A 56,511-nucleotide genomic window follows, 5' to 3' on the forward strand; every position below is an offset into this window, starting at 1 on the left:
TCGGTCTTGGCGGCGATGTACGACAGCCACTGCAGATTGTCGGGCATGAACGAATAGTCGGTGAAGTGGTGCTCGACCGCCCACACACTGTCGTAGCCGAGGGGTTCGGACAGCACCGCCAGGTCGGTTTCACGGCGAACCAGATCGTGCTCGCTGACAGAGGTATCGAATCGTCCGAATCCGAAGTTCACTCCGATGTGCATCGTGATTGCTCCTTTGCAGGGTTTCCGGTGGCGCGTGGGCAGAACCGGCGCGAGAGGGGATGCCGGTCAGCGCGCCGCGGTCAGCTGTGACGCGTAGTGCTGGCGGGCCTTGGGCATGACCTCGGTGGCGAACAGCTCGACGCTGCGCCGGGCGGTGTCGTGGTCCATGCCGCCGAACGACGGCTGCAGCACCAGCTCGAACTGGCCCATCTGCTCCTGGATCCAGACGAGCTTGTCGAGGATCATCTGCGGGGTGCCGTACAGCGCGGCATCCGCATAGTCCTTGCCGGCCTGGCTGACGCCTTTGTCGCGGATGAGGGCGGCGTTGTCGGCGTAGCGCTCGTACCCCTTGGTGTTGGCGAAGTGGACGCCGTCCATCTCGTAGTGGGCCACGTTGGCTTCGAAGAAGTTGCCGACGTACTCGTACATGCCGTCGACGGCGACCTTCTCGTCTTCGTGGCAGTACATCGCGACGTTGAGCGAGACCGGCGGCGCCTGCTCGTCCCACACCTCGAGGTAGTAGTCCTGGTACGCCTGGAACACCGGCATCATCTTGTCGACCGGGCGCAGGATGAACGACATCAGGCGGCACTTGTTGTTGACGCCCGCCATCATCGAGTCGTGCGACCCGGCGACGGTGAAGATGCGGTCGGCCCACGGGGCGTAGGGGCCGGGCTTGAGCTGCGTGCGCGGCATCGCGAAGTACGGTCCGTCGCCGGCGATATAGCCGGTCTCGATGGCCTCGATGATCATCTTCGACGACTCGTCGAACCGGTCGCGGGTCTCTTCCAGCGGCACGCCGAACGGGACGAACTCCTTGCGGGAGAGCCCGCGGCCCATGCCGAACAGCACGCGGCCCTCGGAGAGATGATCCACCATGAGCAGCTTCTCGGCCACGCGCAGCGGCTGGGTGTTCCACGGCAGGATCACCGCGCCGGTGCCGAGCTTGATCGTCGTGGTGCGGGCGGCGACGTGCGAGAGCCAGACGAGGTTGTCGGGGCAGAAGGCGTAGTCGCTGAAGTGGTGCTCGACGGCCCAGACGCTGTCGTAGCCCAACTGCTCACCGAGGACGGCGAGTTCGGTCTCGCTGCGGTACACCTCGTGGTCGGACACCTCGGGGTCGAGCTTGCCGAAGCCGAAGTTCAAACCGATGTGCATCATGCTCTGCTCCTCTGCAGTCTTGCCCTTGCGGTCCGTGTCCACACGGAGCCGAACGCTGGGCAAAACAGTAGGAGGCCAGCTGTGGCGCCCTCGTCTCACTTTGAGACAGCGGCGCGAGACGGGTCAGGAACGGCTGGAGGGCACCGAGATGCCGAACTGCTTGAGCTTGCGGTACATCGTCGCCCGCGAGATGCCGAGCGCCTTCGCCGCGGCCTCGCGGTTCCAGGAGGCGTCACGAAGACTCGAGAGCACCAGTTCCCGCTCGGCGCGTTCCAGCTTGGTGAGGTCGCGGGCGCGTTCGTCGACGAGTGCGTCGGCGGGAAGATCGTCGAGGGTGACTTCCCCGCCCGTGGCGGTCACGGCGGCGGTGACCAGCACCCGGCGCAATTGCGTGACGTTGCCGGGCCAACGCTGGCGGGACAGCACCGCCAGGGCGGGCGGGCTGCATCGCACCGGGTGGCCGCCCGTACGCACGTCGGCGAGGATCGTGTCGACGATCCGGGTGAACTCGTCGCCGCGTTCGCGCAGCGCTGTGCGCGTCACGACGATCGGGAACAGCTCGTCCTGTCCGCCCAGGAGGTCGGGAACAGCGGTGCCGGTGGCGACGACCCAGGCATCCCCCGTCGACACGATCCGCGCGACATCGGTGCGGATCCGGTCCGGGGCGGCATCGAGGCGGCGGATCACGACCGTCGGCGCCGCGTGACAGGCCTGTTCCACGTGCGCCAGGAACGACGCTGGATCGTCGCCGATCGTGCGGGCGTCGACGATGACGGCATCCGCTTCGCCGAGCGCATCCCGCACCAGCCGCATCTTGCCGCTGCCGGGTTCGCCGATCACCGCGGCGAGGATGCCGGCCGCGCGGGCGCGACGCAGGACGTGGACGACCGGATCGGGCTGGACACGGCGCGGGGCCGCGGCGTCTCGAGGCGTCGCCGACGGGCGCGCGAGGGTGGCGACGGCGGCGACATCGCCCGAGCGCAGCGTCACCGGTGTCACCCTCACGTGCAGCAGCTCACCCTGTTCGGCGATCTCGAACTCGGCGCGCTCGCCGGCGTGGGCGGCGTCGAGGGCCCGCTCGGCGACCCGCTCGACCTTGATGCCGTGGCGTGTCAGCTGGCGTGCCGCGGCGTTGACGATCAAGACGTCGTCGGCGACGGCGAGGGCGGCTTGGGAAGGCCGGCGGGCGAGCGCGGAGTAGCGATCCAGGAGCTCCTGCTGGACCCCCTTGGCGTCCTGCGCGAGCTCATGTCCGATCGCCCAGGCCACGTCGCGTGCGAACGGAACCAGGATGCTGTTGGCCTGCGCCAGACGGCAGTTCAACGCCACGAACCCGGCGATCCGGTTCTGGGCGTCGCGCACCGGCGCGCCGACCGAGACGATAGACCGCTCGGAGTCCCGAAAGTGCTCCGGTCCGACGACGACGAACGACTCCAGCCGTTCTGCGGCGGTGCCGGCGCCGTTGGTCCCGACACTCGACTCGCCGAACAGGGCACCGGGCTGCGAGCCGCGATCCACCGTGACCGACCGCACGCGGGCGTCGCCGACGGCCGGTCCCAGTTGCGCGCAGTCGCGGTCGAGCAGCATCGCCCACGCCGTCGCTCCTTCGAGCTGGCTGCCGAGCCGTTGCATGATGGGGGCGCCGACCCGCTGCAACCGTTCCGAGCGGCCGTCCATGTCGGTGTGGGGCAACGCGTCGCCGAGCCGGTCGACCCCGTGCGCGAGGGAGCGTCGCCACGAGTGGATGATCTCCGGCCGCAGGGAGATGTCCGGTGGAGCGGACGGGTCGGCGAGAAACGCGTCGCGCGCTCGTTGCATCGCGTCGAGCCGGGCGCGACTGGGCGTCAGGTCGATGGGGGCAGCAGGTGCAGCTGAAAGCGTCATCGCGTTCACCTCAGAGTTGTGGGACGGCCCCCTTGCACCCACCGCGCCGGACCGCCGGTGCCGAATGCCGTCAAGTATAGGCACGCGGGCCACCGGCGGGCCTGGTGTCTCAGGTTGAGACCTTTTCGGGCCGCCGGTCGTCGGCCCGCCCGTCGTGGATTCTCTCAATCCGCGGACGGATCAGTAGTGCGCGTGAGAGAGCAGGAGTGCGCCGCCGTCGACGGGGAGGGTGACGCCGGTGACGAACGACGAGGCTTCGGAGGCGAGGAAGAGCACGGGGCCCTGGAGTTGCTCCGGCAGGCCCATCGCGCCGAGCGGGATGGTCTCCACCCACGCGCGCTCGCGTTCGTCGGTGAGCACGTTGTCGCCGCCGATGCGGGTGTTCTTGAACGGCCCCGGGGCCAGTGCGTTGACGCGGATGCGTCGCGGTGCCAGCTCCAGCGCCGCCTGACGCACGAGGTTCACGACCGCCGCCTTTGTCGCGACATAGCTGTAGCCGACGAACGGATCGGTCCGCAGGCCCGCCGTCGAGGAGGTCACGATGATCCGGCCGCCCTCGCTCATCACGCGGGAGGCTTCGCGTAGCGTGGCCAGCACGCTCGTGAGGTTGCCTCGCACGACCCGGTCCCAGTCCTCGTCGGCGAGGTCGGCGATCGCGCCACCGGGAAGCCGGTAGTTCGGGCCGCCGGCCACCCCGGCGTTGGCCATGACCACGTCGAGTCGCCCGTGTCGCTCGATGATCTCGTCGAAGGCGCGGCGCACCCAGGCGGTGTCGGTGACGTCGCCCACGACAGTGTCGGCGTCACCGCCGGCGTCACCGATGCGCGCGGCGGCCTCTCGCGCGCGTTCCGGGTCGCGTCCGTGCACGACGACGCGGGCGCCGGCCGCGGCGAGGGCAGCGGCTGCGGCTGCCCCCAGGCCGGACGACGACCCGGTGACCAGGGCCACCTGCCCGGTGAGGTCGAACTGGTCGAGCAGTGCAGAGTTCATCGGTGATCCTCCCGGACGGGTTCGCGGCTGCCGTCAGCGTAGTGATCGGCATCCGCGATCTGAAGGTCGCGCCTTATGCCATAGCTGCAGCACATGGTGGTGATAGTCAGGAGCGCGTAGCCGGCGGCCGCGTCTTCGGCGAGGGTGGGACAGCAGGCGCGTGTCGACGGGCGACCACGCGCGAACACGATGAGGAGTTCGACATGACGGCAGCGGGGGCAGTTCGGGCAGCAGGGGTCGTCGCGGGGGTCGCCGCGCTCGCCGTCACTCTGGGGGCGTGCACGTCCGACGGCGGCGGGACCGGCGGCGGTGCCGCGACGGGGGGAAGCACGCCGGTCACGATCGGCGCGGTGTTCACCACCGCGACCGTGCCGATCTGGCTCGCCGAGGAAGAGGGCATCTTCGACAAGTACGGGCTCGACGTCACGATTCAGCAGTCTCCGAACTTCGCGGCATCCGTCCCCTCGGTCCTCAACGGCCAGATGGAGTTCGCCAACGCGGCGACGACGCCGTTCATCACCGCGATCAACGAGGGTGTCCCGGTGCAGATCGTGGCGGGGGTGTCGGTGCTCGCGCCCGTGGAGCGCGACGGCAACCTCGTGATCGTCCAACCCGACAGCGGCATCGAGCGGCCCAAGGACCTGGAGGGCAAAACGGTCGCAACCCTCGCCGTGGGCGCCGGGCCGACCGTCGGGGTGATCGCCAACTACCTCGCCGACGGGGGCGCACCCGACGGCATCGACTGGGTCGTGATGGGTCTGACCGAGCAGCTTCCCGCCCTGGAGGACGGCTCGATCGACGCGGCGGTCATGGCGCCGCCGTTCTCCGGCCAGGCCGAGGCCGCCGGATACCCTGCCGGTTTCAACGCGTACCTCGTCGACGGGCTCGACGTCATCCCCACCGGTTTCACCGATGCGGTGCTGCTCGCGTCCGATCAGTACCTCGCCGACAATCCCGACGTGGGTGAGCGGATGCGCGACGCGATGATCGAGGCGAACGACTACGCGCAGCAGAACCCCGATCGGGTGCGCGAGACGCTCGTCGAGTACATCGATCTCGACCCGACGACGGCCGAAACCGTCGCGATCCCCGACTACAACGGGGTCGTCGACCCCGCCGACATCCAGCGGGTCATCGACGCGATGTCCGGAGCCGGGCTGATCGCCGACGGCATGAACGCCGACGAGATCGTCTGGATGCCCTGACCCGGGGCCCGCGGGGCCCGCGCCTGTTGCGCGCGGTCGGGCGAGGTCGCGGCGGCGCGGGGGCAGCGGGGCGAATCTGCGGCGCCGCAGTGACCTCACAGCGTCGTGGCGAAAGGCCAGCCGGTGTAGGCCTCGGCGAGGTAGCGGCGGCCGGCCTCGGACTCCACGACGCTGCGCAGTTCGCCGACCTGGCGGCGGCGGTCGAAGTCGCTGGCATCCGGCGCGACGTGCAGCATGCTCGTCATCCACCACGAGAAGTGCTGGGCCTTCCAGATGCGGTCCGAGGCCACGTCGGCGAAGCGGTCCAGGGGTCGCGAGTCGTTCTCGAGCAGGAGGGCGCGCAGCGCGACATCCAGCAGGATGACGTCGGCGACGGCGAGGTTCATGCCCTTCGCGCCGGTCGGCGGTACGGTGTGCGCGGCATCCCCGATCAGGGCGACGCGCCCGCGGCGCAGTTCGTGCGCGACGAAGCTGCGGAAGCGCAGCACGTCGCGTTGGAAGATGTGCCCCTGTTTGAGGGTGGTGCCGGGCACCCGCACCTGGAGTTCATGCCAGAGCTGCTCCTCGGTGAACGACGCGGGGTCGACCTCGGGGTCGCACTGGAAGTACATCCGCTGCACCGTGTCGCTGCGCTGGCTGATCAGGGCGAAGCCGTTCGGCGAGTTGGAGTAGATCAGCTCCTCGGAGCTGGGCGGGGCCTCGCAGAGGATGCCGAACCACGCGAACGGGTACTCGCGGAAGTAGCCGCCGGTCTGCGACCCGGTCACCGCTTCGCGCGCGACCGAGCGGGAACCGTCCGCCCCGACGACGAACTCGGCGTCGATCTCGAGCGCACCGTTCTCGTCTTCGGCGAACACCCGCGGGCGGTCGCTGTCGGCGCCCTCGACGCGCAGTGCGGTGACGCCGAAGCGGAGGTCCTGGCCTTCTTCAAGGCGCACGGCGATGAGGTCTTTGAGCGCCTCGTGCTGCGGGTACAGCCACACGCTGCGCCCGGTCAGGCCGGGAAAGTCGATGCGGTGGCCCTCGCCCTCGAAGCGCAGTTCGATGCCGTCGTGGCGGTGCCCGCCGGTGAGCACGCGGCGGGAGGCGCCGGTCTCGTCGAGCAGCTGCACGGTGCCGTGCTCGAGGATGCCGGCGCGAATCGTGGACTCGATCTCCTCGCGGGAGCGCTGGTCGATCACGACGCTGTCGATGCCCGACTTGGCGAGCAGGTGCGACAGCAGCAGGCCGGCGGGGCCGGCGCCGATGATGGCGACGCGGGTGCGGACGGTCTGGGACATGGGTCGTCTCCTTCGACGGGGAGTAGGTACGCCCCCAGTGTGGATGCCCCGCCGCCACCGCGCCGCAATCTCCCGTTCATCGGGACACGACCCCTCCCGCCCCGCCCGGCCGCCCCGGTCCCGTCCGGCCGCCGGCCCGCCCGGCCCGCGAGACTACAGGCTCGCTGTCGAGACCGTGCGTAAAGCGCGTGCTTTCGATAGTGCCGGTGTAGTCTCGCGGTTCCGCGCTGAGCACGGCGGGGCTCGGGGCTCGGGCTAGGGGCGGGAGGCGATCAGGTCGCTTTCGATGGCGGATGCGGCGGTGTGCAGCGCCTCGATCGCGGGGGCGGTGTCGGCGGCGCGCGGCAGCACGACCGACAGCGCCGCGGCGACCTGGCCGCGGTCGCGGATCGGCACGGCGACCCCGGTCGAGACCGCCTCGACACTGCCGGGCGCGACCGTGTACCCGCGGCGCCGGATGCCGGCCAGCTCCCGGCGCAGCGCCGCGGCATCGGTCACCGTCTCGGCGGACACCGCCGGGAGCGCCCCGGCGAGCACCCGCTCGCGCACCGCGGGATCGGCGAAAGCGAGCAGCACGAGACCCGACGATGAGGCGTGCAACGGCAGCCGCCCGGCGATCCGGGTGATGTTGGCCCCGGCATCCGGGTGCGACAGACGCTCCAGGAACAGCGCCTCGTCCTGTTCGAGCACTGCCAGCTGGGTGTGCTCGCGGAGGCGGGTCTGCACCCGCTCCATGTGCGGGAGCGACGCCTGCCGCAATCGCAGCGCCGTCGAGCCCCGCAGTGCCAGTTCCCACAGGTGCAACCCGAGCCGCACCCGATGTTCGTCGTCGCGCTCGAGCAGGCCCGCCGCGACCAGGTCGTCGACGATCCGGTGCGCCGTGGACCGCGGCAGTTCCGCCCGGCGCGCGATCTGCGCCGCGGTCTGCAGCGTCCGGTCGGGCCCGAACGTCTCCAGCACCCGCACGACGCGCTGGAGCATCGAGTCCCCGCTGGGAGAGTTGGCCATGCGCCTACACTGCCACCACGGGCCGCGCCGGCGCCTCACCCCCGCCGTGTCACATTGCTGCGCGGGGAACGGGACACGCCCGGCCAGGCGCTACGCTCGGAGGGATGCCGTCACGCAGGAGGGGTTTTGGCCGACGATGGTGCTGCCGGGGTGGGGCTTCTCACCCGTGCGCTGAGCGTTCTTGGGTGCTTCAACGACGATGAACCCGACCTGTCGGCCGCGGAGCTGGCCGAGCGCACCGGACTGCCGATCTCGTCCCTGCACCGGCTGCTGGCGCGGCTGACGGACGAAGGGCTGCTGGCCCGTGTGCCTGGACACCGCTACGCGATCGGGTCGCGCCTGTTCGAGCTCGGCGAACTGTCCCCGCTGTCATTGCGACTGCGGGAGACCGCCCTGCCGCACATGCTGCGCCTGTACGAGGCCACCGGCGAGAACGTGCACCTCGCCATCCTCGGTCACGAGCTCCCCGAGTGCGCGACCGCCCTGTTCGTCGGCCGGGTCACCGGGCGGGGGTCCATCCCGACGGTCAGCCGCATGGGCGGCCGGCATCCGCTGCACACGACCGGCGTGGGCAAGGCACTGTTGGCGACGCAGGATGACGAGTGGTTGGAGCGGTTCTTCGCGGGCCCGCTGGAACGCGAGACCCAGTACTCCCACGTGCATGAGGCGGAACTGCGCGTCGACATCGCGCAGGCACGGCGCCGCGGGTTTGCGACCACTCGCGAGGAGATGACGCTCGGCAATGTGTCGGTGGCGACCTCGCTGGCCCCCGTCGAGGGGCTGCCGCGGGTGGCGCTGGGAGTCGTGGTGCACCTGGCGCGCGCCGACGAACGGCGGCTGGCGCCCCTCGTGGTGCAGACCGCGCGTGAACTGCACCACGATCTGATTCGCTCCTGAACTCGCCCTGAATACGCCAGGGGTGCTCGTGCGGCGGCATGCCCGAGCGTAGGATTCGACGCAGAACGGTGATACCCCGATGGGTATTCCGATCGGTCTCGGACCCCCGGCCGAAGCCGAGGGAGCAGACGATGGCCGACGAGACACCCCGGAGCGGCTGGATCAGCAGACGCCAGCTCGTGATCTTCGGCGCGGCGGCGGCCGGCGTGGTCGCGGTGGGCGCGACCGGATCACTCATCGCGGGGCAGGGGCAACCGCCCGCACCGCAGGGCACGGCACCGGCATCCCCCGGTACGGCGCCAGCATCCCCGGCCTCCGCACCCCCCGGCGCCGCCGACGGGTGGACCCAGCCGGAGGTGCTGACCGCCACCTCCGGCATCCTCGACCTCGACCTGCGCGTCGCCGAGCGCGACGTGCCGCTCGGCGGTCAGACGGTGCGGATGCTGACCTACAACGGCACGACTCCCGGCCCCACGCTTCGGCTGCGGCCCGGAGGTCGCCTCCGCGTGCACCTGCACAACGACCTCGCCGAGGCGACCAACTTGCACACGCACGGACTCCGCGTGTCCGGGACCGGAAACGGCGACAACCCGTTCGTGCGGGTGGGGCCCGGCGAGAGTTTCGACTACGAGATCGAGCTGCCCGCCGACCATCCGCCGGGGGTCTGCTGGTACCACCCGCACCATCACGGCATGGTGGCCGCCCAGATCTTCGGCGGGCTGTACGGCGCGATCCTCATCGAGACCGACGGCGCGGGCGAGGCCGAGGGCGCCGCCAGCAGAGCGGTATCACCGCGGCTCGCGGTGATCTCCGACGTGACGGTCGCCGCGGGGGCGGTCGCGACGGTCTCGCAGATGGACCGCATGCGTGGCCGCACCGGTGAGACACTGCTGGTCAACGGGCAGCCGACGCCGCCGCTTCGAGCGCCGGCCGGATCGGCCCAGCGGATCGCCTTGGTCAACGCGTGTGCGAGCCGGTATCTCGACCTGCGGTGGGCGGGGCTCGACGCACGGCTTCGCGGCATCGACACCGGCGCGCGCGACGAGCCGATCGACCGGCTGCTGCTGCCGCCCGGGAGCCGTGCCGACGTCGTGTTCACGATGCCCGCGGCGGAAACCGACCTCGTCACGGCCGCGTACGACCGCGGCGGGATGGGAAACGGGATGATGGGCGACGCGGCGGTGGTCTCGCCCGAGGCGGTTGTGCTCACCCTGGTTCCGGATGCCGCCATGGCCGCTCCCGTCGTGTCACCGGCGGCGTCGTCGGCCGACCCCGACCTGCGTTCCCGTACCGTCGACGCTACGCGCACGCTGACCATGACGATGGTCGGCGGGGGTGGCGGCGGCGGGATGATGGGCGGGGGCGGCATGCAGTTCCTCATCGACGGCGCCGCATTCGACCCGGCCCGGGTCGATCAGGAGGTGACGATCGGCACGGTCGAGGAGTGGACGCTGCGCAACACGTCGCCGATGGACCACCCGTTCCACCTGCACAGCTGGCCGATGCAGGTGGTGCGCGCCGCCGAAGGCGAGACGGCGGGGGTCGACGTGCGCGACGTCGTCAACGTGCCCGCCGGTGGCGCGGTCGTGGTGCGTATCCGGTTCGACCGGTTCCCCGGACGCACCGTCTACCACTGCCACATCCTCGACCACGAGGACCTCGGCATGATGGGTGTCATCGCGGCGAGCTGAACCGGAGCGCGCCGGCTCAGTTCGACGGCAGCCCCTGCGCCGCGAGCGAGTCGCGCATCGTGTCGCGCCCGCGCAGGCCCGCGGCATCGCGTACCTTCGCGATCACGTCGCGGCGCCACGAGGCCTCGGGCCGCCCGATCGAGGCGTAGTACTCGTCCAGGCGGTCGGCGTACGCCTCCACCTCGTCGGGGCGCTCGCGGTACACCTCCTGGTGCATGACGACCTCGCGCGGAAGCCGCGGCTTGAGCGGCCGCTCGTGGCCGGATGCCGGGTAGCCCAGTGCGAGGCCGAAGGCGACGGTGCAGCGCTCGGGCAGGTGCAGGTCGGCCGCGATCTGCACCGGGGCGTTGCGCAGCGACCCCAGATAGCAGGCGCCCAGGCCCATCGCCTCGGCCGCGACCGTCGCGTTCTGGGCGGCAAGCGCCGCGTCGACGAAGCCGACGAGGGTCATCTCCAGGTAGTCCAGGCCGCTCGCGGTGGCACCGGAGCGTTCGGCGATGCCCGCCGCGCGGGACCAGTCCGCGACGAATACGAGCACGACGGGAACCTCGCCCACGAACGCGCTCGCACCCGCCTCGACGAGCGATTCGATGCGGTCCCGGTCGCGCACGACGATCACGCTCCAGCACTGCAGGTTCGACGAGGTCGACGCCGACTGCGCCGCCGCGACGAGCGTGTGCAGGACGCTGTCGTCGACGTGACGGTCGGTGAACCGGCGCACCGAGCGGTGCCGGAGCAGGCCCGCGACGACGGTGGCGGCATCCCCCTCAGGCTGGGTGAACACGGGGGAGTCGGCGCCGTACCGCTGCGCCAGCGAGTCCTGCATGGGGTCCTTCGGGTCAGCGGACGAAACGAACCTCGGTGAGGGTTTCGCCCAGGAACGGTTCGGTCTGCTGGGCGCCGTCGAGGGCGAATCCGTTGCGCTGATAGAAGCGGTGGGCGCGGGGGTTGTCGTCGGCCACCCACAGGTAGGCGCCTTCGTCCGTGCCGACCACCGCGTCGAACAGCTGTTGCCCGATCCCGGTTCCGTGGAAGTCGTGCAGCAGGTAGATGAAGTACAGCTCTCGGTGCCGAGGGGCGTCATCGTCGCGCGCGGGGCCGGAGCCGGCGAACCCGACGATCGCACCGTCGACCATGGCCGCGAACATTTCGTGGTCGTCGCCCTGCGACGCCCAGTGGGTCCACAACTCGGCCAGCCGGCGCGCGGAGATGTTCTCCAGCGCGGCTCGGCTGATGAGGTGGTCGTAGGTCTCGTGCCAGCATGCGGCGTGCACGCGCCCCAGCGCCTCTGCGTCCGCGTCCCGAACGGGGCGGACGACGACGTCGGTCTGCAGTTCTGCGGCCATACTGGTGACTTTACGCTCGCCATTGCGTCGTGCGAAATCGAGCACGAGAGTTTCGCAGTTGCGGGTGGGGCCCCGGTAGCATCGGCGGTTGTGAACGTATGGTGGCGGACTCTGCTGACGATCCTGCGCGCTCGGGTGATGCTGCGCCGCCGTGGGCCGGTGCCGACGCGCTCGGTGGGCCGTATCCGGCTGCGGACGCTCCCCACCGACATCGACCTGCTGCGGCACATGAACAACGGACGATACGCATCGCTGTTCGACCTCGGCCGGTTCGACCTGCTCATCCGCACCGGACTGTGGGACGCGATGGCCGCGCGGGGCTGGTACGCGGTGGTCGCCACCGAGACGATCACCTTCCGCAAGTCGCTGGACCTGTGGCAGCGTTTCACGGTCGAGTCGCGGCTGCTCGGGCACGATGACAAAGCGGTCTATCAGATCCACCGCGCCGTGGTCGGCGGCGAGGTGTACGCGGAGATGATCGTGCGGGCCCGGTTCCTGCGCCGCAGCGGGGGAGTGCTGCCGATGGACGAGTTGTTCGCCGCGCTGGGCGGTCGCGACGACCTGCCGCCGTTGCCGGAGTGGGTCCCCGCCTGGGTGGACGGCGCGAGCCTGCCGTCGACGAAAGAGCCCGCGCCCAGCGTGTGGGAATGACCGGGGAGACGCCCCCGACTCCGCGGTCATCGAACCGCCGACCGCAACCGCGGACGCGGCGGTGCCCGCACGTAGTCTGAAGCCATGTCAGACTCCGCCGCCGCGGCTCTTCATGCACCGACGGACGACCTCGCCATGCGCGCCGTCGCACTCACGCGTCGCTGGGTCGACATCGCCGCCGCCGACCAGCCCGACCCCGCTGCGCGCCGCCTCGCCGACGTGTTGCACGATCCGCACGGACTGGAGTTCGCCGTCGGTGTCGTCGACGGCGTGATGCGCCCGGAGTCGAGCATGGCCGCCGCCGCCCGATTGCAGCGTGTCGCTCCGCTCGTGCCCGAGTTCTTGCCGTGGTATCTGCGCGGCGCTGTCCGGGTCGGCGGCGCGATCGCACCCGTGCTGCCGGTGCCGACGGTGCCGATTGCGCGACGCCTGCTGCGCGACGTGGTCAGCCCCCTCGTCATCGATGCGCGGTCGGACAAACTTGGCGCGGCACTTGCCGGCATCCGGCACTCCGGCGTGGACATCGACGTCGCCCTGCTCGGCGAAGCGGTGCTCGGCGACGCCGAAGCGCGCCGTCGGCTCGAGGGCATCCACGACCTCGTCCGCCGCGACGACGTCGATCGGGTTTCGATCACGGTCTCGGCGGTCGCGGGTCGAACCATTCCCTGGGCCTTCGACGACACCGTCGCCGAGGTCGTCGAGCGGCTGCGTCCACTCGCCCTCACCGCGGCCGACAACGGCACCGCCGCCACCCTCGACGCGGCGCAGTACCGCGACCTCGACGTGACTGTCGCGGTGTTCACCCGGCTACTGGAGGAGCCCGCCCTGGGCGGCCTGCGCGCCGGCATCACGCTGCCGACAGCCTTTCCCGACACCCTCCCGATCCTGCAAGACCTCACCGCTCGGGCGCAGCGCCGCGTGGATGACGGGGGCGCACCGATCACGATTCGGCTCGTGACGGGCGCGAACCTGCGGATGGAGTGGGTGGATGCCGTCCTGCACGGCTGGCCGCTCGCGCCCTACGATACGAGGGCCGACATCGACGCGAACTATGTGCGCTGCGTGCGCGAACTGGCTCAGCCCGGCCACGCCGGCGCGGTGCAGGTGGTGATCGCTAGCCACAACCTGTTCGACGTCGCGTACGCGTGGGTGCTGGCGAGCGAGCGCGGCCTCGCGGACCGCGTCGAGATCGAGATGCCGCTCGGCGTCGCGCAAGGTCAGCTGCGGGCGGTCGCCGGCGACGTGGGCACCGTGTGTCTCGCCGTCCCCGCGGCGCACCCCGAGGAGTTCGACGCGGCGGCCGTGTCTCTGGTGCGGCGGCTGGAGGAGGGTGCATCGAGCGAGAACGTGCTGGCCTCGGCGTTCGGGCTCGCCGCCGATCCCGCGCTGTTCGCGCGCGAGAGCGACCGTTTCGCCGCCGCGCTCGCCCGAGCCGACGACCCCGCGCTGCCTGTCGGCTCCCGCCGCACGCAGGATCGCACCGTGACAGCGCCCCTCGTCGCCCCGCCGCGGCCGACGCCGCATCCACCGGCGGACGCGACGGAAGAGCCTGCGGAGACCCAGCCCATGGAACCGGACACCCCGCCGGAGCTGTTCGGCGGAGTGCCGTTCGTGGAGACGGCGGTCTTCGCGCGCCAGGAACGAGGAACGCACGCCGGCGGTGCCCCCGGGTTCCGCAACGCCGCCGACTCCGACCCGGCGCTGCCCGCCGGCCGACAGTGGGCAGGGGAGGTGTTCACCGCCGCGGGGGAGTCGACCGCGGGCGAGGTGGCGATCGCCGCGGCGCGCATCCACAACCCCGCCGCCCTGGACGAACGCATCCGGCGGGTGCGCGCCGCCGCCGAGTCGTGGGGTGCGACTCCCGCCGCCGATCGCGCCGCCGTCCTGCGGGCGACCGCGCGGGCGCTGGAGACACGACGTGGCCTGCTGATCGAGGTGGCGATGTCGGAGACCGGCAAGGTCTTCGGGGAGGCCGACACCGAGGCGAGCGAGGCTGTCGACCTCGCCGCCTACTACGGCGCCACGGCTCGCGAGCTCGACCGTGTCAGCGGTGCGGTGTTCGTGCCCGCGCGGCTGACCGTGGTCGCGCCGCCGTGGAACTTTCCGCTCGCCGGTGCGGCGGGGGGTGCCTTGGCGGCACTGGCCGCCGGCTCCGGGGTGGTACTCACGCCCGCGCGGCAGGCGCGCCGCAGCGCCGCCGTCATCGCCGAGACGATGTGGTCGGTGCTGCACGCGGAGGGCCTGCCGCGGGACCTCGTCGCGCTCGTCGACCTCGACGAGGACACGCTCGCACAGCACCTCATCGCGCATCCCGACGTGGATCGCGTGCTCCTGACCGGCTCGAGGCGCACCGCCGAACGGTTCCGTTCCTGGCGCCCCGACCTTCCCCTCGTGGCCGAGACCGGCGGCAAGAACGCGATGGTCATCACGCCGTCCGCCGATCTCGATCTCGCCGTCGCCGATCTGGTGCGCAGTGCCTTCGGGTACGCGGGTCAGAAACGGTCGGCCACGTCGCTGGCGATCCTCGTCGGTCCGGTGGCGCGCTCGGCGCGGTTCCGGCGGCAGCTCATCGACGCCGTCACGTCGTTGCGTGTGGGCGCGGCGACCGATCCGCGCACCGAGGTCGGCCCGCTCATCGCGGCGCCGGACGGCGATCTCGAGTGGGCGTTGACGACCCTTGAGGCGGGGGAGCGCTGGCTCGTCGAGCCGCAACGGGTCGACGGCGACCGGCTGTGGCGTCCCGGGGTGCGTGCCGGTGTGCAGGCCGGGTCGCGCACACACCTCGAGGAGTTCTTCGGGCCGATGCTCGGCGTCATGAACGCCACCACCCTGGGGCACGCGATCGAGCTGCAGAACGCCGCCCCGCACGGCATGACCGCGGGCCTGCACACGCAGAACCCGGATGACCTGGCCCGGTGGCTCGACGAGGTCGAGGCGGGAAATCTCTACGTCAACCGTGCGACGACGGGCGCCATCGTGCAGCGTCAGCCGTTCGGCGGGTGGAAGCGTTCCTCGATCGGGACCGGCACGAAACCGGGCGGTCCGCACTATCTCGTCGGGCTCGGATCCTGGCGCCCCACCGTGGGGGGCGCGCCGTCATCGGCGCTGCACCTGCGCGGCCTCGACACCCGTATCGCAACGGTCATCGAGGCGGCCCAGCCCACGCTGGACTACCCGTCGTTCGACCTGCTGCGTCGCGGCGCGATGTCGGATGCCCAGGTGTGGGAGCGCGAGTTCGGCCAGGTGCGCGACGTCTCCCGTCTCGGTGTGGTACGCAATCTGCTGCGCTACCGGCCGGTGCCGGTCGGCATCCGCGCCACGGCGGACGCCGCCTGGCGCGACCTGCTGCGGGTCGTGGTCGCCGGTGTCCGCGCGGGCGCGCGATTCACGCTGAGCTCGCCGGTAGGCCTTCCCGCGGAGGTGCGGCACGCGCTCGCCGACCTCGATGTGCCGGTGTGGGTGGAGAGCGACGCGGAGTGGCTGCACCGGCTCACCGGCGAGCCCGGCGATTCCGCAGGCCCGGGCGATTCCGGGGACCCGGGTGATTCCGCAGGTCCGGTCGCCGCCACCGGAGCGGACGACGGCGTCCCGGAGGAGCGCGCTGAGGCGGACCCTCCCGCGGAGCGGGGCCCGCACCCGGCCCGAGTGCGGCTGGTCGGCTCCGCCCAGGCGGTCGCCGACCTCAGGGCGCGTGTGGCCGAGGCGACGATGGGCGATCCCGACGTCGCCGTGTACGACACCCCCGTCACGACGGCGGGCCGCATCGAGCTGCTGCCGTTCCTGCACGAGCAGTCCGTCACGATCACGGCGCACCGTCTCGGAGCCCCCGACGACTGGAGCACCGACGTCATCTGACCATAGTGTAAAAGATTCTTGACATCTGCCGCGATCACGGCGTAATCTCCATGTCAAGAATATTTTACATGGAGGTCGATGTGGGCTACGTCGAGAGGACCACCTGGTCGCAGGTGGTCGTGGGCGCAATCGTCACCGTCTGGTACCTGTTCGCGGTGTTGTCCCAGGGGGTTTCGCTCGCCGAGGCGGACTGGGTGACACCGATGCTGTGGGCGATCGGTGTCGGCATCGTCGGGTCGATCGTCGTCAGCATCCTGTGGGGGATCGTCGCGGTTCGCCGACACCCCCGCGACAGGCCGGTCGCCGACCAGCGCGACCGTGACATCGAACGGTTCGGCGACCGGATCGGCCAGGCGTTCCTCGTCATCGGTGGCGTGGGCGCCCTGATCCTGGCGATGCTCGATGCATCGTCGTTCTGGATCGGAAACACGATCTATCTGGGCTTTTTCGTCTCCTCCTTCGTCGGCGGCGTCGCCCGCTTGATCGCCTATCGCAGCGGGATGCCGTGATGGTGCGACCGACCCGGGTCACCAACAGCATCCGCCCGTTCCGTGACGCGGTCGGGCTGACACAGGCGGCCCTGGCCGACCGGATCGGGGTGCCCCGGCAGACGGTCATCGCGATCGAACAAGGCAAGTACTCGCCCACCCTCGAACTCGCCTTTCAGATCGCGCGCGCTCTGCAGTGCCCGCTCGACGAGGTCTTTCACTACCCGGAGGAATCATGAGTGAGACGATGAACGCTTGGACCCAGCACGCCTACGGCGGGCCCGAGACGGTGATGCGGGAGCGGGTGCCGGTTCCGGTCGCCGGCCCCGGTCAGGTGCTGGTGGCACCGACCGTCGTGGGACTCAACTCGGCCGACGTGCGGCTCATGCGCGGTGAACCCCTGCTGGTGCGGGTCGCGTTCGGCCTCCGACGCCCGCGCCAGCCGGTCCCGGGGCGTGACGTGGCCGGCCGCATCCTCGCCCGCGGCGCCGGCGTGACCGCAGTCGCGGTGGGCGACCGGGTCGTGGGTGAGCTGGACGGCGGCGGACTGGCCGACCGGGTGGTCGCACCGGCCGACCGGGTCGGACCGAGCCCGGATGGCGTCACCGACACGACCGCGGCGGTACTGCCCCTGGCAGGCGGCACCGCGTGGCAAGCGCTCGATCTCGCCGACATCGCCGCGGGCAACCGCGTCCTCGTGCTCGGTGCGGGTGGCGGGGTCGGCACCCTGGTCGTGCGCCTCGCGGTGCTGCGCGGCGCCGAGGCGGGGGTGTGGGGGCCGCTCGGTCGCATGGCGCGCGGTGCGCTCCTCTCGCTCGGTGGGCGTCGCCGCATCCGGCCGCTTGCCGCCCGCACCCGGCCCGAGCTGACGGCGAAGCTCCTCGAACTGACCGCATCCGGCCAGCTGCACCCGCCCCTCTCGCAGACCTGGCCGGTGACCGCCGCGCCCGCTGCGCTGGCCGCGATCGACGCTGGCGGCGTCGTCGGCAAGGTCGCCGTCGTCGCCGAGCCCGCGTGAGTCTTCCCCGCGCTGCTCGTCGGCTACGCGAGCCGCACCGATAGCGCGGGCGGATCGACGAGCGTACGGGCGACCACGCAGTAGCGCTCGGTCAGCTGCAACAGTTTGGCGGTGGTGGCCTCGTCGGCATCCGTGTCGAGGTCGAAGACCAGCTCGATGTCGGTCAGACCCACCGGAGCCTCACGGTCGACCCCCAGCGTGCCGCGGGCATCCCACGTGCCGCGGGCCGTCACGGTGCCACCGTGCAGCGTGACACCCAGCGCGGTCGCCACCGACCGCAGCGTCACTCCGGCACAGCCGACGAGCGCCTGCAGCAGGATGTCGGCCGAGCACGCGAGCGTCCCGTCGCCGCCGGCGGCGGGGTGCAGGCCCGCCTGGACCGGGCCCGCCCACGACGTGACCTCGGCGACGATGCCCTCGCCGCCCAGGCTCGCCGTGGCGGTCGCGGGGATCTGCGCGGATGCCGCATCCTGCCGGTACTGCTCTTTGAGCGGACGCTGCAGCTCACGCAGCGCAGACGCGTCGAGGACGGGTGCGCTCATCGGGCCACCCCCGCCAGCTCGCGTGCGGGCGCAGCGGCGAGGCCTTCCCGCTCCTCCAGCTCCCGCACCAGCGGGATCACGTCGCGGCCGAACCGCTCGATGTCCTCCCGCACGTGCAAGAAGCCGAGCAGCAGCAGATCGACGCCGGCCTTCTTGTACGCCACGATGCGGTGCGCCACCTGCTCGGGGGTGCCGATCAGGCCGGTGCGGAAACCGTCGTTGTACTGCACCAGGTCGCGGAACTCGCTGTCGGCCCACATCCCCTTCCGGTCGACGGTGGCTTGACCTGCCTGCTTCACAGCGTTCCCGAAGTCGTTCACCTTGTCGTGGTCGGCTTGTGCGATGATCTCCTCGACCAGGTCGCGGGCCTCGGCCTCGGTGTCGCGGACGACGGCGAATCCGTTCAGCCCGAACCGCACCCGGCGCCCGTGACCGGCCGCGCGCGCGCCGACGTCGAGCACCTGCTCGCGCGCCCCGTCGATCGACGTGCCGTTCATGAAGTACCAGTCTGACAGGCGCCCGGCCATCGCACGGGCGCTGGTCGAGTTGCCGCCCTGGAACACCTCGGGCGCGAACTCCGGCTGCGGACGGAACGTCACGTCGCGGGTGCGGTAGAAGTCGCCGCGGTAGGTGAAGCCGTCCTCGCGCCACAGCCCCCGCAGCACCTCGATGAACTCCTCGCTGCGGCGGTAGCGCTCCTCGTGGTCGAGCCAGTCCAGCCCCAGGTCGGTGTACTCGCGCTTGAACCAGCCCGATACGACGTTGATGGCGAACCGGCTGCCGGTCGTGGTCTGCGCGGTCGCGGCGAGCTTGGCGAGCAGGTGCGGCGGCCATTGGCCGGGGTGGACGGCGGCGATGACGCGCAGCCGCTCGGTGGCCGCCAGCAGGGCGAGGCTGAAGCTCACCGACTCGTGTTGCGCGTCGGCGCCGTACGACGCCAGATAGCGCACCTGCGTGAGGGCGTAGTCGAAGCCGACGCGTTCGGCCGTGCGGGCGACGTCGATGTTGTAGTCCACGGAGTGGTCCGTGCGTTGCGGAATGTTCGAGACGACGAGGCCACCGGACACGTTCGGAACCCAGTAGGCGAACGTCAGCGGGTCGGCAGGGGGTAGTGCGGTCATGTCAGATTCCCGTGGAGTCGGTCGGAAGGGGCGAAGCGACGGCCCGGAAGCCGCCGGAGTAGTGGACGAGCGGGTCGCTGTCGTCGAGCACGCCCGCGATGACCTCGGCGATCACGATCTCGCTGTCACCGGCCGCGACCGTCTCGACGAGCTGCACCGACAGCCGCGAGGCGACACCGTGGATGCGGGGGATGCCGTCCGAGTCGGGTGACCAGGTGCCGTCGTCGGGGAACCGGCGCGTCCGGTCTGCGGCGAACCGGCGGGCCAGGTCGGCCTGCGCCGCGCTGAGCAGGTGCACCCCGGCGCGGCCGGTGGTGAGCAGAGCATCGCGCGACGAGGATGTGCGGTCGATGTTGAAGCTGATGAGCGGCGGGTCGACCGAGACCGATACGACCGAGATCGCCGTGAACCCGGTCGGATGCTGCGCCGTTCCGCTCGTGACGACCCAGGTGCTGGAAGCGACCGCGCGGAAGACCTCGCGCAGGTCGGCGCGTGCAGCTCCCGTCGCGGCGGGGCAGGGCGTGGCGGTCATGGGCGCTTTCGGCGGAGGTCGGGCGGTGGACGAGCGGCCAGTCCACCACGCTCGCGCGCGCCGGTCAATCAGCGTGTCACACTGTTGCGAACTCGGGCCGCACCGTCAATCAGGTCACCTGCACGGTGCGCTCGTGCCAGCCGGTAGCCCCATCGGGAGCGACCGGGGTGCGCTGCTCGGGCTGCGTGCTTCCGTCGGCGCCGGTGGCCCGGCATCGGATCGTGTGACGGCCCGGGGTCGCCGTCCACGGCATGCGCCACTGCACCCACGTGTCGGCGGAGATCGCGGTCGCGAGCGTCGCGGGCTGCCACGGGCCAGCGTCGACCTGGACCTCGACGCCGGTGATCCCGCTGTGCTGGTGCCACGCGACACCCGCGATCACGGTCTCTCCGGCGTCGATGCCGGCGCGAGGGACATCGATGCGCGACTGCAGTTTGACAGGTCCGCGCGCGGACCAGCCGCGGTCGGTCCAGTAGGCGCGGTCGCGGTCGAAGCGGGTGACGTAGAGTTCGGTCACCCACTTGGTGGCCGACACGTATCCGTACAGCCCGGGGACGACCATCCGCACCGGAAACCCGTGCTCGACCGGCAGCGGCTCGCCGTTCATTCCCACCGCGAGCAGGGCGCCGCGCTCGTCGGTGAGCGCCTCCAGCGGGGTGGATGCCGTGAATCCGTCGACCGAACGCGACAGCACCATGTCGGCATCCGCGGTGGGGCGGGCCCGGGCCAGCAGATGACGGGTCGGGTACCCGAGCCACAGTGCATTGCCGATGAGGTCGCCGCCGACGTCGTTCGAGACGCACGTGAGGGTGGTGTAGCTTTCCTCCAGCGGCAGGGCGAGCAGTTCCTCCCACGTGAGCTCCACCTCGTTCTCGACCATTCCGTGGACGCGCAGTCGCCAGTCGGCGGGGGCGACGTCGGGGACCACCAGGGCTGTGTCGATGCGGTAGAAGTCCGTGTTCGGGGTGACCACCGGTGCGAGACCGGGGAGGTCGAGCTCGGCGCCGACGGGAACGGGCGCGGCCGCGACGGCCGCGCGCGGCAGCCGGATGGCGGCGCGGACGGTGCGCACGGCCGATCCGCCCGCGCGTACCGCCTGCGCGCCGATCGCGGCGAGCACCCCGAGGGCGGTTGCCGTTCCGGTCCAGACCAGGAAGGCGCGGCGATCCGGTGCCGGCGTGGCGAGCCCATCCGTGGCGACTGCCGCGCGTGCCGGCGCCGTCCGCGCGGCGGGACCGGCACGACGGGCCAGGAGCGCGAGGGCAGCGGTGCCGATGACGCCCGACACGGCGGAAGGCACCCACCAGACCTGCTCGGCATCCGGCCGGGTCATCGCGACGATCACGCCGATCGCTCCCAGCGCGCCCAGGATCGCTGCACCCCACGGCGGGCGACGGCGCTGCACGATGCCCGCAAGCGCGGCGACGGCGAGCAGGACCAGCCCGATGCCGATGAGGAGCGCGAGCTTGTCGGCCGTGCCGAACAGGGCGATCGCAGTGTCCTTGGCCCACGGCGGGGCGGCGTCGATGAGCGCGCCCCCGATGACGGCAAACGGCGATGCCCCCGGTGCGAGCACCGCGGCGGTCAGGTCGCCGGCACCGGCAGCCACGACCGCCGCGGCGATGCCTGCCAGGGCTGACATCCGTGAAGCGCGCGTCACAGTTCGAGAGTACGAGCCGCCGCCCCGTGACGGGCTAGCCTCGGGAACACCGAAAGGAGTTCGTAATGCCCGAGGTTGGGGGGCTGGGGTGGGTGTTGCTCGTGCTCGCCGCGATGGTCATCGGGCTGAGCAAGACCGCGCTGCCGGGCTCGGCCACCGTTGCGGTGGCACTGTTCGCCGCGGTGCTCCCCGCCAAGCAGTCCACCGGCACCATCCTCCTGCTGCTGGTGCTCGCCGACCTGTTCGCCGTCACCGCTTATCGGCGCCATGCGAACATCGCGGCACTGCTGCGGCTGGCGCCGGCGGTCCTGGTCGGACTGGCGGCGGGGGTGGCCTTCCTCGCCGTCGCCGACGACACACTCGTGCGGATCGTGATCGCCGTCATCCTGCTGTTCGTGATCGGCGTGACCCTGGCACGCCGGTGGATGCGGCGAAGCGTGACCGGGGGCGGATCGCACCGGTTCGCGGCGGCCGTCTACGGCGCCCTCGGCGGGTTCACCACGATGGTCGCCAACGCGGCAGGGCCGGTCATGTCGATGTACTTCCTGGCATCCCGCTTCTCGGTGAAGGAGTTCCTCGGCACGGCTGCCTGGTTCTTCGCGATCGTCAACCTCATCAAGATCCCGTTCCTGATCTCCCTGGGCATGATCACTCCCGACGGGCTGGTCATCGATGCCGTGCTGGCCCCGATCGTCATCGTCGCCGCGCTGGTTGGGCGGTGGGTGGCCGCGAGAATCGACGCCGTGCTGTTCGAACGGCTGGTGATCGTGTTCACGATCATCGGAGCGGTGTATCTCCTGGCGACCTGACGGTCACGGTCGGCGTTTCGGCGGGTACTGCTCCCGAGGGGGTGCGGGCCGGTCGGCGTCCGGAATTCGGTCTCGGCATCGTCCTATGGGGTCTACGTCGGGGGAGCTCTGCCGCTGTCGGCGCGCCGCGAGTGAACGCGGACTGAACACTGAACGGGCCCGGGGCGCCGTCGGCACCTTACATTGGAGGGATGCAGGTGCGCCGGATCGTCAGCGTGGTCTTCACCGACGTGCTGTTGCCGGTCGTCGTGTTCGCCGTCGTGGCGCTGCGCATTCCGGACCGGTGGACCAGCGGGCTGATCATCGCGGTGGTGATGGGAGTCGCGCTGCGCGTGCGCCGCTGTCTGCCGGTCGCCGCCGTCGTGATCGCCGCTCTCGCCCAGACGGCGCTGGTGTGGGAGGGCGTCCCCGCGGTCGGGGCTCCCGGAGTGATCGTCGTGCTGTTCTCGGCGAGCCTCACCCTGGGACCGCGGATGCTGGTGCTCGTCGCGGCAGCGGCCATGATCGGATTGGGCGCCGCCGAGATCGGCGTCGCGGCGGCGCGCGGCGGAACCCCCGACGTGCTTCCGCTGTTGCTCGTGTTCGCTTTCGGTGTCGCCGGCGGACTGGCGTGGCGCTACTACCGGTCGTACGTCGCGTCGGCGGCGCAGGAGGCGGCCGCATCCGCTCGGGTCGAAGCGGCTGAGCACCGCGTCGCCCTCTCGCGGGAGTTGCACGACTCGATCGGTCACCAACTGGCCGTCATCAACCTCCACGCCCAGGTCGCGGCCGTCGCCGTCGATTCCGAGCGGGCCCGGGTGGCGCTCGGGCACGTGGCGGAGGCCACCCGGACGGCGATGTCGGAACTGAGCGAACTGGTCGCCCAGTTGCGCGACGGCAACGAGCCGTTGCGGCCCGCCGACCTCGACGAGCTGCGGGCGGGGCTGGTGGCGGCGGGGACGCTGGGCACGTTCGAGGTCGAGATGCCGACGGTCGTGCCTGCGACCGAGCGGGCCGCGTTCCGGATCGTGCAGGAATCGATCACCAACGCGGGGCGTCACGCCCCCGGCGCGGTGGTCGACGTCCGTGTCGCCGGAGACGACACCGAGATCGACGTGCGGGTGCGCAACGGCCCCTCGGGCATGCCGCCGCCGCCCATCGCGGGTGGGGGACATGGACTGGCGGGACTACGCGAACGGGTGACGACACTGGGGGGTACGATCGACGCCGCCCCCACCGACGACGGCGGATTCGAGGTGCGCGCGCGCCTGCCGATCGGCGCGGCGATCGGCGGTGCCGCGTGATCAGGATCGCCCTGGCCGACGACCAGACACTCATCCGCGGTGGACTGCGCGCGCTCCTGGACGCCGAGTCCGACCTCACCGTCGTCGGCGAGGCCGGCACCGGCCGGGATGCCGTCGCACTTGCGCGGCGAGAGCGTCCCGACGTGCTGGTGATGGACATCCGGATGCCCGATGGCGACGGCCTGTGGGCGACGGAGCAGATCACCGTCGACCCGCGCCTGACGGACGTACGCGTGCTGGTGCTCACCACGTTCGAGCAGGACGACCACACCTTCCGGGCGCTCCGCGCCGGGGCCGCGGGATTCCTGGGGAAGGGCGGCGATGTCGCGACCTTCTGCGATGCGGTGCGCACCGTCCACCGCGGCGAACGCCTGCTGTCGCCGACGGCGACCGCCGCGCTCGTCGAGCGCTTCCTCGCGACCCCGGCCTTGGGACAGTCAGCATCTCTGGCGCACCTCACCGCACGCGAACGTGAGATCGTCGCGCTGGTCGGGGCCGGACTGTCCAACGACGAGATCGCCGCGCGACTGGTCATCTCGCCGTTGACGGCGAAGACTCACGTGACCCGCGCGATGACCAAGAGCGGGTGCCGCGATCGTGCCCAGCTCGTGGTGCTGGCGTACGAGTCGGGTCTGGTGATACCCCGCGGGGGGTAGCCAACATGCCTCCCCAGGGAGGACGCTGCGGCGGCGCGCACACGCGAGTGTGGAGTCGACACAGACGAAAGGTGCCCACGATGACCACCCCCGCACACACGAACGATCCGTCGGTCGGTGCCGTCGCCGCGGCACCTCTCATCCCGTCGTCCGTCCCCAACCCGCTACGCACCGCGGCTGACCTCGCTTCCGTGGTCGCCGCGGTGCTGGTGGCGGCGATCTTCGGATTCTTCTACGCGTGGGTGTGCTCCACGTTGTGGGGCCTCGACGCCGCCGATCCGCGCGTCGCGATCGAGGCGATGCAGGCGATGAACGCCTCGGTGCGCAACCCGGTGTTCTTCGTGTCCTTCTTCCTCACCCCGGTGGCACTCGCCGTCGCGGCGCTCCTGTCCTGGGCACGCAACGCCCGGATCCCCGCCGTCCTGTTCGGCGTCGCCGCCGCGCTGTATACCGTCGGCGGCATACTTCTCACGTCGACGATCAACGTGCCGTGGAACGAGGCCCTCGCAATGGTGACGGTACCGGCATCCGTCGACGAGGCCGCCGCCATCTGGCAGGAATACTCCGGCAAGTGGCAGATCGCCAACCTCGTCCGCACCGTCGTGTCGGGGGTGTGCGTCGTGCTCACCGCGATCGGCCTGCTACAGCTCGGACGCGCCCGCCGCTGACCCCCGAGGGCGCGGTCCGGGCGCGGCAGCGACCGTGTCGAGGTCGGAGAAACACCGTCGTCATCTCGCGCGGGCTAGGCTCATCCCATGGGTGACTTGTTCGACGCGTACGGCTCGACGATGGTGCCGCGGAAGACGGCTTCCGGGGTGCCTCCCTTCGACGAAATGTTCACCGCGCCACCGCAGTCGCGGGAGGCCTACCGTGAGCTCTATCAGGCGCTCGCGCAGATGACGCAGGAGGAGCTGCGGGGGCGTACCGAATCCCTCGCAAGTTCCTACTTGGCGCAGGGCGTCACGTTCGACTTCGCCGGTGAGGAACGGCCGTTCCCGCTCGATGCCGTTCCGCGCGTGATCCCGTTCGACGAATGGTCTCGGATCGAGAAGGGCGTGCAGCAGCGGGTGCGGGCGCTGGAGGCGTTCCTCGACGACGCGTACGGCCATCAGCACTGCGTCAACGACGGGGTGCTGCCGGCGGGTCTCATCGCCTCGTCGCAGTACTTCTACCGGCAGGCCGCCGGCATCCACTCCGCCAACGGGGTGCGCATCCAGGTGGGCGGCATCGACCTCATCCGCGACGAGCACGGCGAGATGCGCGTGCTCGAGGACAACGTCCGGGTGCCGTCCGGGGTGAGCTACGTCATCTCCAACCGGAGGATGATGGCGCAGACCCTCCCGGAGCTGTTCGTCTCGATGCGGGTGCGCCCGGTGGGGGACTACCCCAACAAATTGCTGCAGGCGCTGCGGGCATCCGCTCCCCCTGGAGTCGACGACCCGAACGTGGTGGTGCTGACGCCCGGTGTCTACAACTCGGCGTACTACGAGCACACGCTGCTCGCCCGCCTCATGGGTGTCGAGCTCGTCGAAGGACGAGACCTGCTGTGCATGGGTGGCAAGGTGTTCATGCGCACCACCCGGGGACCCAAACGGGTCGACGTCATCTACCGTCGCGTCGACGACGACTTCCTGGACCCACTGCAGTTCCGCGCCGATTCCATGCTCGGCGCGCCTGGCCTCATGCTCGCGGCGCGGCTGGGCAACGTCACGATTGCCAACGCGGTCGGCAACGGCGTCGCCGACGACAAGCTGTTGTATACCTACGTGCCCGACCTCATCCGCTACTACCTCGCCGAAGAGCCCATCCTCAAGAACGTCGACACCTGGCGGCTCGAGGAGCCGGCCGCACTGGAGGAGGTGCTCGATCGCCTCGACGAGCTGGTCGTCAAGCCCGTCGACGGCTCCGGCGGCAAGGGCCTGGTCGTCGGGCCGGACGCGTCGCCGGCCGAACTCGAGAAACTGCGGCGCAAGCTGCTGGCCGACCCGCGCGGCTGGATCGCGCAGCCGGTCGTGATGCTCTCCACTATCCCGACACTTGTCGAAGACGGTGTCCAGCCGCGCCACGCCGACCTGCGGCCGTTCGCGGTCAACAACGGCGACGAGGTGTGGGTGCTCCCCGGCGGGCTGACCCGGGTGGCACTGCCGGAGGGGCAGTTGGTCGTCAACTCCAGTCAGGGCGGTGGCTCGAAGGACACCTGGGTGGTCGGCGGTGCCGCTCCCGGCTCCGTCGAGTACGGGCAGCGACGGCAGCCAGACGTGGCCGAGATCGTCGAGGAGCAGTCGGCGGTGACGGAGGCGATCTCGATCATCTACGACGTGCAGCAGGCTCAAGTGCACTCACCGCAAGACACGCCGCGCTCGTCGGTGGAGCAGCAGGAGCAGCAGCAGCAGTCCGCGTCCGCGCGGCCCGAGACACAGGGAGGTGAGTCCGGATGCTGAGCCGCATCGCCGAATCGCTGTTCTGGATCGGCCGGTACATCGAGCGCTCCGACGGCACCGCCCGCATCCTCGATGTGCATCTGCAGCTCCTTCTGGAGGATCCGTGGGTCGACGAAGACACCGCGTGCCGCTCCCTCATGGGGGTGATGGGGTCGTTCCCGCCTGAAGACGAGGGGCGGATCACCCGCGGCTCGCTCCTGATGCACCTGGCCGTCGATCGCAGCAACCCGTCGAGCATCGCGTACGCCGTGCAATCGGCGCGCGAGAACGCCCGTCGCGCACGCGAGATCGTGTCGACGGAGCTGTGGGAGACGCTCAACACCACCTATTCGCGCATGCCGCGTCGACTCAACGACGAAAAGGTGCACGAGTTTTTCCAGTGGGTGCGCGAGCGGGCCGCGCTGGCGGTCGGCATCACCGACAATTCGACCAGCCGTGACGAGTCGTGGCAGTTCTTCACGCTCGGGCGTGCGATCGAACGCACCGACATGACCGCGCGCATGCTGGCCACGCGGTCGCTGACGGAGGCATCCGGCCCATCATGGACGACCATCCTCCGCTCCTGCGGCGCCTACGAGGCGTACTTGCGGACCTACCGCGGCATGCCGGGGGCCAGCAACGCCGCGGAGTTCCTCATTCTGGACCGGCTGTTCCCGCGGTCGATCATCCACTCCATCCAGACCGCGGAGGACTGCATGCGGGCGATCGACCCGGTCGCCGACCGGGTCGGCCACTCCAACGCCGTCCTGCGGGCGCTGGGCCGGATGCGCAACGACCTGGAGTACCGTCCCATCGGCGAACTGCTCGGTGAGCTGCCGCTGCACATGGACCGCGTCCAGAAGGTGACGCGGGAGGCATCTGAGGCGATCCGCGGGCGGTTCTTCCCGACGCACGCCGAGCCGAGCTGGATCGGAGAGAGTTCATGAAGCGTCTGCGCATCGAGCACGCGACCGGATTCACCTACCCCGACGAGGTGGGCGCGAGCTACAACGAGGCCCGCATGCTGCCGGGGTCGTCGGACAGTCAGTTCGTGCTCAGCGCGCAGCTCGACATCGAACCGTCCACCGGGGTCAACCACTACACCGACTACTTCGGGACCCGGGTGGCCTCGTTCGACGTGCTCGCCAGCCACTCGGCGCTCATGATCACGGCGCGTTCGCTGATCGAGGTGCGCGAGCGGCCGGTCGAGCTCTCCGACCTGGGGTGGGACGAGCTGCGGGTCGAGGCGGCCGGGTCGGTGAGAACCGTCGAGATGCTCGGGCAGACCCCACTGACCGACCCGCCGGACGAGGTGGTCGAACTGGCCCGCCGCCTCGCCGGCCAGCACGCCGCGCCCTCGCAGGCGGCCCTCGCAATCGCGCGCGCGATCGGTGATGCTGTCGAATACATGCCGGGTGTCACCGGTGTCCATTCCACGTCCGCCGAAGCGTGGGCCGAACGCAAGGGCGTGTGCCAGGACATCACGCACATCACCCTGGGTGCGCTGCGTTCGGTGGGCATCCCGACCCGGTACGTGTCGGGCTACCTGCATCCGCATCCGAACGCCCTGATCGGTGAGCCGGTCGACGGGGAGTCGCACGCGTGGGTGGAATGGTACGACGGGTCCTGGCAAGGATTCGATCCCACCAACAACATCGACATCGGCGACCGTCACGTTCGGGTCGGACATGGCCGCGACTACAGCGACGTTGCGCCGTTGCGTGGAGTGTACGCGGGTGGCGACAAGGGAGACCTGGTCGTGAAGGTGACCATTACTCGTGAGGCATAGACCTCAGATCGGCGGAATCCGCCCTGTGGATCATTCCTGACGGGGAATGATCCGGTTGCTAGTCTCGCTGTCACGCCGCCGGAGCGGGGAGCGGCACGACGAGGGAGGCAACTCATGGATGGAACCCCACAGATCGGACGGCCTACGGCCGCTTTTGTCGGTGCGAGCTGGGTGGCGCTGGGACTAGGTGCAGTCGTGTTCTTCATCGGACTGTGGAACGCGCGCATGCTCCTCAGCGAGAAGGGCTATTTCCTCGCGGTGTTCTTGCTCGGGTTGTTCGCCGCCATCGCGGTGCAGAAGGCGGTGCGCGACCGTGCCGAGGCGGTCCCGGTCACCCCGGTCTTCATTGGGGTCTCGTGGGCCATGCTCATCATTGCGGTCGTCATGATGGCGATCGGCCTGTGGAACGCCGAACTGCTCCTCAGCGAGAAGGGCTTTTACGGCATCGGCTTCGCGATGAGTCTGTTCGCGGTGGTTGCGGTGCAGAAGAACGTGCGTGACCTGGCCGCCTACCGGGAGGCCCACCCCGAGCACAGCACGTACTCGGGTCACACCGACGAGGTGTGACAGCACTCGCACCTTGCGACGCCGACCGCCCTCGGGCGGTCGGCGTTCGTCGTGCAGGGAGGAGGGTGACACCTGAGGTGTTCGAGGTGACATACGTCGCACCCGACACCGCCTCTCCTGCACAACGCTCGCGGAAGCGGGAACCCGGCCGAGGGGTTACGGCCGGCCGGAGCGGAAACCGGTCACGTCGGTGCCGAGGTTCTCGCTGACCCACTCGTTCCAGACCGAGACCGTGCGCCACCGTGCAGCGATGATCGGCGCGGCATCCGGTGTCCACATCCACTCTGCGAGCGGTTCGCTACGCCCGATCGCCACGCGCTTCAGGCGTAGCAACGCAATCTGTGGGTGGTCGACGGAGTAGCCGCGCGGTGCCGTCGTCAGCGAGCCATCGGTCATGGGCTCGAATCCGTCGGCGCGCACCTCGTCGAGCGTCGCATCGAGGTCACCGAACAACCGGTTGTCGTCGATGATTTCGCGGAACCGTTTCAGTGCGGCAGCCGGGACATCGTACACGCCGCCGCCGATCACGATCCCCTCGTCGCTGAACTGCAGGTAGTGGGCCACCGGCGCTCGCGTCACCGTGCCGATATGCAGCTTGTACGGTGTCTTGTCGGCGCTGAAGCGCACGTCCCGGTACGGGCGGAACGTCTTCAGTGGTCCGAACTCGGTGGCCAGTTGCGCGCCGAGCGCGTCGAACGGCGCCCGCACATGGTCGTCGTACCGGGCCTTGTTCTCCAGCCACCACGTCTTCGTGTTGTTCACGCGTAACTCGGCGTAGAAGGCGGCGGCATCCGGGTGCAATCCGGTGAACGTCATCCCCTCAGCCTATCCACGTCCCGTCCGCCCTCATCCCCGCCCCAGCCCGCCCTCCAACTCGCGAGACTGCACGGGCGGTATCGAGACCGTGCGTAATACGCGAGGGCTCGATACCACGGCTGTAGTCTCGCGCGCGGCGCGGCGCGGCGCGCGCGCCGCGGGGCGGGGCGGGGGAGTGAGGGGGAGTGAAGGGTGGGGCACAAACGATTGCCATGAGGTGGGGAAAGTGCGGTGCACATCTGGTGGCAATCGGTTGACAGATGGGGCATTTGTCGGGCACACTGATGCCATGTCGCCGAGGATTCCCCGCTCGCAGCCGACGGCGCCCGGCGCGGCCGACGAGCTCTACCACGAGGTCGCCGACGCGCCGATCATCTCGCCGCACGGCCACGTCGACGCGGCGCTGCTCGCCGACGACGCTCCCTTCGGGGACCCGACCGAGTTGTTCATCACGCGGGACCACTACGTCACCCGGCTGCTGCACGCCTTCGGCATCCCGCTCGACGAGCTCGGCCTCGACCCGGTCCGGCCGGTCGACCCTCGCCATCCGTGGCGGCTGCTCGCAGACAACTGGCACCGCTTCGCCGGCACCGCGAGCGCCTCGTGGCTGACCCACGAACTGCGCACCATCTTTGACATCGACGACGAACTGTCGGCCGACAACGCCGACCGCCTGTACGACCGCATCGACGCGCTGCTCCGTCGCCCCGAGCTGCGACCGCGCGCGCTGTTCGACCGGTTCCGTATCGACGTGCTCGCCACGACCGACGACCCGCTCGACGACCTCTCCGCGCACGCACGTCTGGCCGCCGACCCCGAGTTCACCGGGCGGGTGCTGCCGACGTTCCGCCCCGATGCGTACACTGACCCCGACGCGCCCGGATTCGGCGAGCGTATCGGACGACTCCTCGATGCCACCCAGTCGGCGGGGACGTTCGCCGGGTACCTGCGCGCGCTCCAGGAGCGCCGCGCGTACTTCATCTCGCACGGGGCCGTGTCGGCCGACCACGGCGTCTATGAGCCGTTCACCACAGACCTCGACCCGGTCGCCGCCGAGCGGCTCTTCCAGGCCGTGCTGGCGGGCACGGCCGACGCGGCACAGGCGCGCCTGTTCCGCGGCCACATGCTCTTCCAGATGGCGCGGATGAGCGTCGCCGACGGACTGGTGATGACGGTGCACCCGGGAGTGCGACGCAACCACCATTCCGGCACGTTCCGCGCGTACGGTCCCGACACCGGTCACGACATCCCGGTGCGCACCGAGTTCACCGAGAACCTCCGCCCGCTGCTGCAGGAATTCGGCACCGCCCCCGGATTCCACCTCGTCCTATTCGCCGTTGACGAGACCGTCTACTCACGCGAGGTCGCACCGCTGGCGGGCTTCTACCCGAGCGTCTACATCGGCGCGCCGTGGTGGTTCCTGGACGCGCCCGACGCGATCGGACGGTGGCGCGCGGCGGTGACCGAGACCGCCGGCTTCTACCGTTCCAGCGGGTTCATCGACGACACCCGCGCGTTCCTGTCCATCCCCGCACGGCACGACACCGCGAGGCGCGCGGATGCCGTGTTCCTCGGTCGCCTGGTCGACGAGGGACGGGTGCGCATGGACACGGCGCGCCGCATCGCGCGTGACCTCGTCGACGCTATCCCGCGGGAGGTGTTCAAGCTGTGACCCCGGTACCGCTCACCCGCGCCGCACTGGCCGCACGCGGGGCCCCCGCCTCGGCAGCGCCGGTGCGCATCGTGCACCTCGGCCTCGGCCACTTCTTCCGCGCGCATCAGGCCTGGTTCACGGCGCGCGCCGCGGATGCCCACCAGTGGGGCATCGCGGCCTTCACCGGTCGCAGCCGTCACATCGCCGACGACCTGACCGCTCAGGACGGACTGTTCACGCTCGTCGAGCGCGGTCCCGACGGCGACCGCGTCGAGGTGGTCACCAGCGTCAGCGAGGCCGCCACCGGCACCGACCTGACCCGGTTGGCGGCGCTCGTGTCCGACCCCGCCGTCGCGATCATCACCCTCACCGTCACCGAGAGTGGTTACCGGTTGCACGCCGACGGCACGCCCGATCCGGACGACGCGGACCTGGCGGCCGACCTCCGGGCGCTCGGCGAGCACGGCACCGGCGCCGAGCCGGGAACCGTGCTGGGACGCCTGGTGTACGCGCTCGCCGCTCGCCGGTCCGCCGCGGCGGGCCCGATCGCCGTCGTCCCCTGCGACAACATCCCCGACAACGGCGCGTTCCTCGCCCGCGGCGTCACCGTCGCCGCCGCCCGGGTCGACCCGTCGCTGGCGGAATGGGTGAGGCAGAACGTGTCGTTCGTGAGCACGTCGGTCGACCGCATCACCCCGCACGCCGAGGCTCCCGACGCCGTCGCGGATGCCGGTTGGACCGACACGGCAGCCGTGGTCACCGAGCCGTTTGCCGACTGGGTGCTCGCGGGGCGGTTCCCCGCCGGCCGACCCGACTGGGTCAGCGCGGGGGCGCGTTGCGTCGACGACATCGAACCCTGGGAGAACCGTAAGCTCTGGCTGCTCAACGGCGCGCACAGCATCCTCACCTTCGCCGGACTGCCCCGCGGCCTGACGACGGTCGCCGAGGCGATGGCGGATGCGCAATGCCGGGCACTCGTGGAGAGCTTCTGGGACGAGGCGGTGCGATGCCTGCCGGACGACGCCGACCACGTCGCCTATCGCGCCCAGTTGCGTGAGCGGTTCGCCAACCCGCGGATCGTGCACCGGCTGGAGCAGATCTCCGTCGACGCCACCGTCAAAGTACAGGTGCGCATCGCGGCCGTCGCCGAGCGCACACTCGCCGCCGGCCGGGCACCCGAAGGCACCGTGCTCGCGTTGGCGTCGTGGATCGGCTGGGTCTGTACCGACACCGGCGCTCGCGACGCCCGCACCGACGAGGTTGTGCGGGCGCGAGACGCGGCCGACCCGGTCCTCGCGCTGATCGCACTGGTCTCGCCGGTGCTCGCCGCCGATGCCGCCACTGTTGCGCGGGTCCGTGCCGCCGGTGCGGTCCAGGACGCAGCATCCGCAGACGTTCTCCCCTGATCCCTACCGCGCACCGAAGCGCAGAAAGGCACCCCCATGCTCAAGCCTCAGGAAACCGCCACCCGAGAACTACTGTCGCTGGAAGGCCTCTGGAAGTTCGCCCTCGACAGCCCCGACGTGCCGAGCCCGTGGACTGCACCGCTGGCGACGACTCGTGAAGCGCCGGTCCCGGCCAGCTACAACGATCTGTTCACCGATGCGGCGATCCGCGACCACATCGGCTGGGTCTGGTACCAGCGCACCGTGCGCGTGCCACGCGGCTGGGCGGGGGAGCGCATCGTGATCCGTGTGGACGCGGCCACCCACGAGGGCGTCGTCTACGTCGACGACACCAAGGTCGCCGCGCACGAGGGCGGCTACCTTCCGTTCGAAGCCGACGTCACCGACCTGGTCACTCCCGGAGGCGAGTTCCGCCTCACGATCGGCGTCAACAACGTGCTCACCCCGGACACCATCCCGCCCGGGTTGGTCGCCGACCTGCCCAACGGACGCAAACAGCAGGGGTACATGCACGACTTCTACAACTACGCGGGCCTGCACCGCGCCGTGTGGCTGTTGTCGCGTCCGGCGGTGCACGTCGATGACATCACCGTCGTCACCGGTATCGACGGGTCCACCGGAACGGTCGACTACCGGGTGCAGACCTCGCAGGCCTCAGACGTCTCGGTGCGGTTGGTTGACGCCGACGGTATCGAGGTCGGTGCCGCCGACGGGGCCGCGGGGGTGTTGCGCGTCGCCGACGCGACCCTGTGGCGACCGGGCGCCGCCTACCTCTACCGGCTCGAGGTCGATGCGCGTGTCGACGGCACGGTCGTGGACCAGTACTCGCTCGCCGTCGGCATCCGCACCGTGGCGGTGCAGGGCGGCACGTTCCTCATCAACGGTGAGCCGTTCTACTTCACCGGGTTCGGTCGCCACGAAGACACCGCCGTGCGCGGCAAGGGCCACGACCGGGCCTACCTCGTGCACGACATGGAACTGTCGAACTGGATCGGCGCCAACTCGTTCCGCACCTCGCACTACCCGTACGACGAGGAAGTGCTCGACTATGCCGACCGCCACGGCATCGTCGTCATCGATGAGACCGCCGCCGTCGGCCTGAACAAGCGAATCTCCGGCGGCATCGCCGACTTGCTGCAGGGCGCCTCCGGTGACTTCGCCGATGGTTTCGGGCCCCGGATGCAGGACGCGCACCGGCGCGAGATCCGTGAGTTGATCGCCCGCGACAAGAACCACCCGTCGGTGGTGATGTGGTCGATTGCGAACGAGCCCGACACGATGGCCGACGGCACCTACGAGTACTTCGAGCCGCTGTTCGCCCTCACCCGCGAACTGGACCCGACACGGCCGGTGACGTTCGTCAACGTGATGATGGCACCGCCGGAGGTGTGCCGCGTGTCGAGCCTGCCCGATGTGCTGTGCCTGAACCGCTACTACGGCTGGTACGTCGGCGCCGGAGACCTCGCCACCGCGGAGGTGAAACTGGAGGAGGAACTGCGCGCGTGGGAGACCAAGTACGGCAAGCCGATCATCATGACCGAGTACGGCGCCGACACGATCACCGGCTACCACTCGGTGTGGGACCAGCCGTGGACGGAGGAGTTCCAGATCGGGATGCTCGACGTCTACCACCGGGTGTTCGACCGGATCGACGCGATGGCCGGCGAACACGTGTGGAACTTCGCCGACTTCCAGACGTCGGCCGGCTTCTTCCGGGTTGACGGCAACAAGAAGGGCGTGTTCACGCGCGACCGCAAACCGAAGTCGGCGGCGCACGCGCTGCGGGCCCGTTGGACCGCGCTACGCGACGCCGACTGACAACCGATCCCCCCGGGTGGCGTCCGCGCCACCCTCCCGTTGAGGCAAAGGAGCACTCATGACAACCACAAAATCGGGCGCGAGCGCGCCCGCGAAAGACAGACTCGGCGCACTCAGCATCCTCGGCTACGGCGCCGGCGATGCCGCCAACAACCTCGCGTTCACGACGGCGACCATGTTCCTGCTGGTCTACTACACGGATGTCGCCGGTATTTCGGCGGCAGCTGTCGGCACGCTGTTCCTGGTGTTGCGCATCTTCGACGCGTTCACCGACGTGGCCGCCGGCCGTCTCGTCGACAAGGTGAACACCAAGCGGTGGGGCAAGTTCCGGCCGTTCATCCTGTTCGGATCGTTGCCGCTGCTGCTGCTGTCGGTGGCGACCTTCCACGTGCCGCAGATCGGTGAGAGCGGCATGCTGCTCTACGCGTACGTGACGTACGGTCTGCTCGGGATCGCCTACACCCTCGTCAACATTCCGTACGGATCACTTGCGGCGGCGATGACGCAGGTGCCGGGGGAGCGCGCCAAACTCGCCAGCGCGCGGACCGTTGGTGCTGCTGTGGTCGGCGGTGCACTCGGGGTCTTCGTGGCTCCGCAGCTGGGTGCCGGCGCGGACCTGCAGGGCATCTTCACCACCGTCACCGTGTCGTTCGTGTTCATCGGCATGGCGCTGTACCTGTTCACCTTCTTCACCACGAAGGAGCGGGTGTACCGCAAGATCCCCCACGTCACCATGAAGCAGTCGTTCGCGACGCTCAAGGGCAACAAGCCGTTGCTCATGCTCTGCTTCAGCTCGCTGCTGCTGCTGACGGGGATGATCTCGATGACGACGGCGCAGATCTACCTCATGCGCGATGTGTTCGACAGCGTCGGGCTGGTTGCGGTGATCTCGCTGTCGCAGCTCGTGCTGATCTTCTTGCTGGCTCCCTTCGTCCCGCTGGTGGTCCGCAAGATCGGCAAGCGCACGGCGTACATCATCGGCGCGCTGATCGGCGCCGGCGGCATGGTGATCGCCTTCTTCGCGCCGAGCGCGGTCGTCGCCCTGGTCGGTTTGATCATCGCGATGGTCGGGATGCTGCTGGTCAACATGCTCATCTGGGCGATCGAGGCGGACACGGTCGAGTACGGTGAGTGGAAGACCGGTGTGCGCACCGAGGGCATCACCTACGCGTTGTTCTCGTTCACGCGCAAGACGGGGCAGGCCTTCGGCGGTGCGCTCGCAGCCTACGCGATCGGGCTCGGCGGCTACGTCGCCGGCGAGAGTCTCACCTCGGCCGCCGAATGGGGCATCCGCGCGGGTGTCGCCGGACTGCCCGCGGTGTGCGTCGTGCTGGCTGCGCTCGTCATGCTGTTCTACCCGCTCACCGACAAGGTGCACGCCACGATCGTCTCCGAGATCACGCAGCGGCGTGCCCAGGAGCAGGCGGACGAGGGGCTCACCCCGACCGAGGCGGCGATGGCGCTCGGCGCCGAAGCGCTCAGCGTCGAGTCCGAGCCGGGAGCGGCCGGCGCCCAGCAGGATGTCTCTCTCTCGACGGCGGCGTTCTCGACGGGCCGCGCTCAGCCTGGCGGCGCACAGGACCGGAAGGGCCGCAAGAAGCGGTCCGACACCCCGCAGTGATCACACCCCCGGTGGCGGGCGTCCCGCCCGCCACCGGGACCATCCCCCCACCCCCGCAAGGAGCACAGTCATGATCATCGACAAAGCCGAGGTCGTCGTCACGAGTCCGGACCGCAACTTCGTGACGCTCAAGCTGACCACCGACGAGGGCCACACCGGCCTCGGTGACGCGACGTTGAACGGTCGCGAGCTGGCGGTGGTCGCCTACCTCACCGAGCACGTCGTGCCCCTGCTGATCGGCTCGGACGCGTCGAAGATCGAGGACACCTGGCAGTTCCTGTACCGCTCGGCGTACTGGCGGCGGGGCCCGGTCACGATGGCGGCCGCCGCGGCCGTCGACATGGCGCTGTGGGACATCAAGGGCAAGGCTGCCGGGATGCCGGTGTACCAGCTGTTGGGCGGCGCCAGCCGAAACGGCTTGCTCGCCTATGGGCACGCGTCGGGGAAGGAACTGCCCGAACTGTTCGACTCGGTGCGCGCGCATCTGGAACAGGGATACAAGGCGATCCGCATCCAGACCGGGGTGCCGGGTCTGAAAGCGATCTACGGCATCGCATCGCAGTCCTCCGACACCGGCGGCGGCCAGGCCCGCTACGACCACGAGCCGGCGCGGCGCGGCACCAAGCCGGTGCAAGAGGACTGGGACACCCGCGCGTACCTGCGGCACCTCCCCGGGGTGTTCGAGGCGGTCCGGGCCGAGTTCGGTCCCGAGCTGCCGTTGCTGCACGACGGACACCATCGGATGACCCCGATTCAGGCCGCGAAGCTCGGGAAGGCGCTGGAGCCGTACGATCTGTTCTGGCTGGAGGATTGCACTCCGGCGGAGAACCAGGAGGCGTTGCGGCTTGTGCGGCAGCACACCACGACGCCGTTGGCGATCGGAGAGGTCTTCAACACCGTGTGGGATGTCAAGGACCTCATCCGCGACCAGCTCATCGACTACGTCCGCGGTGCGGTCACTCACATGGGTGGCATCACCCCCCTGAAGAAGACACTGGAGTACGCGGCGTTGTACCAGGTGAAGTCTGGCATGCACGGCCCTACCGACATCTCCCCGGTCGGCATGGCTGCCGCGATGCACCTCGGCCTGGCGATCCACAACTTCGGCATCCAGGAGTACATGCAGCACGGGGCCGCCACCGACCGGGTGTTCCAGCAGTCGTTCACCTGGCAGGACGGCTACCTGCACCCCGGCGACCTTCCCGGGCTCGGCGTGGAAATGGATGCCGACGAGGCGGGGAAGTACCCCTACGAGCGGGCGTACCTGCCGTACAACCGGCTCGCCGACGGCACCGTGCATGACTGGTGAGTCGGCCCCGCACCCCCGCGGGCGCGCTATCGTCGTGATGGGCGTGTCAGCGGCTGGCAAGTCGACGGTCGCCGCCGCGCTGGCTCGCCGTTTCGGCATCGACTGGGCGGATGCCGACGACCTCCACCCGCCCGCCAACGTCGCCAAGATGGCCGCGGGTATCCCGCTCGACGACGACGACCGAGCACCGTGGCTCGCCGCCGTCGGCCGACGCCTCGCGGACGGCGCGGCCGGCGGGGGCCTGGTCGTGGCCTGCTCGGCGCTCAAGCGGGGCTACCGTGACCTGTTGCGCGATGCCTGCCCTGACGCCGTGTTCGTGTATCTGGACGGATCCCCCCGATTGCTGTCCGCGCGAGCAGCCGAGCGTACCGAGCACTTCATGCCGCCCGGCTTGCTGGACTCACAGTTCGCTATCTTGGAACCGTTGCAGCGCGACGAACGAGGGATTCGGGTCGATGTGGACGACTCGGTCGACGACATCGTCGCGCTCGCCGAGAAAGGGGTGCGGGGGTGTGACACAGACCCGGGACAGCGGTGACGACAGGGCATCCGCGCGTGCGCGGAAGCCGGGGACAGCGACGATCTACGACATTGCAGAGCTCGCCGGTGTCAGCCCGTCGACCGTGTCGCGGGCGCTGTCGAAGCCGGGCCGCATCAGCGCCGGGACCGAGCAGCGGATCCGCGCCGCGGCCGCCGAACTGAAATTTCGGGTCAATCCGGTGGCGCGGGCGTTGCACACCGGCCGCCACCACACGATCGGACTGGTCGTTGCCGACATCACCAACCCGGTGGTGTTCGGGATCGTCCGTGGTGCTGAGCATGCTGCCAGCGCCGCCGGCTACACGCTGGTGATCGCCGAGTCGCAGGAGTCCGGCCAGACCGAGGCGGAGGCCATCGAGCGACTGCTGCCCAGCGTGGACGGTTTGATCCTGGCCACGACGCGACTGGCCGACGACCGTATCGCCGAGTTGGCCGACCGGAAGCCCGTCGTGCTGATCAACCGCGCCGTCTCCGGCGTCGACGGGGTGCTGCCCGACGTGCAGCGCGGTGTCGGCGAGCTGATGGCGCATCTGAGCGGACTGGGTCACCGTTCGCTGGCGTTCGTCTCCGGTCCCGAGTCATCGTGGATCGGCCGACAACGGTGGGATCGGCTGCTGGAGGCATCCGAATCGCTCGATGTCGCGGTCGTGGAGATCGGTCCGAACGCCCCCACCATCGAGGGTGGGCACGACGCGCTGCGGCGGGTGCTCGCGGCCCGGCCGTCCGCCGTTGTGGCATTCAACGATCTGATCGCGATCGGGCTCATGCAGGCGGCGTCGGCCCGGGGCATGCGCGTGCCCGACGATCTGAGTGTCGCCGGATTCGACGACATCTTCGGCAGCGAGCTCATCGTGCCGTCTCTGACGACTGTGCGCAGCCGGCTGGTGGAGGCCGGCGAGCGGGCCGTTCGCGGCATCCTGGCCCGCACCGATCAGACTCCAGCTCCCGACGGCGGACTGTTGCGGACCGAGCTCGTCGTGCGCGGATCGACCGGTCCCGCGGCGTCTTAACGCTCCGACTCGGCCCGCGTCGCAGCCCGCCGGCCAACGAGACCGTCGGCCAGCGAGACTACACGGGCGGTAGCGAGACCGCGTGTTTTGCGAGCGGCTTCGATACTCCGGTTGCGGTCTCGCGGGCTCGAGCGCGGGTCGGGCGGGTAGTGTCACGGGATGGACAGGTCGATGGCCCGCCGTGTGCGATGGTCACGGGTGCTCGCGTGGGTTGCGTTCGCGGTGGCGTGTGCCGTGAACCTATACGCGCTGTATATGCCGTCGTTGCCGGGTGGCGCGACGGCACTCCCGGGGGCGGACAAGGTCGTTCACCTCGTCAGTTTTGCCGCGGTCATGGCGACCGGCGTGCTCGCGGGGCTGCGCCCGGTTGTGCTCGGTGCTGCGCTTGCCGTGCATGCTGTCGGCTCGGAACTGCTGCAGGGGATGCTCGTCGCTCAGCGCACCGCCGACCCGTGGGATGCGACCGCCGACATGCTGGGCATTGCGCTGGGGTGGCTGAGCGTGCGGGCGACGCGACGCGTCGTGCGGCGGGGCCGGTGATCCCGCGGCGTGATGCGGGGGCGATGGCCGACGTGGTGCTGCGGGCCGGGCGCTGGCCTATGCGGCGGGGCGCTGGCCGGGTGCGGCGGGGAGGCGTGAGCGAGCCTTGCCGTTGCCGGCGTCGCCCGGGTGAACGGTCCGGATGCGCACCGGCGCCACGGATGACGGCTTGCGCTGTCACACCGGCAGGTCGCGGAATTCGGCGATGCGGGTCGCTACGTTGGCCGGCGTGATCGCCCAGCGATCGTCGTCGTCGTACTCGAAGTCGGCACCGACCTGCCCGTCGCTGCCCAGGCGCAGCAGACACGCCTTCCAGGCGCGCCCGGTCGGGCTGGCGGTGGCCATGTCGTCGCGCAGCTGCTCCATCAGGTCGACCACCGGTGCGGTCGCTGCAACCGGCTGCGCGCGTCCGTCGACATCGTACGAGTACCCGCCCACTCCCGCTGATTGGGCGTCGACTTCTCCGACGAGCACGATCTTCTGCCACCCCGGCTGGGAGGTTGCTTTCGGGTCGCGCGCCACGGCTGACATCAGCGCGAGCAAGCTCTCGTTCTGGTCCATGCTGACGATTCTCGCGCACGTCGCTCACCCGTTGCTACTGCCATGGGGCAGTCCGCCGGCACCGTGGGGACAGGGCGCCGGGCTTCAGCCGTTCAGGCTCAGTCCGTGCCCGAAGCGGAAGAGCGGATCGGCCGTATCGAAGGCGACGTCGGGGCGGGAGGCGATGACGGCATCCATCGACCGCGGCACATCGAACGGGAGCTTGCCGGTCGCGGGTACTGTTCCGGTGAGCACGTCCAGGAGGGCGGATGCCGATGCCCCCCAGTTCGCGGTCACCGCCGCCGCGACGGCGACGATCGGTTCGAGGATTGCGGGCCGGTCCAGGAACACGTCCACGACAGTCGGGACCGCCGCCGCCACCTCGCGCACGTGCGCCAGGGTGTCCTCGGTGAAGTCCAGAGGGCCAGCGTGGAAGAAGTTCTCGAACACCGTGCTGCGCTGTTCGAACGGTGCCTGCAGGCGCACGATGGCGATGTCGGCGTCGGCGGGGGAGTCGACCACGGTGCCGTACCGCGCGGCGATCTCGGCGGGGATTCCTTCGACGTACAGCCGCGAACCAGCGGCGACGGGCAGTGCAGGACCCGCCGACAGCACGGTGATCGAGGCACGCTGGGCGGCGTCGCCGGCGGCTCGGAACGCGGCGGAGCCGACGATGTCGTCGGCGGCGTCGGCATCCACGAACGGCTGGTCGAACAGACCGAGCACGAACTTCTCGCGCAGCAACCGTCGCGCCGAGACGTCCAGGCGCTCCTCGGTCACGGCGCCCGCGCGCACCAGGTCCAGCAGCACGTCGGTGCAGTGCTCCCCGCCGAACTGGTCCACCCCGGCGTCCAGCACCTTCTGCACACGTTCGTGGCGGCTCAGGTGCTCGGCGCCCCAGGCGCGCGCCGGGTGATGGTCTCCGAGGATGTTGGAATCGGAGATCAGGCCCCAGTCGGTGCAGACGACACCGTCGAACCCGAAGCGTTCGCGCAGCAGACCCGTGATGACGGATCTGTTGAAACCGAACCCCACCTCTTCATACTCGGTACCGATCGGCATGCCGTAGTACGGCATGATCTGGCTGGTCCCCGCTGCGAACGCGGCGATGAACGGGCGCAGGTGTTCCTCGAACGCGCCGCCGGGGTAGACCTGCTCGCGGCCGTACGCGAAGTGCGGGTCCTCACCGTCTTGCTGCGGGCCGCCGCCGGGGAAGTGCTTGGTCATCGTCGCCACCGAGGCCGCGCCGAGCGCGTCGCCCTGGAACCCACGGATGTATGCGGCGCCGAGTCGACCGGTCAGGTCCGCATCCTCCCCGAACGTCTGCAGCGCCCGCGCCCATCGCGGTTCCGTCGCGAGGTCGATCTGCGGGTGCAGGGCGACCCGTAGCCCGACCGCCAGGTATTCCTGCCGGGCGATGTCACCGAAGCGCTGCACCAGGTCGGCGTCGCGCGTCGCGGCCATACCCAGCGGTTCGGGCCACTGCGAGAACGGGCCGGCCGCGAACGCCGCACCCGGGTTCTCTTTGAACGAGTGCCGCGGGTCGGTGGAGACCGTCACGGGAATGCCCAGCCGAGTGGATGCCGCCAATTCCTGCAGCCGGTTGTGCCAGCGTGCAATCTCGCCGGCTGAGTTGACGCGGCCCAGCAGGTTGAAGTGAGTGAGGTGCTTGGCTTCGACGTACTCGGCTGTCGACGGTAGACCGAACTCTGCATTGCCCGCTGACAGCTGACCGTTCTCGCCCGTCGAGATCATCGAATGGAAGAACAGCCCGACCTTCTCTTCGAGGGTCATCTCGGCCAGCAACAGCTCGACGCGCTCGGCGACGGGCAACTCGGCGTTCATCCAGGGGCGGCCGGACATGGGGGTTCCTCTCCAGAGGTGGGATATGCGGGGGTTCCCGGGTGCGCTGTGTTACGACGAGAACCGGGTACCGGCGACGCTAGCAGGAAATTCCGACGTCGACGCGGTCGTGCGCGATTGCGGCCGTCACCGCGCCGGACGGGCGGGTGCCGTCGGGTCGTCGGACACCCGGATCGGAGTGGTCTGGGCGATCTGATCGCTGAACTCCTCGGGCGCGACGACCGGGATGGGCCGGGTCTCGTCGAGCGCGAGCCGGAACCGGTACTCCCGGTCGCGGTGCAGGCGACCGGACGCCAGCAGCCAGACCATGCCGATACCGCACGCCAGCAATGCGGCGCCGGCCCCGAGCAGGATCGCGGTGCGCGGACCGAACTCCGCCGCCACCCAGCCGACGATGGGAGCGCCCACGGGGGTGCCGCCCATCAGGATCGCCATATACAGCGCGAGTACCCGCCCCCGCAGCGCGGCGTCGGTCGTGGTCTGCACGTACCCGTTCGCCGTGGTCAGAGTCGTCACGACCGCGAATCCGGTGACCATGAGCGTGGCGGCATAGAACCAGTACGTGGGCATGGCGGCCGACACGAGGGCGGTCACGCCGAACAGCCCCGACCCCATGATCACCATGCGGATGCGCGCCCGGTCTCGCCGCGCCGCCAGCAGGGCACCCGCCAGTGACCCGATCGCGAGGATCGAGCTCAGCAGACCGTAGCCGTCGGCATCCTGCCCGAACTCGAGCGCCATTGTCGAGGCGAAGATCGGGAAGTTCATTGCGAACGCACCCAGGAGGAAGACCATCACGAACGTCACTGCCAAGTCGGGGCGGCTCGCGACGTAGCGGAACCCGTCGGCCAGGCGCGCGGCACCGGGCGCTTTGACGCGCGGAATGAGCTCATCGGTGTGGATCAGGATCAGCGCGACGATCATCACGACGAAGGTGAGTGCGTTGATCAGGAACACCCATCCGGTGCCGAACGCGACGATCACCAGGCCCGCGACTGCCGGTCCGATCAACCGCGCCGCGTTGAAGGATGCCGAGTTCAGCGCAACGGCGTTGGAGGCGTATTCGCGGGTCACGAGGTCGGAGACGAACGCCTGCCGGGCGGGCGCGTCGAACGCGGTGGCCACCCCCAGAGCGAGTGCAAAGGCATAGATCATCGGCAGCGTCATGACCCCCCACAGCAGGAGGAGGCCGATCACCACCCCCAGGAGCAGCTGCGTGGTCTGCGTCGCGATGAGGAGCAGGCGCCGGTCGAACCGGTCGGCGACCCACCCGGTGATGCTCACGAGTACGAGCGGCGGGCCGAACTGCAGACCCATCGTGATGCCCATCGCGGCCGCGTCGTTGTTGGTCAATTCGGTGAGGACGACCCAGCTGAGTGCGGTCGCCTGCATCCAGGTGCCGGTATTGGACACGAGCGCGCCGATGAACCACACCCGGTAGTTGAACATCGAGAACGAGCGGAACATCGCCGGCGTCCTGCCGGCCGAGCCCGGGCGTGCGGTGCCGCTCACCGGGCGGCCATCGCGGTCATCATCGCGGCGGCCGCCGAGAGCGTCGTCCGCTGCGCTTCGGTCAGCTCGTCGAGCGCCGACTCCAGCCAGGAGTCGCGGCGGCGCACCGTCTCGTCGACGACGTCGCGCCCGCCCGGCGTCAGCGCGATGATCACCTTGCGGCGGTCCGCGTGATCGGGCGTGCGGGTCAGATATCCGGACTCTTCGAGACAGTTCACGGTGCGGTTCATCGACGGCGCCGAGACGCGTTCGCGGTCGGCCAGCTCACCCAGGGTGTGCGGACCGTGCACGGTGAGCGCGGCGAGGACGGCGAACTGGCCGTCGCTCATGGAGTCGACGGCCCGTTCGGAGCGGAGCCGGCGGGCGAGCCGGAACGTCGCCATCCGAAGATCAGCGGCGGCGTGGGTTTCGAGAGCGGATGGTGCGGTGTTCATGCGATTGCTTAGCCTAGCTCATTAGTCTGGCTAAAGAGACGTCATGCCGACGCCGTAGACTCGGCCCATGGCTTCGTCCCCCCACGGCCCCACGGCGCACTCCTACCTCGACACGCGTGGCATCGAGATCTTCTACGACGTGTACCCCGCCGCCGGACCCGCCCGCGGGGTCGTCCAGATCCTCCACGGCGTCGGGGAGCACGCCGGTCGCTACGGGGTCGTGGCGGCGGCGCTGACAGCGGCCGGCTTTCACGTCTACGCCGACGACCACCGGGGCCACGGTCGCACAGGCATGGGGCAGCACGGCGACGCCGCACGCCTCGGGCGGCTCGGTCCCGGCGGGATGCCGGCGACGCTCGCGGCCTGCTGGCAGTTCACACGCCTGATCCGTGACGAGCATCCCGACCTCCCGCTGGTGCTGCTGGGGCACTCGTGGGGGTCGTTCCTGGCGCAGATGCTCCTCAATGACCACGCCGACGCGTACGACGCGGTCATCCTCTCGGGGTCGGCGCTGCGCTGGCCCGGCGCGCTCAACGCCGGCGACCTCAACGCGCCCTGGGCGGGCGCCGATGCCATGGGTACGGAGTGGTTGTCGAGCGATCTGTCGGTGGGGCGTGCGTTCCTCGACGACCCGCTGGCGACGACGACCCCCATCCTGAGACTGTTCGGCGTGGTCGACACGCTGCGACTGCTGGGCAAGCCCCGCCGCGCCCTCGGGCGCGACGTTCCGGTGCTGCTGATGGTGGGCGGCGACGACACCGTCGGCGGCCCCCGCAGCGTGCACCGTCTCGCCGCGGCGTACCGGTCCCGCTCGGCCCTGTCCGACGTCACGACGCTCGTCTACCCGGGGGCCCGTCACGAAATCTTCCAGGAGACGGTCCAGGCCGAGGTCCGCGCCGACCTGCTCGCCTGGCTCGAAACCCGCGTGCCCGCTCGCGGCTGACGGCGGGTCGGCGGACGGCACGCGCCCGGTGCGGGGCCGCGGCGTCGGCCGTAGGGTGGAAGGATGCACGGCGAGTACAAGGTTCCGGGCGGCAAGCTCGTGGTCGTCGACCTGGAGGTCCGCGGCGGCGTCATCGCGAACGCCCGACTGTCGGGCGACTTCTTCCTCGAACCCGACGATGCGCTGGATGCCATCGACGCCGCCGTGTCGGGGATGCCGGTGACCGCCGACGTGGCGACGATCGCCGACGCGGTCAGGGCGGCGCTTCCCGCACACGCGCAATTGCTCGGCTTCTCGCCGGAAGCGGTGGGGACGGCCGTGCGGCGGGCGCTGGTGACCGCCCCCGACTGGCGGGACTTCTCGTGGCAGATCGTCCATGAGAAGGCCGTGTCGCCGCACCTGAACCTGGCCCTGGATGAAGTGCTCACCACCCGGGTCGGCGGTGGCGTGCGCGAGCCGACGCTGCGGATCTGGGAGTGGGACACCTCGGCGGTCGTCATCGGATCGTTCCAGTCGTACCGCAACGAGGTCGACCCCGACGGTGCGACCCGGCACGGCTTCGACGTCGTGCGGCGGATCTCCGGCGGCGGTGCGATGCTCATGGCCGCCGACGCGATCATCACCTATTCGCTGTACGTGCCGGCATCCCTCGTGGCCGGGATGAGCTTCGCCGACTCGTATGCCTTTCTGGACGACTGGGTGCTGCAGGCCCTGCGTTCCCTGGGCATCGAGGCCGTATACCAGCCGCTCAACGACATCGCGTCGCCGCACGGCAAGATCGGCGGGGCAGCGCAGAAGCGACTCGCCAACGGAGGTGTGCTGCACCATGCCACCCTGGCGTACGACATGGACGGCCAGGTGATGACGGAGGTGCTGCGGATCGGGCGGGAGAAGCTCAGCGACAAGGGCACCGCCTCGGCGGCCAAGCGCGTCGACCCGCTGCGAAGCCAGACCGGTTTGCCGCGGGAGCAGATCATCGCGCGGTTCATCGAGACCTTCACGGCGCTCCACGGAGGGACGCCGGGGAATATCACCACGGAGGAATATAGCGAAGCCGAGCGTCTCGTTCAGTCGAAGTTCGCGACCGACGCGTGGCTGCACCGGGTTCCGTGACGGCACCGACGGCAGCTGATCACTCCGACGCAGCGGTGCCGGCAGCGGTGCAGATCCGGCACGGCGAGAACCTCGACGTCGCCCGCACGCTGCCGGACGGCTGCGCGACGCTCGTCTACCTCGACCCACCGTTCAACACGGGGCGCGCACGCGGACACGCGGTGGAAGCGGCGGTCAACGCCGAGATCACCGACCCGCACGTCGACCCGGGTGAGCGGACCGTCAAGAGCGGTTTCCGCGGGGTCGCCTATGCCCGCACGCGTGGGATGCTTCGCACGTACGACGATCGTTTCGACGACTACTGGGCGTTCCTGGAGCCGCGGCTGCGGGAGGCGTGGCGCCTTTTGGCCGACGACGGCACGCTGTACCTGCACCTCGACTACCGCGAGGCGCACTACGCCAAGGTCATGCTGGATGCTGTGTTCGGGCGTGACAGCTTCCTGAACGAACTCATCTGGGCGTACGACTACGGGGCGAAGTCGCGTCGGCGATGGCCGACCAAGCACGACACGATCCTGGTGTACGTCAAGGACCCGGCCCGGTACTGGTTCGACAGCGCGGCCGTCGACCGCGAGCCGTACATGGCGCCGGGGTTGGTGACACCGGAGAAGGCGGCGCGCGGCAAACTGCCCACCGATGTGTGGTGGCACACGATCGTGCCGACCTCGGGGCGGGAGAAGACCGGGTACCCGACCCAGAAGCCCGAGGGGATCGTGCGCCGTATCGTGCAGGCATCGTCCCGCCCGGGGGATCTCGTGGTCGACCTGTTCGCCGGCAGCGGCACCACGGGCGCGGTGGCCTCGGCGCTGGGCAGGCCCAGCATCCTGGTCGACCACAGCTCCGATGCCGTCGCGGTCATGCTCGCCCGCATCCCGCACGCGACGCGGGCCTGAACGCGAGCGCGTCAGCCGTGCGCGTCAGCAGCGCGGCGGGCCTCCCAGCCGGTACGGACCATCTCGTCCACGGTGTGGCGGTTGCGCCATTCGAGGTCGCGGGCGGCGAGGTCCCCGGTGGCCACGATCCGGTCAGGATCGCCCGCGCGGCGGAGGCCGACTTCGGCCGTGAACGCGATGCCGGTCACACGGGCGACGGTGTCCATGATCTCCCGCACCGACAAGCCGTTTTGCGACCCCAGATTGTAGGCGGGCGCGATCGGCCCACCGGCGGCGAGTCGGCGCGCGGCGACGACGTGCGCGGCGGCGATGTCGCGGACGTGGACGTAGTCGCGCACGTTGGTACCGTCGGCAGTGTCATAGTCATCGCCGTTGATGCGCGGGGTCTGTCCATTCAGCAACTGCTCGAACACAATCGGGAACAGGTTGTGCGGACTGGTGTCGTAGACGGTGGGGTCGGCTGAGCCCACCACGTTGAAGTAGCGCAGCGAAGTGTGCCGCAGCGGCGCCGCGGATGCCGCCGTCGCCACCGCCTGATCGCGGATCAGCCACTCGCCGATCAGCTTCGACTCGCCGTAAGGCGAGGTCGGCAGCGTCGGGGTCTCCTCGGTGACCGGTGCGGTCTCGGGGGTGCCGTACACGGCGGCGCTGGACGAGAACACCAGGTTGCTCACGTCCGAATCCGCCATCGCCTGCAGCACCGTGCGAGTGCCCTCGACGTTCTGGGCGTACGTGTGCAGGGGCCGGTGCACGGACACGCCGGCGTACTTGAAGCCCGCCACGTGAATGACTCCGGCTGCCCGGTGGTCGCGCAGCGTCGCGCTGACCAGGTGCCGATCGAGGATGGACCCCCGCACGAATGCGACACCCGGGGGGACGAAGTCTGCGTGGCCGCTGGAGAGGTCGTCGAAGACCACAGGGGTGATGCCGTCGTCCCGGAGCGCCCGGACGATGTGCGCTCCGATGTAGCCGGCGCCGCCGGTGACCAGCCAGTTCATCGGTCTCCTCGTGTTGGTGGGTCGTGCACGTTCAACCTAGCGCCCGTCTGGTCGGGTGCACGGTTCGCCGGGAGGACGAACGAACAGTCGGAATGAGCGAAAGTGTGCGAAAAGTGATCAAGTGACCGATCGGCCGATCCCCTCGGGGCTACCGTTAACTCATGTTCGGATGACTGCGCACCTCCCCCGGCTGCTGTCACTGAACGGGTCGAGGAGGAATCATGCGTTCGCGGGAGCGGCGCGAAGTCATCATGCGACTTCTGCGCGAAGAGGGATCTGTCACGGTCGCCGATCTGGCCGAACGCCTTGAGGCGTCACCGGTCAGCATCCGGCGCGATCTCGCCGACCTGGCCGACCAGGGCCACGCTCGGCGGGTGCACGGCGGGGCGGTGGCTGCGGAGGCGCCGCCGGTGGCGCCGCTCGGAGCCGAGCCACCGCACCCGCACTTGCCTCACCGCAACCAGCCGGTGATCGGCGTTGTCGTACCGACCCCGGGGTACTACTTCGCTCGCGTCCTCGACGGCGCCCGGCTCGCGGCGCGCGCCGCCGGCGTGAGGCTGGTCCTTGCGGTGTCGGACTACGACGGTGAGCGCGAACGCGCCCAGATTCGGAGTCTGGTCGAGGTGGGTGCCCGAGCTCTCATCGTCACCCCGGTGGCGACGCCGACCACCGACCCGACCACCTATGATCTGCTGGCGGGCCTGGATATTCCGGCGGTCGTGATGGAGCGTCCCGTCGATGACGCCCACCACATGCTCGACTGCGTCCGCTCCGACCACGGTCTCGGCGCCCGACTCGCGTTCCGGCACCTGCTCGCCGCCGGTCACGAGTCCGTCGCATTGATCACTCGGCCGGCAACGGCCACCTCGCGGTGGCTGGAGGCATCGTTCGACGAGTTCGCGGACCAGTTCGACCAGACGCGATCGGGCATCATCTCGGTCGCGGTCAACGACGCAACCGCGCAATACGATCCCGTCGAGGAACGCGCCGAAGCGGCTTTGACGCAGTGCCTGGAGATGGGTGCGACCGCGGTGCTGATCCACCCCGACGTCGAGGCGATCTCCTTCGCGGAGCAGGCACGCGACCGTGGGGTGGACATCCCCGGCTCGCTGTCGATCGTCGCGTACGACGACGAGTTCGCGGGCATGGCGGATCCACCGCTGGATGCCATCTCGCCGCCGAAGGACTCGGTGGGCTCAGTCACCATGTCGATCTGCCTGGAGCGCATCCGCACCGGCGCGCGTGCGGCGCCGGCGCACGTGACGTTGCCGCCGCAGCTGCTCACGCGGGGTTCGGTCGGCCCGACGGTGCGCTGAGGGTTCGCCCGGACTCATTGACTGTTCGATCATTTGGTCGTACCGTCGAAGTGTCTCCACCCCCCGGGAGGCGGTTCGACTCAAGGAGTTCGCGTGAGCGCCTTGCTGTGTTCCCGTCGGCACTCGTTGCTGACCGGTATCGCCGCCGCAATGGTCATCGCCGTCAGTGCGTGCAGCGCCGCTGCGCCGTCAGAGCCGACGGCCGGCCATCCGGTCGCGGGCGCCTTCGACGCCCCGGCCGACGCACCATTGGAGGTGTTCTTGTTCGAGGGCGGCTACGGCGCCACGTACGCGGACAGCTTCATCGACGTGTACCGTTCCACCCTGCCCGGATCCCGCGTCGCCGTGCATGCGGTGCAGGAGATCGCCACCCAGTTGCAGCCGCGCTTCGTCGCCGGCGACCCGCCCGACGTGATCGACAACTCCGGCGCCGCGATCGAGCTCACCACCCTCGTCGGCAGCGGGCAGCTCTACGACCTCGGCGAGTTGCTGTCGGCCGCGTCGCTCGATGATCCCGGCACGAAGATCCAGGACACCCTCACCGCGGGTGCCGTCGAGACGGGGACCTTCGGCGACCGGTTCGTCGCGCTGCCCTACGTCAACACCGTGTTCGGTCTCTGGTACTCGCAGGCACTATTCGACGAGAAGGGCTGGGAGGTGCCGCGAACATGGGCAGAGTTCCTCGCCCTGGGCGAGAAGGCCGCCGACCGCGGCATCGCCCTGATCGCCTACCCCGGGCAGGCCATCGGGTACGCCGGTGACATGTGGGTGGGACTGGCCGGCAAGGAAGGCGGCATCGACGTGCTGCGCGACCTCGACAACCTCGAGCCGGGGGCCTGGAGCGACCCCGCCGTCGTGGCGGCCTTCGATGCGCTCGCCGAACTCCACGAGCGCGGGATGGTGCTGTATGGCTCGGAGGCGCTGACCCATACCGAGGCACAGACGTCGTTCGTCCTCGGCGAGGCGCTGTTCTACCCGTGCGGCTCGTGGCTGGAGAACGAGATGAAGAAGGTCACCCCGGAGGGGTTCGAGATGGGGGTCGCGCCGTACCCCTTGCTCAGCCCGGATGCCGTGCTCGACGCCAGTGCCGTCGAAGTGACCCCGCGCGAGTTGTTCATCGTCCCGGCCGAGGCGAAGAACCCGCGCGGCGGACTGGAGTTTCTCCGGTCGATGCTGTCGCGACGGGCCGCGCACGATTTCTCCCAGCTGACCGGTGCGCCCACGGTGGTGAAGGGAGCGCTCGACGACGCCCACATGCCGCCGGGGCTGGCGTCGGCGATCGGGCTGATCGACGCCGCCACCGAGACCGATCTGCAGGTTCACTTCCGGGCCTGGTACCCCGATCTGCGCACGGCGTGGTTCGAGGCACTTGCGGACGTGCTCACCGGGCGTGCCGATGCGCAGACGGTGAGCGAGCAGCTGCAGAGGGTCGCCGACGAAGTGCGCGCCGACAAGGACATCGTCAAGTACACGCGGGAGTGATCGCCATGGCACGCGGTCGCACCCGCTTCCTCGTCGCGTTTCTGGCGCTGCCGCTGCTGCTGTACGGGACGTTCGTGCTCTACCCCGCCGCGAGGGGCGTGGTGGTGTCGTTCACGGACTGGAGCGGCTACTCGCACGAAAGTGCGTTCATCGGGTTCGACAACTACGTCGAACTCGTCGGGGACGAGCGGTTCTGGGCCGCGCTGGTGCACAACCTCGTCTACTTCGTCGTCCTCCCGCCGGTGACGCTCGGCATCGCGCTGTTCTTCGCGGTGGTCACCCACATCGCCGGGGGGCGCCGCGGACGCATCGGGCCCGTCGCCGGTTCGAGGTTCTACTCGGTGGTGTTCTTCTTGCCGAACATCCTGCCGCTGATCATGAGCTTGATCCTGTGGCAGTTCATCTTCAATCCGCGCATCGGTCTGCTCAACGCGGTGCTGGAGGCGATGGGGCTGGAGGGATGGGTTCGGACGTGGCTCGGTGACCCGGACACGGCGCGCTGGGCGATCTTCTCGGTTCTGGTGTGGGGCACGATGGGCTTTTTCTATGTCTTCTTCTCGGCGGCGATCTCGGGCATCCCTCGGGACTACCTCGAGGCGGGGCAGTTGGACGGCGCGGGCAGGTTCCGGCTCTCGTTCAGCGTCACCCTGCCGATGATGCGCGAGTCGCTGCAGGTCGCCTGGGTCTACGTCGGGATCTTCGCGCTCGACGTGTTCGCCACGGTCGCCCTGCTCACGCCCAACGGCGGCCCGGACGGGTCGACGGACGTGACCGCCACCTACATGCAGCGGGTGGCGTTCGCGGAAGGGCGATTCGGGTACGGCGCGACGATCGGCGTCGCCCTCGCCGTGATCACGCTGGCGTTCGCGTTCCTCGCGTTCCGTCTCGGCCGGCGCGAGCGGATCGAATACGAGGAGGTCGGATGACGCTTGCCCCGTGCGCAGCGGCCTCCGCCCTGGCCGCGCCATCGCCGCGTGCGCGCTTGCGGCGATGGCGTCCCCTGCGCGCGCTGTCCGAGTCGCTCGGGCAGACGGTCGCCCAGATCTTCCTGGCGCTCTGGGCGGTCATCGCGCTGGTCCCGGTCCTGTGGGCGATGGTGAGCTCGCTCAAGAGCGATGCCGAGATCTTCACCTCGCCGTGGTCGCTGCCCGACCAGCTGCACTGGGACAATTACGCGCGGGCGTGGAACGAGGCGCACCTGGGCACTTTCTTCGTCAACACCGTCGTGGTCGTCGGCGGTGCGCTGGCGCTGACGATGCTGCTGGGCACGATGGCCGCCTACGCGCTGGGACGGTTCGAGTTCCGGTTGAACCGGGCGATCTTCCTGCTGTTCCTGGTGGGGTTGATGTTCCCGATCTTCCTCGCCCTGGTGCCGCTGTTCGACGTCGTCGATCAGCTGGGTCTGCTGGGAACCCGCATCGGGCTGATCCTGGTGCTCGCCGCCCACGACCTCCCGTTCACGGTGTTCTTCCTGGTGGGGTTCTTCCGGGTGCTGCCGCACACCGTCGCGGAGGCTGCGCGCCTGGACGGCTGCAGCCACTTCCAGACGTATTGGCGGGTCATGCTGCCGATGGCCCGCCCGGGGGTGACGAGCGTCATGATCTTCAACTTCCTCGGGCTGTGGAACAACTACCTGCTGCCGCTGGTCCTCAATCCCGACCCGGAGAAGTTCGTCATCTCGCAGGGGCTGGCCTCGCTCGCGGTGTCGCAGGGGTACGCCGCCGACTTCAGCGCCCTGTTCGCCGGGCTCGTGCTCGCCATGCTGCCGATCTTGGCGTTCTACCTCGCGTTTCACCACCAGATCCAGGGCGGATTGACCCTAGGGATACGCCGATGACCCGCCGCCCTGCCGTCGCGTTCGCGATGCTCTCCGAGTTCGTTCCGCAGCTGTTTCCGCCACAGCAACTCGCCCGCCTGCGGCAGTGTGCGACGTTGCTCAGCCCCCGCCCGCTCACCGACCCCCTCGCGCGGGACGAGGCGGTCATCTTCCGGGACGCGGAACTGCTGCTCACCGGGTGGGGTGCGCCCGTGCTCACGCGCGAGGTGCTCGACGTCGCCCCGTACCTGCGCGGCGTGGTGCACTGCGCCGGAACGGTCAAGGGCATCGTCACACCGGACCTGTTCGCCCGCGGCATCGCCGTGACCTCCGCGGCGGGGATCAACGCGTTCCCGGTTGCCGAGTACGCGCTGTCGGCGATCCTCTCCGCGGGCAAGCGGTTGCGTGAGGTGGAAGGGACTTTCCGCCGGGCGCGCGCGGACTGGGACCCCGCCATGTTGCCCGCCGACATGGGCAACCACGGTCGCGTCATCGGGATCGTCGGGGCCTCGCGGGTGGGGCGGCGGCTGCTCGGGATGTTGCGCGCGCACGACTATCACGTGCTCATCTACGACGTGTTCATCTCCGCCTCGGAGGCCTGGGCGCTGGGCGCGCGGAAGGTGGAGCTCGACGAGTTGTGCGCGTCGGCGTCGATAGTGTCGTTGCATGCGCCGGCGCTCCCCAGCACGCATCACATGATCGACGCCCGGCGGCTGGAGCTGATGCCCGACGGGGCGACGCTCATCAACACGGCACGCGGCTCCCTGCTGGACCAGAAGGCGCTGGAGCGGGAGCTGGTGTCCGGCCGGTTGCGCGCGGTCCTGGACGTGACCGAGCCGCAGCCGCTGCCCAGCGACTCCCCGCTGTACGAGCTGCCGAACGTCACCCTCACCCCGCACATCGCCGGGTCGATCGGCAACGAGCTCGAACGCATCGGTGCGGCGGCGGTCGACGAGGTCGCCAGGTACGCCGCCGGGCGGCGGTTCGCGCGCGAGATCGACGCCCACTCGCTGAGCACGCAGGCATGAGCACGCAGGCGTGAGCGCGCAGGCATGAGCGCGCGCGGCGTCGCCTCGTAGGCTACGAGGGGCGCCACCAGGGCGGTGGCCGGCGCGGCGGAGGGCATGAATGCGGGTCGTCAGCGCACTCGACAGTTTCAAGGAATCGATCCCCGCGGCGGCGGCCGTCGACGCCGTCGCCGCGGGGTGGCGGGATGTCGACGCCGCCGCCACTGTGGCCGTCCGGCCGATGGCGGACGGCGGTGAGGGGACCCTCGACGCGTTCGCCACCCTTGACGGCGCGGTGCGACGGACGGTGACCGTGACCGGGCCCCACGCCGGTTCGGTCGCGGCCTCCTGGGTGCTCCTGCCGAGCCGCACCGGAGTCGTCGAACTGGCTTCGACGAGCGGGATCGAGCTGCTCGGCCACGCACGTATGCCGTGGGATGCGGACACCACCGGGTTCGGTGAGACCATCGGTGCGGCGCTGGACGCCGGTGTCCACCGGCTGGTGCTCGGCATCGGTTCCAGCGCCTCCACGGACGGGGGCATCGGCATGCTTGCGGCACTCGGCGCGCGCCTGGTCGACGTCTCCGGTCGCCCGGTGTCTCGGGGCGCACGTGGACTGGAACAGGTGGCGTCGGTCGACCTGTCGGGGCTTCGCGAGCTGCCGCGTGGGGGCGTGCGGGTGCTCACCGACGTCACGAACCCGCTGATCGGTCCGCGAGGCGCGGCCGCGGTGTTCGGACCGCAGAAGGGAGTGCGTCCCGCCGACGTGTCGCGGCTGGATGCCGCGCTCGCCGCCTACGCCGCGGTTGTGGGCGGCGATCCCGCCGCCCACGGGGCCGGTGCGGCCGGGGGGACCGGCTTCGCCTTGCGGGCCTGGGGAGCCGAGCTCGTGTCCGGGGCCGGCGAGGTGGCCGCGCTCGTCGGGCTGCCCGACGCGATCGCCGCCGCAGACCTCGTGGTGACCGGGGAAGGAGCGTTCGACGCGTCGTCCGTGCAGGGAAAAGCGGCGGGCGCGGTCGCCGCGCTCGCCGCCGCAGCGGGCATCCCGGTGGCGCTGGTGGCGGGCCGGGTGGATGCGGGTGCCGACGTGTCGGCGTTCACCGAGGTCGTGTCGCTGTCCGCGCTCGCCGGCAGCGCGGCAGCGGCGCTGGCGCAGCCCGCGCGTTGGTTGCGCGCCGCGGGTGTTCAGCTGGCCCGCGGCGCGCGACGTCTCACGCCCTGATCCGGCGAAGCGCCATCAGCAGCAGACCGGCGGCGACGAGTCCGCCGGCGAGAACCAACGAGAACACGGGGGCGTCGCCGCCGGTAGCCGGCAGACTCGCGGCGGATGTCGCGGTCGGCACCGGGATCGGGGTTCTCGTCGGCGCGGGCGTCGCGGTGGCCGTCGCCGTCGGTTCCGGCGTCGGCAGGACGACGGCGCCGGTCGGCGTCGGACTCGGGGTCGGGGTGACGGCAGGTTCCGGTGGGGGCGTCACCGCAGGTTCCGGTGTGGGGGTGGGTGTCGGTGTGGGGCTGACGGTCGGTTCCGGTGTGGGGGTGACGGTCGGTTCCGGTGTGGGGGTGGGTGTCGGCGTCAGTGCAGTGTTGACGAAGGTGCACGTGACGTCGGCGCCCGCGGCGAGGGTGATGGTCGCGTCTGCGGTGAACGGCACCGGCTTGGCGGTGGCGTACGCGCAGGACAGCTCGGTCAGCTCGTACCCGTTCGGACCGTTCGCCTCGCTCAGCGCATACGTGCCTGCCGTGACGGTTGCAGCGGTGACCGCGTCGCTGCCGGTGAGGCCCGCGATCGTGGTCGGGCCGTCGGCCGCGAGTGTCCACGCGGCGGGGTCGGCGTCGCCGGCGACCGCATTCACGAGCGTCAGTTGCGCGGTCGTGAGTGCCCGGTTCGTGACGGTGCACGACGCAGAGACGCCCGAGTCGAGGTCGAGGTACCCGTCGGCGGTGAGTACCGAGATCCCGTCGCCGTCGACACACGCGATATCGGCCAGTTCATACCCGGCGGGGAGGTCCACCTCGCTCAGGCGGTATAGGCCCGGCTCGACCCTGCCCGCGTCGTGGGTCCCGGTGCCGCCGGTGGTGCTGATCGAGAATGACTGCCCGTTTGTGGGGTCATCGGCGAGAGGGACGAGCGACTGGTCCTGCTCGACCAGCCCGAAAGTGAAGTCGCTGTCGGGCAGGTCTTCCACCGACGCGGCCACGGCGACGGTGGCCGGGGTGAGGGTGCCGAGGATGCACATCTCGTTGTCCGCCCCCTCGGCGGTGTAGATCAGCGGACCATCGATGACGTGCGTCGGGTCGCACCGTCCATCATCGTCGAGCATCGCCCAGCCGGCGATCTGCACCGATACGGAGGTCTGGCCCCACTGCAGGGTCGGCAGTGCGCCGCCGGCGTCACCGATCGGGGAGATGTAGACGCTATCCGCACAGTCGACGCGCCAGGCGCCGGGGGCTTCGGCGGACGGGTAGGGCCCGACGTTGAGGTCGACGGCCCAGGCCGGGACCTGCGGCCGATCGGTCGCTCCGTGCGGGGCGTGCTCGTTGTATTTCGGGTTGCCGAATTCATCGACCGGTGAGAACTCGCACTGAGTGGTGGCAAGGCCGGCGGGCGGTGCGGGGGTGAAGCTGAATCCGTACTTCTCGCCGGACTCCTGGACCTCTATGCGGTAGGAGGCGTGCAGCGTGCCGGACTGCGTGGGATCCCACGGGTCGGTGAACGTGAGGGAGGTGTGCAGATCGGCCCAGTGCATCGAACTTCTCGCGCCGACGGTGCGGTTGTAGTGGAAGAAGCGACCCAGCTCGAAGTACTCGTTCGCGCCGAATGAGG

The 56,511-nt window shown here is 70.1% G+C and carries 52 protein-coding genes (1 of these 52 only partly in view); 33 read left to right on the top strand and 19 right to left on the bottom strand.

Annotated features, from left to right (window positions below; translation table 11 throughout):
- The 4 genes from ACK5KK_RS04465 to ACK5KK_RS04480 form a co-directional block, all read right to left on the bottom strand.
- Positions 1-203, bottom strand: a 203-nt coding sequence (locus tag ACK5KK_RS04465; protein ID WP_416888888.1) for an LLM class flavin-dependent oxidoreductase, incomplete at its 3' end; no start/stop codon positions are given.
- Positions 204-269: 66 nt separating this feature from the next.
- Positions 270-1,364 (bottom strand): LLM class flavin-dependent oxidoreductase, encoded by a 1,095-nt coding sequence (locus ACK5KK_RS04470; RefSeq protein WP_416888889.1) that lies wholly within the window; start codon positions 1,362-1,364, stop codon positions 270-272.
- A 123-nt stretch (positions 1,365-1,487) separates the two neighbouring features.
- A complete protein-coding gene (locus ACK5KK_RS04475; RefSeq protein ID WP_416888890.1) occupies positions 1,488-3,248 on the bottom strand; it encodes a sigma-54-dependent Fis family transcriptional regulator in 1,761 nt (586 codons plus the stop codon).
- Between the two features lie 180 nt (positions 3,249-3,428).
- Complete coding sequence (locus tag ACK5KK_RS04480; protein ID WP_416888891.1) at positions 3,429-4,238, bottom strand: SDR family NAD(P)-dependent oxidoreductase; 810 nt, start codon at positions 4,236-4,238, stop codon at positions 3,429-3,431.
- A 203-nt stretch (positions 4,239-4,441) separates the two neighbouring features.
- On the opposite strand from ACK5KK_RS04480, the gene ACK5KK_RS04485 reads away from it, so the two are divergent.
- A complete protein-coding gene (locus ACK5KK_RS04485; RefSeq protein ID WP_416888892.1) occupies positions 4,442-5,443 on the top strand; it encodes an ABC transporter substrate-binding protein in 1,002 nt (333 codons plus the stop codon).
- Between the two features lie 95 nt (positions 5,444-5,538).
- On the opposite strand, the gene ACK5KK_RS04490 is transcribed toward ACK5KK_RS04485, so the two are convergent.
- Together ACK5KK_RS04490 and ACK5KK_RS04495 are read right to left on the bottom strand one after the other, a co-directional pair.
- Positions 5,539-6,723, bottom strand: coding sequence for a 4-hydroxybenzoate 3-monooxygenase (locus ACK5KK_RS04490; protein WP_416888893.1), 1,185 nt, complete (start codon positions 6,721-6,723; stop codon positions 5,539-5,541).
- 255 nt (positions 6,724-6,978) lie between these two features.
- A complete protein-coding gene (locus ACK5KK_RS04495) occupies positions 6,979-7,731 on the bottom strand; it encodes an IclR family transcriptional regulator (protein ID WP_416888894.1) in 753 nt (250 codons plus the stop codon).
- Positions 7,732-7,857: 126 nt separating this feature from the next.
- On the opposite strand from ACK5KK_RS04495, the gene ACK5KK_RS04500 reads away from it, so the two are divergent.
- Entirely contained in the window at positions 7,858-8,628 is a 771-nt protein-coding gene (locus ACK5KK_RS04500) for an IclR family transcriptional regulator (RefSeq protein ID WP_416888895.1), read from the top strand.
- A gap of 131 nt (positions 8,629-8,759) precedes the next feature.
- The gene (locus tag ACK5KK_RS04505) at positions 8,760-10,319 is read left to right on the top strand and encodes a multicopper oxidase family protein (RefSeq protein ID WP_416888896.1); all 1,560 of its coding nucleotides are present in this window, start codon (positions 8,760-8,762) and stop codon (positions 10,317-10,319) included.
- A 16-nt stretch (positions 10,320-10,335) separates the two neighbouring features.
- Here ACK5KK_RS04505 and ACK5KK_RS04510 read toward each other — a convergent pair whose 3' ends face one another.
- The gene (locus tag ACK5KK_RS04510; RefSeq protein WP_416888897.1) at positions 10,336-11,145 is read right to left on the bottom strand and encodes a nitroreductase family protein; all 810 of its coding nucleotides are present in this window, start codon (positions 11,143-11,145) and stop codon (positions 10,336-10,338) included.
- A gap of 13 nt (positions 11,146-11,158) precedes the next feature.
- Complete coding sequence (locus ACK5KK_RS04515; protein ID WP_416888898.1) at positions 11,159-11,665, bottom strand: GNAT family N-acetyltransferase; 507 nt, start codon at positions 11,663-11,665, stop codon at positions 11,159-11,161.
- A 90-nt stretch (positions 11,666-11,755) separates the two neighbouring features.
- On the opposite strand from ACK5KK_RS04515, the gene ACK5KK_RS04520 reads away from it, so the two are divergent.
- From ACK5KK_RS04520 to ACK5KK_RS04540, 5 genes are all read left to right on the top strand, one after another.
- On the top strand, positions 11,756-12,316 hold the full coding sequence (locus ACK5KK_RS04520) for an acyl-CoA thioesterase (RefSeq protein ID WP_416888899.1): 561 nt from the start codon (positions 11,756-11,758) through the stop codon (positions 12,314-12,316).
- A gap of 84 nt (positions 12,317-12,400) precedes the next feature.
- Positions 12,401-16,171, top strand: coding sequence for a proline dehydrogenase family protein (locus ACK5KK_RS04525; protein ID WP_416888900.1), 3,771 nt, complete (start codon positions 12,401-12,403; stop codon positions 16,169-16,171).
- Positions 16,172-16,239: 68 nt separating this feature from the next.
- Positions 16,240-16,680, top strand: coding sequence for a hypothetical protein (locus ACK5KK_RS04530; protein ID WP_416888901.1), 441 nt, complete (start codon positions 16,240-16,242; stop codon positions 16,678-16,680).
- The gene (locus ACK5KK_RS04535; RefSeq protein ID WP_416888902.1) at positions 16,680-16,898 is read left to right on the top strand and encodes a helix-turn-helix transcriptional regulator; all 219 of its coding nucleotides are present in this window, start codon (positions 16,680-16,682) and stop codon (positions 16,896-16,898) included. Before ACK5KK_RS04530 ends, ACK5KK_RS04535 begins: the two co-directional genes overlap by 1 nt.
- A gap of 8 nt (positions 16,899-16,906) precedes the next feature.
- Positions 16,907-17,677, top strand: coding sequence for an alcohol dehydrogenase catalytic domain-containing protein (locus ACK5KK_RS04540; RefSeq protein WP_416888903.1), 771 nt, complete (start codon positions 16,907-16,909; stop codon positions 17,675-17,677).
- Positions 17,678-17,700: 23 nt separating this feature from the next.
- On the opposite strand, the gene ACK5KK_RS04545 is transcribed toward ACK5KK_RS04540, so the two are convergent.
- The 4 genes from ACK5KK_RS04545 to ACK5KK_RS04560 all read right to left on the bottom strand — a co-directional run bounded on the left by ACK5KK_RS04545 (position 17,701) and on the right by ACK5KK_RS04560 (position 21,514).
- Positions 17,701-18,219 (bottom strand): OsmC family protein, encoded by a 519-nt coding sequence (locus ACK5KK_RS04545; protein ID WP_416888904.1) that lies wholly within the window; start codon positions 18,217-18,219, stop codon positions 17,701-17,703.
- Positions 18,216-19,340, bottom strand: a complete 1,125-nt coding sequence (gene sfnG / locus ACK5KK_RS04550) for a dimethylsulfone monooxygenase SfnG (protein ID WP_416888905.1) — start codon at positions 19,338-19,340, stop codon at positions 18,216-18,218. The genes ACK5KK_RS04545 and sfnG overlap by 4 nt, the downstream gene beginning before the upstream one ends.
- Before the next feature lies 1 nt (position 19,341).
- Positions 19,342-19,872, bottom strand: coding sequence for a flavin reductase family protein (locus ACK5KK_RS04555; protein ID WP_416888906.1), 531 nt, complete (start codon positions 19,870-19,872; stop codon positions 19,342-19,344).
- 109 nt (positions 19,873-19,981) lie between these two features.
- On the bottom strand, positions 19,982-21,514 hold the full coding sequence (locus ACK5KK_RS04560; protein ID WP_416888943.1) for a molybdopterin-dependent oxidoreductase: 1,533 nt from the start codon (positions 21,512-21,514) through the stop codon (positions 19,982-19,984).
- 83 nt (positions 21,515-21,597) lie between these two features.
- On the opposite strand from ACK5KK_RS04560, the gene ACK5KK_RS04565 reads away from it, so the two are divergent.
- From ACK5KK_RS04565 to yiaA, 8 genes are all read left to right on the top strand, one after another.
- Positions 21,598-22,341 (top strand): sulfite exporter TauE/SafE family protein, encoded by a 744-nt coding sequence (locus ACK5KK_RS04565; protein WP_416888907.1) that lies wholly within the window; start codon positions 21,598-21,600, stop codon positions 22,339-22,341.
- Between the two features lie 191 nt (positions 22,342-22,532).
- Positions 22,533-23,624, top strand: coding sequence for a sensor histidine kinase (locus ACK5KK_RS04570; RefSeq protein WP_416888908.1), 1,092 nt, complete (start codon positions 22,533-22,535; stop codon positions 23,622-23,624).
- Positions 23,621-24,280 carry a response regulator gene (locus ACK5KK_RS04575; RefSeq protein ID WP_416888909.1) on the top strand — a complete coding sequence of 220 codons (660 nt, stop codon included), beginning with the start codon at positions 23,621-23,623 and terminating at the stop codon, positions 24,278-24,280. Before ACK5KK_RS04570 ends, ACK5KK_RS04575 begins: the two co-directional genes overlap by 4 nt.
- Before the next feature lie 80 nt (positions 24,281-24,360).
- Positions 24,361-24,948, top strand: a complete 588-nt coding sequence (locus ACK5KK_RS04580; RefSeq protein ID WP_416888910.1) for a DUF1772 domain-containing protein — start codon at positions 24,361-24,363, stop codon at positions 24,946-24,948.
- 87 nt (positions 24,949-25,035) lie between these two features.
- Positions 25,036-26,721: a circularly permuted type 2 ATP-grasp protein gene (locus ACK5KK_RS04585; protein ID WP_416888911.1), complete on the top strand. Its 1,686-nt coding sequence runs from the start codon at positions 25,036-25,038 to the stop codon at positions 26,719-26,721.
- Positions 26,715-27,647, top strand: coding sequence for an alpha-E domain-containing protein (locus ACK5KK_RS04590; protein ID WP_416888912.1), 933 nt, complete (start codon positions 26,715-26,717; stop codon positions 27,645-27,647). Before ACK5KK_RS04585 ends, ACK5KK_RS04590 begins: the two co-directional genes overlap by 7 nt.
- Positions 27,644-28,489, top strand: coding sequence for a transglutaminase family protein (locus ACK5KK_RS04595; protein WP_416888913.1), 846 nt, complete (start codon positions 27,644-27,646; stop codon positions 28,487-28,489). Before ACK5KK_RS04590 ends, ACK5KK_RS04595 begins: the two co-directional genes overlap by 4 nt.
- A gap of 114 nt (positions 28,490-28,603) precedes the next feature.
- Positions 28,604-29,056, top strand: coding sequence for an inner membrane protein YiaA (gene yiaA / locus ACK5KK_RS04600; RefSeq protein ID WP_416888914.1), 453 nt, complete (start codon positions 28,604-28,606; stop codon positions 29,054-29,056).
- A 156-nt stretch (positions 29,057-29,212) separates the two neighbouring features.
- On the opposite strand, the gene ACK5KK_RS04605 is transcribed toward yiaA, so the two are convergent.
- Positions 29,213-29,872 carry a DUF2461 domain-containing protein gene (locus ACK5KK_RS04605; RefSeq protein WP_416888915.1) on the bottom strand — a complete coding sequence of 220 codons (660 nt, stop codon included), beginning with the start codon at positions 29,870-29,872 and terminating at the stop codon, positions 29,213-29,215.
- Positions 29,873-30,161: 289 nt separating this feature from the next.
- Here ACK5KK_RS04605 and uxaC point away from each other — a divergent pair, with 289 nt between their 5' ends.
- The 8 genes from uxaC to ACK5KK_RS04645 all read left to right on the top strand — a co-directional run bounded on the left by uxaC (position 30,162) and on the right by ACK5KK_RS04645 (position 39,770).
- Positions 30,162-31,544: a glucuronate isomerase gene (gene uxaC / locus ACK5KK_RS04610; RefSeq protein ID WP_416888916.1), complete on the top strand. Its 1,383-nt coding sequence runs from the start codon at positions 30,162-30,164 to the stop codon at positions 31,542-31,544.
- Complete coding sequence (locus ACK5KK_RS04615; RefSeq protein WP_416888917.1) at positions 31,541-32,932, top strand: mannitol dehydrogenase family protein; 1,392 nt, start codon at positions 31,541-31,543, stop codon at positions 32,930-32,932. The genes uxaC and ACK5KK_RS04615 overlap by 4 nt, the downstream gene beginning before the upstream one ends.
- A gap of 36 nt (positions 32,933-32,968) precedes the next feature.
- Positions 32,969-34,750 (top strand): beta-glucuronidase, encoded by a 1,782-nt coding sequence (gene uidA, locus ACK5KK_RS04620; RefSeq protein ID WP_416888918.1) that lies wholly within the window; start codon positions 32,969-32,971, stop codon positions 34,748-34,750.
- 58 nt (positions 34,751-34,808) lie between these two features.
- Positions 34,809-36,371, top strand: a complete 1,563-nt coding sequence (gene uidB / locus ACK5KK_RS04625) for a glucuronide transporter (RefSeq protein WP_416888919.1) — start codon at positions 34,809-34,811, stop codon at positions 36,369-36,371.
- A gap of 70 nt (positions 36,372-36,441) precedes the next feature.
- Positions 36,442-37,680, top strand: a complete 1,239-nt coding sequence (gene manD / locus ACK5KK_RS04630; RefSeq protein WP_416888920.1) for a D-mannonate dehydratase ManD — start codon at positions 36,442-36,444, stop codon at positions 37,678-37,680.
- Between the two features lie 37 nt (positions 37,681-37,717).
- Entirely contained in the window at positions 37,718-38,218 is a 501-nt protein-coding gene (locus tag ACK5KK_RS04635) for a gluconokinase (RefSeq protein ID WP_416888921.1), read from the top strand.
- Positions 38,193-39,230 carry a LacI family DNA-binding transcriptional regulator gene (locus ACK5KK_RS04640; RefSeq protein WP_416888922.1) on the top strand — a complete coding sequence of 346 codons (1,038 nt, stop codon included), beginning with the start codon at positions 38,193-38,195 and terminating at the stop codon, positions 39,228-39,230. The genes ACK5KK_RS04635 and ACK5KK_RS04640 overlap by 26 nt, the downstream gene beginning before the upstream one ends.
- Positions 39,231-39,389: 159 nt before the next feature.
- On the top strand, positions 39,390-39,770 hold the full coding sequence (locus ACK5KK_RS04645; RefSeq protein ID WP_416888923.1) for a VanZ family protein: 381 nt from the start codon (positions 39,390-39,392) through the stop codon (positions 39,768-39,770).
- 177 nt (positions 39,771-39,947) lie between these two features.
- Here the strand turns inward: ACK5KK_RS04645 and ACK5KK_RS04650 are convergent, their stop codons facing one another.
- The 4 genes from ACK5KK_RS04650 to ACK5KK_RS04665 all read right to left on the bottom strand — a co-directional run bounded on the left by ACK5KK_RS04650 (position 39,948) and on the right by ACK5KK_RS04665 (position 44,119).
- A complete protein-coding gene (locus ACK5KK_RS04650) occupies positions 39,948-40,331 on the bottom strand; it encodes a hypothetical protein (RefSeq protein ID WP_416888924.1) in 384 nt (127 codons plus the stop codon).
- Positions 40,332-40,415: 84 nt separating this feature from the next.
- Positions 40,416-42,173 (bottom strand): glycoside hydrolase family 3 protein, encoded by a 1,758-nt coding sequence (locus tag ACK5KK_RS04655; RefSeq protein WP_416888925.1) that lies wholly within the window; start codon positions 42,171-42,173, stop codon positions 40,416-40,418.
- A 126-nt stretch (positions 42,174-42,299) separates the two neighbouring features.
- On the bottom strand, positions 42,300-43,640 hold the full coding sequence (locus tag ACK5KK_RS04660) for an MFS transporter (protein ID WP_416888944.1): 1,341 nt from the start codon (positions 43,638-43,640) through the stop codon (positions 42,300-42,302).
- A gap of 41 nt (positions 43,641-43,681) precedes the next feature.
- Positions 43,682-44,119, bottom strand: a complete 438-nt coding sequence (locus ACK5KK_RS04665; RefSeq protein WP_416888926.1) for a MarR family winged helix-turn-helix transcriptional regulator — start codon at positions 44,117-44,119, stop codon at positions 43,682-43,684.
- Positions 44,120-44,186: 67 nt separating this feature from the next.
- Between ACK5KK_RS04665 and ACK5KK_RS04670 the strand changes: the two genes are divergently transcribed.
- From ACK5KK_RS04670 to ACK5KK_RS04680, 3 genes are all read left to right on the top strand, one after another.
- On the top strand, positions 44,187-45,062 hold the full coding sequence (locus ACK5KK_RS04670; protein WP_416888927.1) for an alpha/beta fold hydrolase: 876 nt from the start codon (positions 44,187-44,189) through the stop codon (positions 45,060-45,062).
- 63 nt (positions 45,063-45,125) lie between these two features.
- A complete protein-coding gene (locus ACK5KK_RS04675) occupies positions 45,126-46,175 on the top strand; it encodes a lipoate--protein ligase family protein (RefSeq protein WP_416888928.1) in 1,050 nt (349 codons plus the stop codon).
- Positions 46,172-47,068: a DNA-methyltransferase gene (locus ACK5KK_RS04680; protein ID WP_416888929.1), complete on the top strand. Its 897-nt coding sequence runs from the start codon at positions 46,172-46,174 to the stop codon at positions 47,066-47,068. The genes ACK5KK_RS04675 and ACK5KK_RS04680 overlap by 4 nt, the downstream gene beginning before the upstream one ends.
- Positions 47,069-47,079: 11 nt before the next feature.
- Here ACK5KK_RS04680 and galE read toward each other — a convergent pair whose 3' ends face one another.
- A complete protein-coding gene (gene galE / locus ACK5KK_RS04685; RefSeq protein WP_416888930.1) occupies positions 47,080-48,066 on the bottom strand; it encodes a UDP-glucose 4-epimerase GalE in 987 nt (328 codons plus the stop codon).
- A 221-nt stretch (positions 48,067-48,287) separates the two neighbouring features.
- On the opposite strand from galE, the gene ACK5KK_RS04690 reads away from it, so the two are divergent.
- The 6 genes from ACK5KK_RS04690 (at position 48,288) to ACK5KK_RS04715 (ending at position 54,909) form a co-directional block, all read left to right on the top strand.
- Positions 48,288-49,382 (top strand): substrate-binding domain-containing protein, encoded by a 1,095-nt coding sequence (locus ACK5KK_RS04690; protein WP_416888931.1) that lies wholly within the window; start codon positions 48,288-48,290, stop codon positions 49,380-49,382.
- Between the two features lie 93 nt (positions 49,383-49,475).
- Positions 49,476-50,864, top strand: a complete 1,389-nt coding sequence (gene ngcE / locus ACK5KK_RS04695; protein ID WP_416888932.1) for an N-acetylglucosamine/diacetylchitobiose ABC transporter substrate-binding protein — start codon at positions 49,476-49,478, stop codon at positions 50,862-50,864.
- Between the two features lie 5 nt (positions 50,865-50,869).
- Positions 50,870-51,790, top strand: a complete 921-nt coding sequence (locus ACK5KK_RS04700; RefSeq protein ID WP_416888933.1) for a carbohydrate ABC transporter permease — start codon at positions 50,870-50,872, stop codon at positions 51,788-51,790.
- Complete coding sequence (locus ACK5KK_RS04705; protein WP_416888934.1) at positions 51,787-52,701, top strand: carbohydrate ABC transporter permease; 915 nt, start codon at positions 51,787-51,789, stop codon at positions 52,699-52,701. Before ACK5KK_RS04700 ends, ACK5KK_RS04705 begins: the two co-directional genes overlap by 4 nt.
- Entirely contained in the window at positions 52,698-53,708 is a 1,011-nt protein-coding gene (locus ACK5KK_RS04710; protein ID WP_416888935.1) for a hydroxyacid dehydrogenase, read from the top strand. Before ACK5KK_RS04705 ends, ACK5KK_RS04710 begins: the two co-directional genes overlap by 4 nt.
- A 100-nt stretch (positions 53,709-53,808) precedes the next feature.
- Positions 53,809-54,909 (top strand): glycerate kinase, encoded by a 1,101-nt coding sequence (locus ACK5KK_RS04715; RefSeq protein ID WP_416888936.1) that lies wholly within the window; start codon positions 53,809-53,811, stop codon positions 54,907-54,909.
- Here ACK5KK_RS04715 and ACK5KK_RS04720 read toward each other — a convergent pair.
- Positions 54,899-56,511 carry the 3' portion of a choice-of-anchor K domain-containing protein gene (locus tag ACK5KK_RS04720; protein ID WP_416888937.1) on the bottom strand. It continues 373 nt past the right edge of the window, so 1,613 of the gene's 1,986 nt are visible here — the last part of the coding sequence; the start codon falls outside the window, past its right edge; it ends in the stop codon at positions 54,899-54,901. The two genes, ACK5KK_RS04715 and ACK5KK_RS04720, sit on opposite strands and share 11 nt — an antisense overlap.

Source organism: Microbacterium sp. (genome assembly GCF_047972865.1).
Taxonomy (GTDB): Bacteria; Actinomycetota; Actinomycetes; order Actinomycetales; family Microbacteriaceae; genus Microbacterium.

Bases quoted from the DNA above. Each gene is read 5' to 3' on its own strand.
- ACK5KK_RS04470 (WP_416888889.1), bottom strand. From the start codon at position 1,364: ATGATGCACATCGGTTTGAACTTCGGCTTCGGCAAGCTCGACCCCGAG.
- ACK5KK_RS04475 (WP_416888890.1), bottom strand. From the start codon at position 3,248: ATGACGCTTTCAGCTGCACCTGCTGCCCCCATCGACCTGACGCCCAGT.
- ACK5KK_RS04480 (WP_416888891.1), bottom strand. From the start codon at position 4,238: ATGAACTCTGCACTGCTCGACCAGTTCGACCTCACCGGGCAGGTGGCC.
- ACK5KK_RS04485 (WP_416888892.1), top strand. From the start codon at position 4,442: ATGACGGCAGCGGGGGCAGTTCGGGCAGCAGGGGTCGTCGCGGGGGTC.
- ACK5KK_RS04490 (WP_416888893.1), bottom strand. From the start codon at position 6,723: ATGTCCCAGACCGTCCGCACCCGCGTCGCCATCATCGGCGCCGGCCCC.
- ACK5KK_RS04495 (WP_416888894.1), bottom strand. From the start codon at position 7,731: ATGGCCAACTCTCCCAGCGGGGACTCGATGCTCCAGCGCGTCGTGCGG.
- ACK5KK_RS04505 (WP_416888896.1), top strand. From the start codon at position 8,760: ATGGCCGACGAGACACCCCGGAGCGGCTGGATCAGCAGACGCCAGCTC.
- ACK5KK_RS04510 (WP_416888897.1), bottom strand. From the start codon at position 11,145: ATGCAGGACTCGCTGGCGCAGCGGTACGGCGCCGACTCCCCCGTGTTC.
- ACK5KK_RS04515 (WP_416888898.1), bottom strand. From the start codon at position 11,665: ATGGCCGCAGAACTGCAGACCGACGTCGTCGTCCGCCCCGTTCGGGAC.
- ACK5KK_RS04525 (WP_416888900.1), top strand. From the start codon at position 12,401: ATGTCAGACTCCGCCGCCGCGGCTCTTCATGCACCGACGGACGACCTC.
- ACK5KK_RS04530 (WP_416888901.1), top strand. From the start codon at position 16,240: ATGGAGGTCGATGTGGGCTACGTCGAGAGGACCACCTGGTCGCAGGTG.
- ACK5KK_RS04535 (WP_416888902.1), top strand. From the start codon at position 16,680: ATGGTGCGACCGACCCGGGTCACCAACAGCATCCGCCCGTTCCGTGAC.
- ACK5KK_RS04540 (WP_416888903.1), top strand. From the start codon at position 16,907: ATGAACGCTTGGACCCAGCACGCCTACGGCGGGCCCGAGACGGTGATG.
- ACK5KK_RS04545 (WP_416888904.1), bottom strand. From the start codon at position 18,219: ATGAGCGCACCCGTCCTCGACGCGTCTGCGCTGCGTGAGCTGCAGCGT.
- sfnG (WP_416888905.1), bottom strand. From the start codon at position 19,340: ATGACCGCACTACCCCCTGCCGACCCGCTGACGTTCGCCTACTGGGTT.
- ACK5KK_RS04555 (WP_416888906.1), bottom strand. From the start codon at position 19,872: ATGACCGCCACGCCCTGCCCCGCCGCGACGGGAGCTGCACGCGCCGAC.
- ACK5KK_RS04560 (WP_416888943.1), bottom strand. From the start codon at position 21,514: ATGTCAGCCCTGGCAGGCATCGCCGCGGCGGTCGTGGCTGCCGGTGCC.
- ACK5KK_RS04565 (WP_416888907.1), top strand. From the start codon at position 21,598: ATGCCCGAGGTTGGGGGGCTGGGGTGGGTGTTGCTCGTGCTCGCCGCG.
- ACK5KK_RS04570 (WP_416888908.1), top strand. From the start codon at position 22,533: ATGCAGGTGCGCCGGATCGTCAGCGTGGTCTTCACCGACGTGCTGTTG.
- ACK5KK_RS04580 (WP_416888910.1), top strand. From the start codon at position 24,361: ATGACCACCCCCGCACACACGAACGATCCGTCGGTCGGTGCCGTCGCC.
- ACK5KK_RS04585 (WP_416888911.1), top strand. From the start codon at position 25,036: ATGGGTGACTTGTTCGACGCGTACGGCTCGACGATGGTGCCGCGGAAG.
- ACK5KK_RS04590 (WP_416888912.1), top strand. From the start codon at position 26,715: ATGCTGAGCCGCATCGCCGAATCGCTGTTCTGGATCGGCCGGTACATC.
- ACK5KK_RS04595 (WP_416888913.1), top strand. From the start codon at position 27,644: ATGAAGCGTCTGCGCATCGAGCACGCGACCGGATTCACCTACCCCGAC.
- yiaA (WP_416888914.1), top strand. From the start codon at position 28,604: ATGGATGGAACCCCACAGATCGGACGGCCTACGGCCGCTTTTGTCGGT.
- ACK5KK_RS04605 (WP_416888915.1), bottom strand. From the start codon at position 29,872: ATGACGTTCACCGGATTGCACCCGGATGCCGCCGCCTTCTACGCCGAG.
- uxaC (WP_416888916.1), top strand. From the start codon at position 30,162: ATGTCGCCGAGGATTCCCCGCTCGCAGCCGACGGCGCCCGGCGCGGCC.
- uidA (WP_416888918.1), top strand. From the start codon at position 32,969: ATGCTCAAGCCTCAGGAAACCGCCACCCGAGAACTACTGTCGCTGGAA.
- uidB (WP_416888919.1), top strand. From the start codon at position 34,809: ATGACAACCACAAAATCGGGCGCGAGCGCGCCCGCGAAAGACAGACTC.
- manD (WP_416888920.1), top strand. From the start codon at position 36,442: ATGATCATCGACAAAGCCGAGGTCGTCGTCACGAGTCCGGACCGCAAC.
- ACK5KK_RS04635 (WP_416888921.1), top strand. From the start codon at position 37,718: ATGGGCGTGTCAGCGGCTGGCAAGTCGACGGTCGCCGCCGCGCTGGCT.
- ACK5KK_RS04645 (WP_416888923.1), top strand. From the start codon at position 39,390: ATGGACAGGTCGATGGCCCGCCGTGTGCGATGGTCACGGGTGCTCGCG.
- ACK5KK_RS04650 (WP_416888924.1), bottom strand. From the start codon at position 40,331: ATGGACCAGAACGAGAGCTTGCTCGCGCTGATGTCAGCCGTGGCGCGC.
- ACK5KK_RS04655 (WP_416888925.1), bottom strand. From the start codon at position 42,173: ATGTCCGGCCGCCCCTGGATGAACGCCGAGTTGCCCGTCGCCGAGCGC.
- ACK5KK_RS04660 (WP_416888944.1), bottom strand. From the start codon at position 43,640: ATGTTCCGCTCGTTCTCGATGTTCAACTACCGGGTGTGGTTCATCGGC.
- ACK5KK_RS04665 (WP_416888926.1), bottom strand. From the start codon at position 44,119: ATGAACACCGCACCATCCGCTCTCGAAACCCACGCCGCCGCTGATCTT.
- ACK5KK_RS04670 (WP_416888927.1), top strand. From the start codon at position 44,187: ATGGCTTCGTCCCCCCACGGCCCCACGGCGCACTCCTACCTCGACACG.
- ACK5KK_RS04675 (WP_416888928.1), top strand. From the start codon at position 45,126: ATGCACGGCGAGTACAAGGTTCCGGGCGGCAAGCTCGTGGTCGTCGAC.
- galE (WP_416888930.1), bottom strand. From the start codon at position 48,066: ATGAACTGGCTGGTCACCGGCGGCGCCGGCTACATCGGAGCGCACATC.
- ACK5KK_RS04690 (WP_416888931.1), top strand. From the start codon at position 48,288: ATGCGTTCGCGGGAGCGGCGCGAAGTCATCATGCGACTTCTGCGCGAA.
- ACK5KK_RS04700 (WP_416888933.1), top strand. From the start codon at position 50,870: ATGGCACGCGGTCGCACCCGCTTCCTCGTCGCGTTTCTGGCGCTGCCG.
- ACK5KK_RS04705 (WP_416888934.1), top strand. From the start codon at position 51,787: ATGACGCTTGCCCCGTGCGCAGCGGCCTCCGCCCTGGCCGCGCCATCG.
- ACK5KK_RS04710 (WP_416888935.1), top strand. From the start codon at position 52,698: ATGACCCGCCGCCCTGCCGTCGCGTTCGCGATGCTCTCCGAGTTCGTT.
- ACK5KK_RS04715 (WP_416888936.1), top strand. From the start codon at position 53,809: ATGCGGGTCGTCAGCGCACTCGACAGTTTCAAGGAATCGATCCCCGCG.